The 56,661-nt window shown below is 69.5% G+C and carries 51 protein-coding genes and 2 pseudogenes (1 of these 53 only partly in view); 24 read left to right on the top strand and 29 right to left on the bottom strand.

Features of this window, described 5'->3' with window-relative positions; genetic code table 11:
- Window positions 1-618 carry the 3' portion of a methyltransferase domain-containing protein gene (locus BLW84_RS32645; protein ID WP_218157563.1) on the top strand. Its footprint begins 114 nt before the window's first position, so 618 of the gene's 732 nt are visible here — the last part of the coding sequence; its start codon lies beyond the left edge, outside the window; its stop codon occupies window positions 616-618.
- Here the strand turns inward: BLW84_RS32645 and BLW84_RS32640 are convergent.
- The 4 genes from BLW84_RS32640 to BLW84_RS32625 all read right to left on the bottom strand — a co-directional run bounded on the left by BLW84_RS32640 (window position 613) and on the right by BLW84_RS32625 (window position 4,933).
- Complete coding sequence (locus tag BLW84_RS32640; protein WP_093273318.1) at window positions 613-2,238, bottom strand: (2,3-dihydroxybenzoyl)adenylate synthase; 1,626 nt, start codon at window positions 2,236-2,238, stop codon at window positions 613-615. The genes BLW84_RS32645 and BLW84_RS32640 overlap by 6 nt on opposite strands.
- A gap of 1 nt (window position 2,239) precedes the next feature.
- On the bottom strand, window positions 2,240-2,461 hold the full coding sequence (locus tag BLW84_RS32635) for an acyl carrier protein (protein ID WP_093273316.1): 222 nt from the start codon (window positions 2,459-2,461) through the stop codon (window positions 2,240-2,242).
- A gap of 29 nt (window positions 2,462-2,490) precedes the next feature.
- Window positions 2,491-3,726 carry a wax ester/triacylglycerol synthase domain-containing protein gene (locus tag BLW84_RS32630; RefSeq protein ID WP_093273313.1) on the bottom strand — a complete coding sequence of 412 codons (1,236 nt, stop codon included), beginning with the start codon at window positions 3,724-3,726 and terminating at the stop codon, window positions 2,491-2,493.
- Window positions 3,727-3,988: 262 nt separating this feature from the next.
- Window positions 3,989-4,933, bottom strand: coding sequence for an NAD(P)/FAD-dependent oxidoreductase (locus BLW84_RS32625; protein ID WP_093273386.1), 945 nt, complete (start codon window positions 4,931-4,933; stop codon window positions 3,989-3,991).
- 499 nt (window positions 4,934-5,432) lie between these two features.
- On the opposite strand from BLW84_RS32625, the gene BLW84_RS32620 reads away from it, so the two are divergent.
- Complete coding sequence (locus tag BLW84_RS32620) at window positions 5,433-6,710, top strand: C39 family peptidase (RefSeq protein WP_093273311.1); 1,278 nt, start codon at window positions 5,433-5,435, stop codon at window positions 6,708-6,710.
- A 246-nt stretch (window positions 6,711-6,956) separates the two neighbouring features.
- Here BLW84_RS32620 and BLW84_RS32615 read toward each other — a convergent pair whose 3' ends face one another.
- Complete coding sequence (locus BLW84_RS32615) at window positions 6,957-7,550, bottom strand: protoglobin domain-containing protein (RefSeq protein ID WP_093273309.1); 594 nt, start codon at window positions 7,548-7,550, stop codon at window positions 6,957-6,959.
- Window positions 7,551-7,949: 399 nt separating this feature from the next.
- Between BLW84_RS32615 and BLW84_RS32610 the strand changes: the two genes are divergently transcribed.
- Window positions 7,950-8,969 (top strand): sodium:calcium antiporter, encoded by a 1,020-nt coding sequence (locus tag BLW84_RS32610; RefSeq protein WP_093273307.1) that lies wholly within the window; start codon window positions 7,950-7,952, stop codon window positions 8,967-8,969.
- Window position 8,970: 1 nt separating this feature from the next.
- On the opposite strand, the gene pqqC is transcribed toward BLW84_RS32610, so the two are convergent.
- The 3 genes from pqqC to BLW84_RS32595 all read right to left on the bottom strand — a co-directional run bounded on the left by pqqC (window position 8,971) and on the right by BLW84_RS32595 (window position 12,061).
- Window positions 8,971-9,654: a pyrroloquinoline-quinone synthase PqqC gene (gene pqqC, locus BLW84_RS32605; RefSeq protein ID WP_093273304.1), complete on the bottom strand. Its 684-nt coding sequence runs from the start codon at window positions 9,652-9,654 to the stop codon at window positions 8,971-8,973.
- A gap of 74 nt (window positions 9,655-9,728) precedes the next feature.
- Window positions 9,729-11,414, bottom strand: a complete 1,686-nt coding sequence (locus BLW84_RS32600) for a PQQ-dependent dehydrogenase, methanol/ethanol family (RefSeq protein WP_177226813.1) — start codon at window positions 11,412-11,414, stop codon at window positions 9,729-9,731.
- Between the two features lie 182 nt (window positions 11,415-11,596).
- On the bottom strand, window positions 11,597-12,061 hold the full coding sequence (locus BLW84_RS32595) for an MSMEG_3727 family PQQ-associated protein (RefSeq protein WP_093273302.1): 465 nt from the start codon (window positions 12,059-12,061) through the stop codon (window positions 11,597-11,599).
- A 548-nt stretch (window positions 12,062-12,609) separates the two neighbouring features.
- Between BLW84_RS32595 and BLW84_RS32590 the strand changes: the two genes are divergently transcribed.
- Both BLW84_RS32590 and BLW84_RS32585 read left to right on the top strand, forming a co-directional pair.
- Window positions 12,610-14,442, top strand: coding sequence for a phosphoenolpyruvate carboxykinase (GTP) (locus BLW84_RS32590; protein WP_093273299.1), 1,833 nt, complete (start codon window positions 12,610-12,612; stop codon window positions 14,440-14,442).
- A gap of 160 nt (window positions 14,443-14,602) precedes the next feature.
- A complete protein-coding gene (locus BLW84_RS32585; RefSeq protein WP_093273297.1) occupies window positions 14,603-15,922 on the top strand; it encodes an MFS transporter in 1,320 nt (439 codons plus the stop codon).
- Between the two features lie 73 nt (window positions 15,923-15,995).
- Here the strand turns inward: BLW84_RS32585 and BLW84_RS32580 are convergent, their stop codons facing one another.
- The 3 genes from BLW84_RS32580 to BLW84_RS32570 form a co-directional block, all read right to left on the bottom strand.
- Window positions 15,996-16,466, bottom strand: coding sequence for an Hsp20/alpha crystallin family protein (locus BLW84_RS32580; RefSeq protein WP_245761547.1), 471 nt, complete (start codon window positions 16,464-16,466; stop codon window positions 15,996-15,998).
- Window positions 16,467-16,764: 298 nt separating this feature from the next.
- Window positions 16,765-18,099 carry a VanZ family protein gene (locus BLW84_RS32575; RefSeq protein ID WP_177226812.1) on the bottom strand — a complete coding sequence of 445 codons (1,335 nt, stop codon included), beginning with the start codon at window positions 18,097-18,099 and terminating at the stop codon, window positions 16,765-16,767.
- Between the two features lie 108 nt (window positions 18,100-18,207).
- On the bottom strand, window positions 18,208-18,909 hold the full coding sequence (locus BLW84_RS32570; protein WP_093273292.1) for a type 1 glutamine amidotransferase domain-containing protein: 702 nt from the start codon (window positions 18,907-18,909) through the stop codon (window positions 18,208-18,210).
- A 365-nt stretch (window positions 18,910-19,274) separates the two neighbouring features.
- On the opposite strand from BLW84_RS32570, the gene BLW84_RS32565 reads away from it, so the two are divergent.
- Entirely contained in the window at window positions 19,275-20,387 is a 1,113-nt protein-coding gene (locus tag BLW84_RS32565) for a methyltransferase domain-containing protein (protein WP_093273289.1), read from the top strand.
- A 22-nt stretch (window positions 20,388-20,409) separates the two neighbouring features.
- Here BLW84_RS32565 and BLW84_RS32560 read toward each other — a convergent pair whose 3' ends face one another.
- On the bottom strand, window positions 20,410-21,606 hold the full coding sequence (locus tag BLW84_RS32560; RefSeq protein ID WP_093273381.1) for a CaiB/BaiF CoA transferase family protein: 1,197 nt from the start codon (window positions 21,604-21,606) through the stop codon (window positions 20,410-20,412).
- Between the two features lie 81 nt (window positions 21,607-21,687).
- On the bottom strand, window positions 21,688-22,854 hold the full coding sequence (locus BLW84_RS32555) for an acyl-CoA dehydrogenase family protein (RefSeq protein ID WP_093273286.1): 1,167 nt from the start codon (window positions 22,852-22,854) through the stop codon (window positions 21,688-21,690).
- Between the two features lie 351 nt (window positions 22,855-23,205).
- Between BLW84_RS32555 and BLW84_RS32550 the strand changes: the two genes are divergently transcribed.
- From BLW84_RS32550 to BLW84_RS32540, 3 genes are all read left to right on the top strand, one after another.
- A complete protein-coding gene (locus BLW84_RS32550; RefSeq protein ID WP_093273284.1) occupies window positions 23,206-24,549 on the top strand; it encodes an MFS transporter in 1,344 nt (447 codons plus the stop codon).
- Window positions 24,550-24,740: 191 nt separating this feature from the next.
- On the top strand, window positions 24,741-25,367 hold the full coding sequence (locus BLW84_RS32545) for an acyl-CoA-like ligand-binding transcription factor (protein WP_093273378.1): 627 nt from the start codon (window positions 24,741-24,743) through the stop codon (window positions 25,365-25,367).
- A gap of 80 nt (window positions 25,368-25,447) precedes the next feature.
- Window positions 25,448-26,992, top strand: coding sequence for an FAD-dependent monooxygenase (locus tag BLW84_RS32540; protein WP_093273377.1), 1,545 nt, complete (start codon window positions 25,448-25,450; stop codon window positions 26,990-26,992).
- A 186-nt stretch (window positions 26,993-27,178) separates the two neighbouring features.
- On the opposite strand, the gene BLW84_RS32535 is transcribed toward BLW84_RS32540, so the two are convergent.
- Entirely contained in the window at window positions 27,179-27,844 is a 666-nt protein-coding gene (locus tag BLW84_RS32535) for a peptidylprolyl isomerase (protein WP_177226810.1), read from the bottom strand.
- A gap of 51 nt (window positions 27,845-27,895) precedes the next feature.
- Window positions 27,896-28,588 carry a heparin lyase I family protein gene (locus tag BLW84_RS32530; RefSeq protein WP_245761546.1) on the bottom strand — a complete coding sequence of 231 codons (693 nt, stop codon included), beginning with the start codon at window positions 28,586-28,588 and terminating at the stop codon, window positions 27,896-27,898.
- Window positions 28,589-29,053: 465 nt separating this feature from the next.
- On the opposite strand from BLW84_RS32530, the pseudogene BLW84_RS32525 reads away from it, so the two are divergent.
- A pseudogene (locus BLW84_RS32525) lies at window positions 29,054-29,401 on the top strand (transglycosylase family protein); the annotation flags it as partial.
- Window positions 29,402-29,642: 241 nt separating this feature from the next.
- Window positions 29,643-30,632 (top strand): LLM class flavin-dependent oxidoreductase, encoded by a 990-nt coding sequence (locus tag BLW84_RS32520; RefSeq protein WP_093273280.1) that lies wholly within the window; start codon window positions 29,643-29,645, stop codon window positions 30,630-30,632.
- A gap of 241 nt (window positions 30,633-30,873) precedes the next feature.
- Here BLW84_RS32520 and BLW84_RS32515 read toward each other — a convergent pair whose 3' ends face one another.
- The 3 genes and pseudogenes from BLW84_RS32515 to BLW84_RS32505 all read right to left on the bottom strand — a co-directional run bounded on the left by BLW84_RS32515 (window position 30,874) and on the right by BLW84_RS32505 (window position 34,851).
- Window positions 30,874-31,662 (bottom strand): ABC transporter permease, encoded by a 789-nt coding sequence (locus BLW84_RS32515; protein WP_093273277.1) that lies wholly within the window; start codon window positions 31,660-31,662, stop codon window positions 30,874-30,876.
- Window positions 31,659-32,610 (bottom strand): annotated as a pseudogene (locus tag BLW84_RS32510) (ATP-binding cassette domain-containing protein). Before BLW84_RS32510 ends, BLW84_RS32515 begins: the two are co-directional and overlap by 4 nt.
- Window positions 32,611-33,114: 504 nt before the next feature.
- A complete protein-coding gene (locus BLW84_RS32505; protein ID WP_093273275.1) occupies window positions 33,115-34,851 on the bottom strand; it encodes a GAF domain-containing sensor histidine kinase in 1,737 nt (578 codons plus the stop codon).
- 116 nt (window positions 34,852-34,967) lie between these two features.
- Between BLW84_RS32505 and BLW84_RS32500 the strand changes: the two genes are divergently transcribed.
- Window positions 34,968-35,957 (top strand): Acg family FMN-binding oxidoreductase, encoded by a 990-nt coding sequence (locus BLW84_RS32500; RefSeq protein WP_093273272.1) that lies wholly within the window; start codon window positions 34,968-34,970, stop codon window positions 35,955-35,957.
- 6 nt (window positions 35,958-35,963) lie between these two features.
- Here BLW84_RS32500 and BLW84_RS32495 read toward each other — a convergent pair whose 3' ends face one another.
- From BLW84_RS32495 to BLW84_RS32470, 6 genes are all read right to left on the bottom strand, one after another.
- Window positions 35,964-36,629, bottom strand: a complete 666-nt coding sequence (locus BLW84_RS32495; RefSeq protein WP_093273266.1) for a response regulator transcription factor — start codon at window positions 36,627-36,629, stop codon at window positions 35,964-35,966.
- Between the two features lie 52 nt (window positions 36,630-36,681).
- Entirely contained in the window at window positions 36,682-37,074 is a 393-nt protein-coding gene (locus BLW84_RS32490) for an FHA domain-containing protein (RefSeq protein ID WP_245761545.1), read from the bottom strand.
- A gap of 293 nt (window positions 37,075-37,367) precedes the next feature.
- On the bottom strand, window positions 37,368-38,192 hold the full coding sequence (locus tag BLW84_RS32485; RefSeq protein ID WP_177226809.1) for a carbohydrate ABC transporter permease: 825 nt from the start codon (window positions 38,190-38,192) through the stop codon (window positions 37,368-37,370).
- Window positions 38,189-39,118, bottom strand: coding sequence for a carbohydrate ABC transporter permease (locus BLW84_RS32480; RefSeq protein ID WP_093273258.1), 930 nt, complete (start codon window positions 39,116-39,118; stop codon window positions 38,189-38,191). The genes BLW84_RS32485 and BLW84_RS32480 overlap by 4 nt, the downstream gene beginning before the upstream one ends.
- Window positions 39,115-40,464, bottom strand: coding sequence for an ABC transporter substrate-binding protein (locus tag BLW84_RS32475; RefSeq protein WP_093273255.1), 1,350 nt, complete (start codon window positions 40,462-40,464; stop codon window positions 39,115-39,117). The genes BLW84_RS32480 and BLW84_RS32475 overlap by 4 nt, the downstream gene beginning before the upstream one ends.
- Complete coding sequence (locus BLW84_RS32470) at window positions 40,457-41,458, bottom strand: zinc-dependent alcohol dehydrogenase family protein (RefSeq protein ID WP_093273252.1); 1,002 nt, start codon at window positions 41,456-41,458, stop codon at window positions 40,457-40,459. Before BLW84_RS32470 ends, BLW84_RS32475 begins: the two co-directional genes overlap by 8 nt.
- A gap of 128 nt (window positions 41,459-41,586) precedes the next feature.
- Between BLW84_RS32470 and BLW84_RS32465 the strand changes: the two genes are divergently transcribed.
- The 5 genes from BLW84_RS32465 to BLW84_RS32450 all read left to right on the top strand — a co-directional run bounded on the left by BLW84_RS32465 (window position 41,587) and on the right by BLW84_RS32450 (window position 45,558).
- On the top strand, window positions 41,587-42,561 hold the full coding sequence (locus tag BLW84_RS32465; protein ID WP_093273250.1) for a sugar-binding transcriptional regulator: 975 nt from the start codon (window positions 41,587-41,589) through the stop codon (window positions 42,559-42,561).
- 94 nt (window positions 42,562-42,655) lie between these two features.
- Window positions 42,656-43,114, top strand: a complete 459-nt coding sequence (locus BLW84_RS32460; protein ID WP_093273368.1) for a MarR family winged helix-turn-helix transcriptional regulator — start codon at window positions 42,656-42,658, stop codon at window positions 43,112-43,114.
- A gap of 104 nt (window positions 43,115-43,218) precedes the next feature.
- Window positions 43,219-43,422: a hypothetical protein gene (locus BLW84_RS49420; RefSeq protein WP_177226807.1), complete on the top strand. Its 204-nt coding sequence runs from the start codon at window positions 43,219-43,221 to the stop codon at window positions 43,420-43,422.
- A complete protein-coding gene (locus BLW84_RS32455; RefSeq protein ID WP_177226806.1) occupies window positions 43,419-44,312 on the top strand; it encodes an NAD(P)/FAD-dependent oxidoreductase in 894 nt (297 codons plus the stop codon). Before BLW84_RS49420 ends, BLW84_RS32455 begins: the two co-directional genes overlap by 4 nt.
- 331 nt (window positions 44,313-44,643) lie before the next feature.
- Window positions 44,644-45,558: an LLM class flavin-dependent oxidoreductase gene (locus tag BLW84_RS32450; protein ID WP_093273247.1), complete on the top strand. Its 915-nt coding sequence runs from the start codon at window positions 44,644-44,646 to the stop codon at window positions 45,556-45,558.
- Window positions 45,559-45,933: 375 nt separating this feature from the next.
- Here the strand turns inward: BLW84_RS32450 and BLW84_RS32445 are convergent, their stop codons facing one another.
- Window positions 45,934-46,227 (bottom strand): hypothetical protein, encoded by a 294-nt coding sequence (locus BLW84_RS32445; RefSeq protein ID WP_093273245.1) that lies wholly within the window; start codon window positions 46,225-46,227, stop codon window positions 45,934-45,936.
- Between the two features lie 214 nt (window positions 46,228-46,441).
- Here BLW84_RS32445 and BLW84_RS32440 point away from each other — a divergent pair, with 214 nt between their 5' ends.
- From BLW84_RS32440 to BLW84_RS32410, 6 genes are all read left to right on the top strand, one after another.
- Complete coding sequence (locus BLW84_RS32440; protein WP_245761544.1) at window positions 46,442-47,641, top strand: NsdA family TPR-like regulatory protein; 1,200 nt, start codon at window positions 46,442-46,444, stop codon at window positions 47,639-47,641.
- Between the two features lie 34 nt (window positions 47,642-47,675).
- Window positions 47,676-48,401 (top strand): toll/interleukin-1 receptor domain-containing protein, encoded by a 726-nt coding sequence (locus tag BLW84_RS32435; RefSeq protein WP_093273239.1) that lies wholly within the window; start codon window positions 47,676-47,678, stop codon window positions 48,399-48,401.
- Complete coding sequence (locus BLW84_RS32430) at window positions 48,398-50,398, top strand: nSTAND3 domain-containing NTPase (protein WP_093273237.1); 2,001 nt, start codon at window positions 48,398-48,400, stop codon at window positions 50,396-50,398. The genes BLW84_RS32435 and BLW84_RS32430 overlap by 4 nt, the downstream gene beginning before the upstream one ends.
- A complete protein-coding gene (locus BLW84_RS32425) occupies window positions 50,395-50,721 on the top strand; it encodes a hypothetical protein (RefSeq protein ID WP_093273234.1) in 327 nt (108 codons plus the stop codon). Before BLW84_RS32430 ends, BLW84_RS32425 begins: the two co-directional genes overlap by 4 nt.
- A gap of 1,007 nt (window positions 50,722-51,728) precedes the next feature.
- Entirely contained in the window at window positions 51,729-51,956 is a 228-nt protein-coding gene (locus BLW84_RS50455; RefSeq protein WP_093273229.1) for a DUF397 domain-containing protein, read from the top strand.
- A gap of 132 nt (window positions 51,957-52,088) precedes the next feature.
- Entirely contained in the window at window positions 52,089-52,283 is a 195-nt protein-coding gene (locus BLW84_RS32410) for a DUF397 domain-containing protein (RefSeq protein WP_093273226.1), read from the top strand.
- A 66-nt stretch (window positions 52,284-52,349) separates the two neighbouring features.
- Here the strand turns inward: BLW84_RS32410 and BLW84_RS32405 are convergent, their stop codons facing one another.
- The 3 genes from BLW84_RS32405 to BLW84_RS32395 all read right to left on the bottom strand — a co-directional run bounded on the left by BLW84_RS32405 (window position 52,350) and on the right by BLW84_RS32395 (window position 54,818).
- Window positions 52,350-53,945 (bottom strand): SMI1/KNR4 family protein, encoded by a 1,596-nt coding sequence (locus BLW84_RS32405; RefSeq protein ID WP_093273223.1) that lies wholly within the window; start codon window positions 53,943-53,945, stop codon window positions 52,350-52,352.
- Between the two features lie 95 nt (window positions 53,946-54,040).
- The gene (locus tag BLW84_RS32400) at window positions 54,041-54,331 is read right to left on the bottom strand and encodes a hypothetical protein (protein ID WP_093273220.1); all 291 of its coding nucleotides are present in this window, start codon (window positions 54,329-54,331) and stop codon (window positions 54,041-54,043) included.
- A 100-nt stretch (window positions 54,332-54,431) separates the two neighbouring features.
- Window positions 54,432-54,818 (bottom strand): VOC family protein, encoded by a 387-nt coding sequence (locus BLW84_RS32395; RefSeq protein ID WP_093273217.1) that lies wholly within the window; start codon window positions 54,816-54,818, stop codon window positions 54,432-54,434.
- A 257-nt stretch (window positions 54,819-55,075) separates the two neighbouring features.
- Here BLW84_RS32395 and BLW84_RS32390 point away from each other — a divergent pair, with 257 nt between their 5' ends.
- A complete protein-coding gene (locus BLW84_RS32390) occupies window positions 55,076-55,759 on the top strand; it encodes a GNAT family N-acetyltransferase (protein ID WP_093273214.1) in 684 nt (227 codons plus the stop codon).
- 212 nt (window positions 55,760-55,971) lie between these two features.
- On the opposite strand, the gene BLW84_RS32385 is transcribed toward BLW84_RS32390, so the two are convergent.
- Window positions 55,972-56,661, bottom strand: a 690-nt coding sequence (locus BLW84_RS32385) for a transposase (RefSeq protein WP_143061173.1), incomplete at its 5' end; no start/stop codon positions are given.

Genomic DNA, 56,661 nt, shown 5'->3' with positions numbered 1-56,661 from the left:
GACCTGCTCGGGCTCCGGTGGGATTTGCTGCCGGAGGTGTTCGCACCGATCCACACGGCGTCCACCGAGCTGTTCGCCCGGTGGTTGCCGTATCCGAGCGGTGGCAAGTTCCTCGAAATCGGTTGCGGCGCAGGGGTGATCGCGGTAAACGCGGCGTTGCACGGCTGCGCCTCGGTGTCCGCAGTGGACATCGTCCCGGCGGCGGTGCGCAATACCGAGCTGAACGCCGCCCGGCACGGGGTGGCGGACCGAGTTCGGGTGCTCGGCAGCGACATCTTCGACGCCTTGGACCCTGACGAGCGCTTCGACGTGGTGTTCTGGAACTCCAACGTGGTCCCGGCACCGGCGGACTTCGACTGCACCATTCCCACGCAGCGCGCGATCTTCGACCCCGGCTACGCCGCGCACAAACGCTATCTCCGGGAAGGGATAGCGCGGCTGACCGAGAACGGGCGGCTGTTCCTCGGCTTCAACAGCCTCGGCGACATCGCGCGGCTGCGAGCGCTCGCGGCGCGGATGGGACTGCGCGCCACCGAGATGCAGCGGGCGACGCACCGGACCGGGAACGCCCCGGTCACCTTCCAGCTCCTGGAGATCACCGCCACGAACCGGCTATGACCGCGCCGCCGCCGCGGCTTCGCGCAGGGCGGCGCGGTCGAGCTTGCCCATCCCGATCAGCGGCATCGCGTCGAGGAGCTCCAGCCGCTCGGGCATCTTGTACCGGGCCACCCCGCGGGATTCCAGGTGCAGGCGCACTTCCCGCAGTTCCGGGACGACGTCGCCGGCCGGCACCACGTAGAGGCACACGATCTCGCCGTGCATCGGGTGCGGGCCGGCGACGGCCGCCACCTCGGCGATGTTGGCCAGCTCCCGGACGAGCTGTTCCAGCTCCTCGGCGCAGATCTTCTCGCCGCCGCGATTGATCACGTTCTTGAGCCGCCCGACGACCTGGAGATCACCGCTCGGCAGCTGCCGGACGAGGTCGCCGGTCCGGTAGAAACCTTCTGCGGTGAAGGCGTTTTCGGTGGCCGCCGCGTCCCGGTAGTAGCCGCCGATCGTCGCCGGGCCTCGCGTCAGCAGCTGCCCTGGCTGCCCGGGCGGAACGGGTTCGCCGCCGTCGTCGACGATCAGCACCTCCTCTGCGGCCGAGACCGGGCGCCCCTGCGAGGACGACACCACCTTCGCCGGATCGTCGAGACTGGTCGCGTTGATCAAGCCTTCCGTCATGCCGTAGACCTGCTGCACGACCGGCCCCAGCACTGAACGCGCCCGCTCCGCCGCGGCGGGTTCGAGCTTGGCGCCCCCGATCTGGACCGCGACGAGGCTGGACGTGTCGAAACGCTCCCCGTCGAGCACCGCCAACCACTGGCCTAGCAGCCCCGGCACCGCAGCGGAATGAGTCACCCGTTCCTGCTCGATCAGGCGCAGCGCACGACGCGGGTCCTCCGCGCTGCCGAGCACGACCGTCCCGCCGGCGACTAGCGCACCCAGAATTCCCGGGCAAGACAAGGCGAAACCGTGCGCGACGGGCATGACCGCGAGGTACACGGTGCTCACGTCGGTCCGGTTCACCACCGAGGTGGTCCGGATGATGTGGCCGAGGGACTCGTGGGTGCGGGCGATCACCTTGGGCGGCCCGGAAGTTCCGCTGGAGAGCAACAGCACAGCCGCGTCCTGCGGCCGTGGCCGATCGATGGGCGCCGCGTCGCAGCCGGAAGCGCTTGGCCTGCACAGTTCGGTCAGGTCGACGATGTCGCTTCCGGACGGCGGTTCGTCGCCCGCGAGCAGCAGCATCTCGAGGTTCGGGTGCCGGGGGCGGAGTTCGCGGACCATCGCGAGGTGGTCGAACCGACGCGTCCGGTGCGGCAGCGCCATCGCGCGGCTGCCGGTCAGCTTCAGGATGCGCTCGACCTCGTACGACCGCAGCGTCGGGAGGAGGAGCATCGGCAGCGCGCCGATCCGCAGCAGGGCGAGCAGGAGTACGACGAACTCGATGTCGTTGGGCAACTGCACCGTGATCGTGTCGCCACGCCGCACGCCTCGTGCCGAGAGCCCTCCGGCCGCGCGTTCGACGGCGGCGGCCAGCTCCTCGTAGGTCATCCGCCGGTCACCGGACACCAGCGCGCACTTGTCCGGAAGGCCTTTCCCGTGGCGCAGAACGAGTTCGTGCAACGTCTCGGGCCGCCACCACCCGGCCTCGCGATAGCTCCGTGCGCGTTCTTCAGGGATGCCGGGCACTTCAACGCCCTTCGATGAGGACGTCGAGGTCGGCCACGGAGAAGTCCGCCGCGCTCCACAGGTCGATCCGCACGCCGAACCGGCGCTCCAGCTCCAGTTCGAGCGCGGTGATCTCGGTGGAGTCGAGGCCCAGGTCGGCTTGCAGCCGCGTGTCCGCCTGGATCTCCTCGTCCGCCACGCCGAGGCCCCGGAAGATCTCGTGCAGGGCAGTCTCGTTCCGCATGTCCAACTCCTGTTCCGAGGGGTTTCCGCTCACTTGTCCGGTTCGAGCTGCGCCGCGAGGTCGGCCAGCAGCGCGAGCTCCCGCTCGACGGCGTCCGCCAGCGACCGGGCGTCGCCGGATCGGGTGTTGCTGAGCACGCTGAGGCTCAGAGCATCGGCGAAGCCGACGAGGGAGACGCTGATCGCCCCCGGCGCGGGAATGTCCGGCATCGCGACCACGCGTCGCAGGGGCGCGCCGTCGAGCGCCCAAGCGCCAGGTGTCCACCGGAGCGTGGTGCATTGCACCGACGCGAAGTTGGCCGAGGTGAGGAGCGCGGTGGCGGCGCGAAGCGCCCAGGGCCCGAGGGTCAGCGCGGCGTCGAGCAGCCGCGCGGCCCCGTCCACGGAGTCCGCGCGACCGGATGTGAGCACTCCCCGGCACGCCGCCAGACGATCCTCCGGGCGGTCCGCCGCGACGGGCAGCGGAACGCGCACGCCCGTGAGGATGTTGCCGAGTTCCTGCGCGTTCTGCCCTGTTCGACGGTTCTTGGGCACCACGGCGTACAGCTCGCCCGGCTTCCCCGGCCAGTTGTGCGGGCGGCCGAACACGCTGCGGACGGCGCCGGTCGCGGTGGCGAGCAGGACTTCCGTCGGAGTCGCGCCCTCGCCGGGCAGTGCGCTGCGAACGGCGCGCAGTCGTCCCGAGTCCACCGATGCGCAGGCCAGCTCCGGTTCGGGATCCGCGGCGGGCAGGCTTCGCCCGCCGACCAGCACGTTTCGCAAGGTGCTCATCGCGGTTCGCCGGAAGGGTGTCGATTCGGGCGCGGCGCCGGTTCTGGTCCGGGCGCGGGGCTCAGGGCCGTCCAGCAGGTGGCAGAACAGGATCTTGCAGGATTCCATGTCGAGCACCGCGTGGTGCGCGATCAGGACCAGGGCGAATCCGTCGCGCGACGGCTGACGCACCAGGTGCAACCGCCAGGGCGGGATGTCCCGCGCCAGCGGCTGGATCGCGAGGGAGCCGAGGAGGGCTTCGAGTTCCAGGTCGCCGCCTTCGACGACCTGGAGCCGCGGGTCGAACCGGTCGAGCGCCGTCCAGCGCCGGCGCCGCAGGTGGCTCTCCTGGGCCGGAAGCACCCAGCGCAGCCGGGAGAACGGGCCCCAGCGCTCGGCCACCCGCTCTCGCAGCACGGTGATGTCCGGGGGCGCACCGGAGAAGAGCGCGGCCACTCCAGCGGGTTCGACGCCGCCGGCCAGGAGTTCTTCGGTAGCTGACAGGAAGTCGTCCATGCTGCCCTTTTCTCGAATTCCGCCGAATCCATGTGTATCCAGGCGGTAATCGAGCAGCAACCTGATTCGCCGAACAAACCTCCATCGAGTAGCACCCGACAGGCCACCCACAATCGCAAAACCGACTCATATTTGCCGGTTCCCGGCGACGAGATCTCCGCCTCGCGGCGGAATTGCGGGCCGGCGCACCGATTTCCGGCACGCGACCCGGCAATCCTCGATCACACCCGCCGACGGCCGGGACCGGCCCAGAACCGGCTCATCACGGACGGTTCGAACGGTGCTCCACGACGGCCTGCTCGACGTCCTCCGCCAGCAGGTAGTGGTTCAGCGCGATGGCGGCGGTCGTGCCCGCACCGGCGGCGGTGAGCAGTTGGGCCGGGTTGTCGACGACGTTGCCCGCCGCCCACACCCCCGGGACGCTCGTGCGCCCGGAGGGATCAACGGAGACCCAGCCGTTCTCCCCGAGCTCGCAACCCAAGCCCTTCAGCAACCCGTCCTGCGGCACGAACCGGGGACCGACGAACACCACCGCCCGCGGCACGACCTCGCCATCGGCCAGCTCCACGCCCCACACGCCGTTGTCGTCGGCGAGGACTCCCGCCACTTCGCCCGCCACGATCCGCACGCCACGGGCGGCCAACCGCTCGCGCTCCTCGTCGTCCAGGACGATCCGGTTCGGGAAGAAGACCACGTCGGACGACCACTGCCGCACCAATTGCGCCTGGTGCACGGTGAACGGCCGGTTCTCACCGCCGACGACTCCCAGCGGCAGATCCCTCGCCTCGTAGCCGTGGCAGTACGGACAATGCAGCACGTCGTGGCCCCACCGCTCGCGAAGCCCCGGGATGTCGGGCAATTCGTCCCGCAGGCCGGTGGCCATCAGGACCGACCGGGTCGTCAGTTCTCGCCCGTCGGCGGTGCGCACCACGAATCCGCGCTCCGCACCGCGTTCGACGCCCTGCACCCGGTTGCCGACGACTTCTCCCCCGTAGCGCGCCACCTCATCCCGGCCGACCGAGTACAGCTCCGCCGGGGACATGCCGTCCCGCGACAGGAATCCGTGCAGGTGATCGGCCGGTGCATTGCGCGGCTCGCCGCCATCGACGACGAGCACCCGCCGACGGGACCGCGCGAGCACCATCCCGCCGGTCAAACCGGCCGCGCCGCCCCCGATCACCACAACGTCGTAATCCATCGCGTCCATCGAACCCACCTCCGCAGCCGCGCCTGCGCCGTCGCCCGGCCAGGCCGGCAGCTCCATCTCTTCGATTCCGGAATTCCGCGTCGTGGCGGGGCCTGGCGATCTCGCCTCGGCCGCATCGCGCGCGAGTGCCCGCCGCCCTTGATTTCCGGGCAGCACAAGGACGTTCCGCTCGACCGGTGGTGGCGATGATTCCGCTGGTCAGTTCCGCGAACGGCGCGCGTCGCTCTCCCCAGCACTTTCCAGGCCATGTCGCCGCGACCCCGCACCGACACGGTTGAGCACCGTTGACGACAGCAGTCGGATTCGGCCGGGGCCCGGACTAGCGGGCTCGAGAATCCCCAGGTGCACTTTCCGGCCTATCCCGCCCTCACCGGCGGTCCGCACCCTAGCAAACCTCGATCACGCTCCGCATCCGCCCTACCACCGAACGTCTCATGGTCGGCACCGCGCCGGAAACCTACACTCCGAAGGATCGGGGCGGTGCCGATCGAGGTGTCCGATGCGAAATCCGGGAAAGATCTGGTTCGTCGGCGTGCTGGCGTCGACCGCGGTGTCCTGCTCGCAACCCGCGGCTCTCGACGAACTGTCCGCGATCGACTTCCACCAGTGGCGTTCCGCGGCGGACTTCCGGTCCGGCGACGCCGAAGGCATCCGCGGCGACGGGGCGGGCATCCGCATCGATCACCCGATCGGCAGCGTCGGACTTCCCGCTGCAGAGGGCGGCACGACGCGCGAGTACGAGTACGCGCGGTGGACGTCCCCACCGCACCGCATCGGTTTCGCGGCTACCCAACTGGTCGCGTCCTGGAACGCGGCCACCCCGCCCGGGACCTGGCTGCAGGTGGAGATGCGGGGCCGGACCAGCACCGGCGCGCAAACCGGCTGGTACGTGATGGGACGGTGGGCGTCCGGCGATGCCGACGTCCACCGCACGAGCATCGACGGCCAGTCCGACGCCGGCGGAACCGTCAACGTCGACACCTTCACCGCCAGCCCCGGCACGACGCTGTCCGAGTACCAGCTCCGCGCCACGCTCTACCGAGCCGCCGGGACTCCGGCCTCGCCGGAATTGTCGATGGTCGGCGCGATGGCGTCGAGGATCCCGGACCGGTTCGAGGTGCCCACCTCCGGCCCCGGCGGCGCCTGGGGCGTCGAACTCCCCGTGCCGCGCTATTCCCAGAACATCCACAGTGGACACTATCCGCAGTACGGCGGTGGCGGCGAGGCGTGGTGCAGCCCCACGTCGACGGAAATGGTCATCGAGCACTGGGGAAAGCGGCCGTCCGCGCAGGAGCTGGCCTGGGTCGATCCGCAGCACCCCGATCCGGCCGTCGAGCACGCCGCGCGCCAGACGTACGACTACGCCTACGACGGCACCGGGAACTGGCCGTTCAACACCGCGTACGCGGCCACCTACGGACTGGCAGCGCACATCACCCGGCTGCCCTCGCTGGCCGACGCGGAACGGTACATCCGCAACGGCATTCCCGTGATCACGTCGCAATCCTTCCGCGCCGACGAGCTCGACGGCGCCGGCTACGACACCGACGGCCACATCATGGTCATCGTCGGATTCACCGCCGACGGGGACGTCATCGCCAACGACCCAGCCTCCTCCGACAACGCGGCGGTCCGCACGATCTACCCCCGCGCGCAGTTCGAGAACGTCTGGCAACGCACGAAACGCCGCGACGCCGCGGGCAAGGTCGCCGACGCCCCAGGCGGCATCGCCTACATCATCGCCCCGCCCGGCCACCCGCTGCCGCCCGCCCAATGACGCACCGGCACCGCGCCCGGTCGGCGGTCAGTGCCCTTCGGCGAGGGCCGCGCCGATGAAATTGGCCGTCAGCACCGCGAAGATGTAGGCCTGCAGCACCTGTCGGGACGAGGTCCGAACCACCACGCCCATCCGGCCCAATGGCACGTCATACCGCGTTGCGCGAGCCGTTCCGCCGCGGGTGGTGGTCGGACCTACTCGGCGGCGGCCGATCCAGCACGTGCAGGCCCAGCAAGGTCCGGACGTTCACCAGTCGCCTTCGCGCACGTACGGGCGGCTCCACAACGCCACCTGCAGCGTCACTGCCTTGAACCAGGCCTGGTACATGCGTTCGACGTCTTCTTCGCCGTGCCCCTTCGCGCTCAAGAACGGCCGGATCGTTGCCGTGATCGGGTAGATGAAGGCGATGATGTGGCGAAGCGGCACCCGGTCGACCGCATCGACGTGGTCGGTCTGGTCCTTCTTCGCCCGAGTGTGGCGCAGCGCGATCTCTTGCTGGTAGTCGAGCCAGACGTCGTCGTACGGGCGTCTGCAGGTGTCGAGGATCCATTGCTCGAACCGCGCGCGGACCCGCTCCAGGTACTCCGAGTCCGGCGCGCCGCCGGGAGGCCCGAAGTAGGCGACCAGGTGCGGATGCGCGGCGACGTAGTCGTACCAGGTGGCCACGACGTCGCCGACCTGGTCGGCGAGGGCGTCACCGGCCATGCGCAGCGCCTGATCGTCCGAGTCGGCCCACAGCAGCGTCTCCTTCAGCGCGTCCAGCTCGGCGATCGTGACCGGCGAGTGCTCGAGCTGCGGCTCGCCGTACGTGTAGCCGGGAATGCGGTGTGCGGTGCCCATCGGATACTCCCTGTCGTCGACAACCCATCGCCCTGGGGAGTACCCGGATCCCTGCGCCCTATCGCCTCCCCGCAGCGGGAGATCTACGCGGCACCGGATCGGCACATTTCATCCTCCACAGTGGACAATTCAGCCGACCGGGAGCCGCGCGCATGGGCGAAGATCGTCCACTTGGGGCCTGGCGGGGTTCGAGCCGCCGAAGCCCGGTACGGCCTGATCCCGGGGTCGTGAGTACTTTGGTGTGCCATAGCGCTCCAAAACGCTCACGACCTCCTGCTCGCGGAAAAGGTGCACTCCTCGACCGGCAGTTCGAGTCCGGTCGACTTTCGGGGTGGCATCGGACGTGCTGGACTGGGTTCGGCGGGTGACGTGCAGCGGTGGCAGGGGGCGCTTTCCGTCATGGCCTCGACATTCCTCTTCGTCGCCGGGGCGGTGTTGCTGATCGGCAGCGCCGAGAAGCTCATCGGATACCTCGCCGGCGCCGCCTCCCGGCTCAGCATCTCGGTGTTCTTCCTCGCCGTCGTCTTCACCGGCATCGAGTTCGACGACATCGTGCTCGGCGTCGCGCTGAACCTCGAAGACCTCGAAGAGGTGTCGCTCGGGCTCGTGCTCGGGACCGCGATCTCGTTCACCGGAATCGTGCTCGCGCTCGCCGCGATCATCACCCCCGCCGCGGTGCGCGTCCCGCGCGACTACCTCGCCATCTTCGCGGCCGCGCCGCTGGTGCTGGCCGCGTTCGCGCTGACCGCGCCGCTCACCGCCGTCCAAGGGATGCTGTTGCTCGGGTTCTTCGCACTGTTCCTCGGCTACATCCTCGTGCAGGAATTCCGCCGGGAGACACCGACGTTCCGCAGCGCGGAGGTGTGCGGCGAAATGGTGGAAGGAAACGCCCGGCCGGGCGGGGAATCCTTCTCCGCCGAGATCCCGTTCGCCGCAGCGCGCAAGAGGCCCGGCTGGGCCAACCTCGGGTTGGCGGTGCTCGCGCTCGCCGGGCTCGTCGTCGGCGCCGCCGCGATGAGCACCGGCACCAAGGACATCCTCCAGGACTACGGGATCGCGGGCACCGTGTTCGGCGCGACCATCGTCACCCTCGTGCTGACCATCGAGGACGTCTTCCTCACCGTCGAGCCGATCCGCAAGGGCGTGCCGGCGATCGGGATCGGGAACGTCATCGGGAGCCTCGTCTTCTCGGTCACGGCGAAGCTCGGCGTCATCGTGCTCTCGGGCGGCAGCATCGCCATCGGCCCGGACGTGCTCCGGTGGCACCTGCCGGTGCTCGTCGCCATGACCGTCCTCGCCGCGTTCTTCCTGCACACCGGCCGGTTGAAGCGGTGGCACGGCTTCGCGCTGCTCGGTTGCTACGTCGCCTACTGGGTCGTCAGCTTCGCCGTGTTCGACGGCGTTCCGGTCGAGTCGTGAGTCAGTCCGGGTAGGCGTGGTCGATGGCGTCGAGGATGCTCCAGAGCACGTCGCACTTGAACGAGAGCGCCGCCACGGCGCGCGCCTGCTCGTCGGCGGACTGGCAGCGGTCGATGACCACCTGCAGGGCGTGTTCGGCGTCGCGCGGGGCCTGGGTCAGGCGGTTGCGGAAGTAGCCGAGGCCGTCGCGGTCGATCCAGGGGTAGGAGCGCTCGAACGCGGCGAGGCGCTCGGACATCAGATCGGGCGCGAAGAGTTCGGTCAACGAGGACGCCACCGCCTCGGTCCACGGCCGCGTGCGGGCGAAGGTGACGTACGCGTCCACGGCGAACCGCACGCCGGGGACGAGGTGGCGCCCGGATCGCACCTCCGCACGGCTCAGCCCCACCGCCTCGGCCAGCCGCAGCCACGCCTCGATGCCGCCTTCCCCGCCCGCCGTGCCGTCGTGGTCGAGGATGCGCCGGACCCAGCGGCGCCGGACCTCGCGGTCCGGGCAGTTGGCGAGGATGGCGGCGTCCTTGCGGGGGATGTTCTCCTGGTAGTAGAAGCGGTTCGCCACCCATCCCCGGATCTGCCGCCGCCCCAGCAGGCCCGCGTTCATCCTGATGTGGAACGGGTGCTGGTCGTGGTAGCGCTGCGCCTGGGCGCGCAGCGCGGCGGTGAAGTCGTCGGCGTCCGCGGTCACAGCACTACCACTCCGGGCGGCTTGGTCGTGTCTTACAAGCGGCGGTAGCCGCTTGCGGTGTGGAAACGCTCTCTTTAGTCCTGCGGCAGCGCGAAGGCGAAGAGGGCGTCGCCATGCGGAGCTCCCAGCATCCCCGGCAGGAATCCCTCGACCCAGGCGCCCCAGCCGACCGGCACCGCGACGAACTGCCTGCCGTCGACGCTGTAGGTCGTCGGGTTGCTGTGGTGGCCGCTGCCCGTCTGGAACTGCCACAGCAGCTCGCCGCTGCGCGCGTCGAACGCGTCGAACTCCCCGGTCGGTTCCCCGGCGAACACCACGTCGCCGCCGGTGGCCAGCACGGACGCGCACATCGGCACGTCGTTGCGCCAGCGCCACGCCTCCCGGCCGGTGGCCGGGTCGAAGGCCGACACCGAGCCCGCCATGTCACCGGAATCCACCGTGACGCTCGCGCCCCAGTAGGGGATGCTCTCCTTGAACTCCCTGCGCCGCCGCGTGACCAGGGCTCCGACGTCCTGCACCGGCACGTAGAACAACTCCGTCCGCGGGCTGTAGGCCGCGTGCGTCCATTCCTTGCCGCCGGCCGGTCCCGGCCAGAAGCGGACCTCCACTCCCTCCTCGTCCGGGTACACCTTCGGGGTCACCTTGCCGCTGGGGTCGATCTCGCCCCAGGTGATCCGGTCCACGAACGGCGCCACCCGGACCAGTTCGCCGTTCGTGCGGTCGAGGACGAAGAAGTACCCGTTCTTGTCGAAGTGGGCCAGCAGCTTCCGGCCGTCCAGCTCGAACAGGATGTGCTCCATCGTGCTGTCGTAGTCCCACAGGTCGTGCGGGTTGTACTGGTAGTGCCAGCGGATCTCGCCGTTGTCCGGGTTCACCGCGATGACGCTGTCGGTGTAGAGGTTGTCGCCCTCCCGGACGGCACCGTCGAAGTCCGGTGCCGGGTTGCCGGTCCCCCAGTACATGAGGTTCAGCTCCGGGTCGTAGGTGCCGGTGACCCAGCAGTTCCCGCCGCCGCGCGTCCACGCCGGGCCGTCCGGCCAGGTCTCGGAGCCCGGCTCGCCCGGCTTCGGCACCGTGTAGGTCCGCCAGACGTGCCGCCCGGTCTCCAGGTCGAAGGCGTCGATGTGGCCGCGCACGCCGAACTCGCCGCCGGAGCTGCCGACGATGACCAGGTCCTTCACCACCAGCGGAGCGAGCGTCGCGCTCTCCCCCGCCCGCACGTCGCCGTAGATCGCGTCCCAGACGCACCTGCCGTTGGTGGCGTCGAGCGCGAGCAGGTGGGCGTTCGGGGTCACGAAGAAGACCTTCCCCTTCGCCACCGCGACCCCGCGGTTCACGTTGCCGCAGCACAGCGACGTGTCGTACGGGACCTCGTGCTTGTACCGCCACACCTCCCGCCCCGTCCGGGCGTCCAGCGCCCAGGCCCAGCCGTCCCAGCCGGAGACGAACATGACGCCGTCCACGACGACCGGAGCGGCCTCGAAGGAATAGGTCGACGCACCCGCGTGCATCCCGGCCGAGCCGGACTGGAACACCCAGGCCGGGACGAGGCGCCGGACGTTCTCCGCGTTGATCTGGTCCAGCGGGCTGTACCGCTGGCCGTCGTAGGCGCCGTAGTAGGTGAGCCAGTTCTGCGGCTCCGAGCGGGCCTCGAGAATGCGTTCGTACGTGACGTTCTGGACCACCGGCGGCGCAGTCCCGGCCAGGCCGCTCAGCGACGCCTGGCTCACGGCATGCCCTGCCTGCACGTATTCCGCCATCACCCGCTCCTTCCTGGATCGTGTTTCGAGAGTGGTTCGCGTGGCGGTGCGGGTGGCGGAACCTCAAGCGCCTTCTCGCTGTGGCCTCGCTCGGAGAACCCCTGAGGGGTGGGCACCGCGAACCCGCGGCGCAAGCCAAGCCCCACACCGCAAGCGGCTACCGCCGCTTTTCAAACGAAGCGCTAGGGTCGCGGCTGGGCCGGGCGGTCGAGGCGGGCGTGCTCCGGGACGTCGCCGAGGACGGCGATCACGCCGACCAGGCCGCGGCCCTCGTCGTTGCCGATGGGGGACGTGTACCAGTAGTAGCCCGGGCCGTCGAGGTTGAGGCTCGCCGTGCCGCGCGACTGGACCGGCAACCAGATGAACTGCCGGTCGCCGTTGCTCGGCAGCAGCGCGCAGTGCGTGTTCTGGTCGTCGTTGACGAGCTCCAGTTCGAGGTCACCGCCGTGCGGCAGGACGAGGATCGACGGATCCCAGATCAGTTCGTCGACCGGGATCCGGACCCGCGCGTGCATCCGGCCGTCGGCGTCCTCCTCGGCGTGCCCGAGGCCGCCGTGGGCGACCAGCCGTCCCAGGGACGCCCCGTTCTGCTTGTCCAGCCCGAGTTCGCTCACCAGTGCCGACAGCTCCCTCGTGGTGGTCGCCATCGCATTCACCTCCTAGCCCCCGAAGCGATGTCCGCGCACCCGGTTCGGCGGATCTCCAGCGCAGGACCGACCGCCGTCGAGAAGTTCCCGGTGGGCGCGGAGGCGCGCCGGACGAACGGGCGGGCGGGAAATGCCACAGGGGCTTCGACACCGGTTGCCTCGCGCAACCGGCATGCACCAGCCTGCCTGGGCCACCCGACACCTCCCCGTCGCGTGGATCCCATTGCAGGTGCAGGATAGCTCTGCCGCAGCGGCTTTCGTAAGTCGATCCGAGTCGTGGAAACGCATTGCGGTGCAAGGGGAAACGATCAGCAGCACGACCGTGACGGGTGCGGCGGGCGAGGCGAACGCGGGTGCGACCGGCGCATTTGCGATGTTCGCCGCGCGCGCAGATGATGAAAGCGCCGTTCCGCGGAGCTTCGACGAGCTGTGGGGACCATGACCGCGAGGGCCCGGAACCGGTGGCGCCGACCGCTGGACGACCTGGGCACCGACGACCGGCGCCATCGTCCACAGTGCACAATCGCGCCGCCGCAAGGAGAAACATCATGACCACCACCGCGATCCCTGGCCTGGACCAGGCACCGACCACCCACCGGGCCCTCGTGGCGTGGGTGCGGGAAGTGGCCGAACTGACGACCCCGCAGCAGGTGGTGTGGTGCGACGGCAGCGACGCGGAGTGGCGCCGGCTGACCACCGAGCTCGTCGCGGCGGGCACGCTCGTGCGGCTGGCGGCGAAGCCGAACTCGTTCTGGGCGGCCTCCGACCCCGGCGACGTCGCGCGCGTGGAGGACCGCACCTTCATCTGCTCCCGGCGCGAGGAGGACGCCGGGCCCACCAACAACTGGATGGACCCGGCGGCGATGAAGGCGACCATGACGGAGCTCTACCAGGGCTGCATGCGCGGTCGCACGATGTACGTGATCCCGTTCTGCATGGGCCCGCTGGACGCCGAGAACCCCAAGCTGGGCGTGGAGATCACCGACTCCGCCTACGTGGTGCTCTCGATGCGCGTGATGACCCGGATGGGCTCCGGGGCGGTGGAGAAGTTCATCGGCCGCGACGGCGGCGAACGCGAGTTCGTCAAGGCCCTGCACTCCGTCGGGGCGCCGCTGGACCAGGGCCGGGCCGACGTGCCGTGGCCCTGCAACCCGACGAAGTACATCAGCCACTTCCCCGAGGAGCGGATGATCTGGAGCTACGGCTCCGGCTACGGCGGGAACTCGCTGCTGGGCAAGAAGTGCTACTCGCTGCGCATCGCCTCGGCGATGGCCCGCGACGAGGGCTGGCTGGCTGAGCACATGCTCATCCTCAAGCTGACCTCGCCGCACGGCACCGTCCACTACATCGCCGCGGCGTTCCCCAGCGCGTGCGGCAAGACGAACCTGGCGATGCTGCAACCCACCGTGCCCGGCTGGACGGCCGAAACGCTCGGCGACGACATCGCCTGGATGCGCTTCGACGACGACGGCCGGCTCCGCGCGGTCAACCCCGAGTTCGGGTTCTTCGGCGTCGCCCCGGGCACCGGCTACCACACCAACCCGGTCGCCATGAAGACCATCGAGCAGGGCAACACCATATTCACCAACGTCGCGCTCACCGACGACGGCGACGTCTGGTGGGAGGGCATGACCGAGCGGCCGCCGGCGCACCTGACCGACTGGCGGCGCCGCGACTGGACGCCGGACAGCGGCGAGCCGGCCGCCCACCCCAACTCCCGGTTCTGCACACCCATCGAGCAGTGCCCGATCGTCGCCCCGGAGTGGGACGACCCCGACGGTGTGCCGATCTCGGCGATCCTCTTCGGCGGCCGCCGGGCCACCACGATTCCGCTGGTCACCGAGTCGCGCGACTGGGCGCACGGCGTGTTCATGGGCGCCACGCTGTCCTCCGAGACCACAGCGGCCGCCACCGGCAAGGTCGGCGTCGTCCGCCGCGACCCGATGGCGATGCTGCCGTTCATGGGCTACCACGCCGGCGACTACTTCGGGCACTGGCTGAACACCGGCGCAAAGGCCGAACCGGCGAAGTTGCCCCGGATCTTCCACGTCAACTGGTTCCGCCGCGGCGAGGACCGCCGCTTCCTGTGGCCGGGGTTCCGGGAGAACTCGCGCGTCCTGGCGTGGATCGTCGGCCGCGTCGAGGGCACCGCGAACGGCGCGGAGACCCCGATCGGCCTGGTTCCCGCGGCGACCGATCTCGACCTGGCCGGCCTCTCCACCGACCCGGCCGACGTGGCCGCGGCGCTCGCGGTCGACGAGGCGGAGTGGCGGGCCGAACTCCCGCTGATCGAAGAGTGGTTCGGCACCATCGGCGACAAGCTCCCCGGCACCCTCCGTGAGCAGCTGGCCGAGCTCCGCGAACGCCTGGCCGGGAGCTGACGCCTCAACCATCCACTGAGGACATAGTCGCCGGCGCGGCGGCGGTGTCCCGATCGCAACGAGTCGGATACGGGTCTTCGGCATACTTGACAGCCCGGGTACGGGATTGCAGGCTTTCGATCCAAAGTTGGTTGAGTGGCTCGGCCAATGGAGGCTCGCCATGTCGAACGGCACCGATTCCCATCGGACGCACCGCCGCCGCGCCGTCATCGCCAGCACGGTCGGCACGACGATCGAGTGGTACGACTTCTTCCTCTACGGGACCGTGGCCGCCCTGGTCTTCCCCAAGATCTTCTTCCCGGGCAGCTCTCCGAGCGCCGGCGTGCTCGAATCGTTCAGCACCTTGTTCGTGGGCTTCGCCGCGCGCCCGGTCGGCGCCGCGATCTTCGGGCACTACGGCGACCGGATCGGCCGCAAGGCCACCCTGGTCACCACGCTGCTGCTCATGGGCATCGCAACGGTGCTCATCGGCGTGCTTCCCGGGTACGCCACGCTCGGCTTCGCCGCACCCGTGCTGCTGGTCGTGCTGCGCATCGGCCAGGGCATCGGCGTCGGCGGCGAGTGGGGCGGTTCGGTGCTGATGGCCATGGAATGGGGCTCCGCGTCCCGCCGCGGCCTGATGGCGAGCCTGCCGCACCTCGGCGTGCCGCTCGGCCTGCTGCTGTCCACCGCCGCGGTGGGAGCGGCCAGCGCGGCGAGCGGCGACGCGTTCGAGACCTGGGGCTGGCGGGTGCCGTTCCTGCTCAGCGTCGTCCTGATCGCGATCGGCCTGTGGGTGCGGATGCGGGTGATGGAGAGCCCCGACTTCGCCGCGGTGAAGCGGCAGCAGGCGGTCGAGCGGCAGCCGGTGTGGGCCGCGATCCGCAACCACCCGAGGGAGATCCTCACCTCCGCGTTCGTGCGGCTGGCCGAGCAGGCGCCGTTCTACCTGTTCATCACGTTCGTGCTGACCTACGGCACGAAGCACCTGGAGATGCCGCGCGGCGAGCTGCTCAACGCCACGCTGGTCGCCGCCGCGGTCGGCCTGATCAGCGTTCCGCTTTTCGGCCACCTGTCGGACCTCTTCGGCCGTCGGCTCGTCTACGGCATCGGCATCGTCTGCACCGGCCTGTACGCCTTCCCGTACTTCGCGCTGCTGGACACGCGCTCCTCGGGCCTGGTGCTGCTGGCCATCGTCGTGTCGCTGATCGTGCACGACGTGATGTACGGCCCGCAGGCGGCGCTGATCGCGGAGAGCTTCGGCACCAACATCCGCTACAGCGGCGCCGGTCTCGGCTACCAGCTCGCCTCGGTCATCGCCGGCGGCCCCGCGCCGCTGATCGCCGCGGCCATCCTGCAATCCACCGGCTCCAGCACCGGGATCAGCTGGTACGTCGTGCTCTGCGCGGTCATCTCGCTGATCGCGCTGCTGCTGATGCCCCGCCGGTCGACGCCTCCCGCCACGTCCGCGCAGGCCGACCCGCAACGCATGGAGGCATGACTCCGCTGTCCACACAGGACTGCTGCTTCCTCGTGAAGCCAGCACGAGTAGTCAGTCCAATGTAGACGCTTCCTCACTTGATCTCGATGCGGCGCGAAGTGCTCTGCTGGCTCTTGGGCACCTTCACCGAGAGCACGCCGTCCATGAGGTTGGCCTCGATCTCGTCCGCGTCGACCTCGCCGGGCAGGCTGCCTCGGAACGAGAAGCTCCCGGTGCGCCGCATCTTGCGCCGCAGCACCCCGGTGCGCTCCTTCTCCTTCAATTCGCCCGTGATCCACAACTCCTGGCCGCGGACCTCGACGGTGATGTCGTCCCGCGCCACGCCGGGCAGGTCCACGTCGAACAGGAAGGCGTTCTCGGTCTCCTCCACGTCGACCATCGGCTGCCACGCGACGCCGGTCCGCGTCATGGCCCACCCGGGGTCGAAGAGCTGCCCCATGCGATCCCACAGCTCCTCCAGCTCGCGGAACGGCTCCTGCCACGCATCCGGCGCCCCGCCCCACTCCCGGCGTTCGCCACGCCGGACGGGCATCCGCTCAGCCATGCCGATCCCTCCCCACAACACGTGCGTTCCGACCTCCGCCTACCCGCCATCGCGGCGGCACCAAACCGCCCGCCGAAGCCCTCGCGGAGTCGTGCGCGCGTCGTTTCTGCCGCCCGGGCGCCCGCGCCGAGATCCTCGCCGGACGGGCCGCCGATCACCGCTGGCGTCGGCCCGAGAACGAGCTGTTCGCCCCGCGGTGATCTCGATCGCGGAGGGCCGCCCGGCGATGATCTCCGCCGCCACCGGGCCATCGCGCTGATCGGCGTGCTCATCCAACGGCAGCCACTGGCGCCGAGCGTCAGCGTTCGCTCGCCGTGGTCTTGTCGGAGTCGGCCCCGGCGTCAGCATCGGTGCTGGCATCGGTGTCGGTGCTGGTGTCGGCGCTGGTGTCGACCTCGGTGTCGGTGCTGGTGTCGGAGGCGGGCTGCGGGATGCGTGCGCGCTTGTGCGGCAGGGCGACGTTGCTCACCCCGGAGAACCGCTCGTGCGGGCCGTGGTGCTCGGGGTTGCGCCACAGGGCGATGAAGAACACCACGGGCAGCAGGCAGACCAGCCCGAACATCGCGGCGGCCATCAGCAGTACCACCACGTGATCCCCGCTGATCAGGTCCAGCGCCAGCCCGGGCACCTCGGACAAGCGGTCCAGACCGGCCCCCACCGCGCGGAACAACGCCGCCGCGGTCGCCAGCACCGCCATGCCCGTGATCACCGGGATCGGCAGCAGCGGGATTGCCAGCACCGCGGCCCGCAGCACCAGCCGCCACAGCTCGGGCCGCTTCCCATCCGGGCCGACCACCTTGAGCAGCAGCAGCTTCTTGCCCGGCGTGCCGCCGAGCCACCAGGGCAGCAGCACGAACCAGAGCGCCACGGCCAGCACCATGCCGAGCAGCCAGCTGGACGAGTCGAAGACCACCACGCAGAGCAGGGTCGTGAACAGCATGACGAACGGCAGCGCGCACAGGTCGATCAGCAGCGCCAGGAACCGCCTGCCCAGCGGCACCGGACGTCGTGCCAGCGCCGCGTCGTCGATGTTGTCCAGGGTCGGCAGCCAGCGGGTCAGCGGCCCCGCGATGGCCCAGCCGATCATGGCCCCGCCGGTGTTGGCGATGAGATCGTCCACATCGAACAGCCGGTACGGGCACTCGTAGACGCCCCACAGGCCGGAAAGCTGGGTGAACTCGAAGAACAGCGAGGTGCCGAGGCCGATCGCCGCGGCGGCGAGGAAGTTCAGCCGGAAGTGGAAGCGCAGGTAGACGCCCAGCGGGAGCAGCAGGAGCAGGTTCAGCAGGGTTTCCAGCACCGCCGGGTTGTGGATCACCAGCGCGCTCAGGGTGACCTGCCCCTCCGCCTCCTTCCAGATGTCGGCGAAGGTGTTGCCGGGCACCAGCTGCGGATGCGCGACCTTGGGGTACTTCGCGCACACGTCCACCGACGGGCCGGGCAGCGGCACGACGGTCATGAAGAACGCGGTCAGCGAGTAGAACAGGAAGCTGTAGAAGGACAGCGTCCGCCAGCTGGTCATGACGCCGTGCCGGCGGTAGGTCACCACCGCCGCGGGCACGAACAACAGCAGGGCGAGCAGCGGGAAGACGATCACCGCGGTTTTGATCGGCAGCAGATAAGCGCTGGGCACGACGCACATCATTTCCGGAAGCCGAATGACGGGTCAAATCGTGATATTCGGCCCGGAAGTGCCGGTGACCAGCGTCACCGAGGAAGAGGAAGTCGAATCGGCTCGGCTTCACACCGCGGCGAGTTGCCGGACCACCGCCTCGCCGACGGCTTTGGCGCTGCCCGGATTCTGGCCGGTGATCAGCCGGCCGTCCTCGACGACGTAAGCATCGAACGGTTCGTCGGCGGTGCGGTATTCGGCGCCGAGCTTCGCGAGTTCTTCCTGGAGGTTGTACGGCACGGCGTCGGCGCGGTTCGCCAATTCCTCTTCCGGCCACGAGAAGCCGGTGACGCGCTTGCCCCTGATCAGCGGTTCGCCGCTGGAGAGCTGGACGTTGAGCAGGCCCGTCGCGCCGTGGCAGACGGTGGAGACCACCTTGCCCGCCTCGTAGAACCGGGCCATCAGTTCCTCCAGGTCGGCGCTCTGCGGGAAGTCGAACATGACGCCGTGCCCGCCGGTCAGGTAGATCGCGTCGTAGTCGTCGAGGCCGACCTCGGAAATCCGCTTGGTGTCCGCCAGCAGATCCATGAACTCCCGGTCCCGGTAGCGCTGCTCGGTGCCGAGTTCGGCGAGGACCTCGTGCGACAGGCTTTCCGGATCCAGCGGGACCGTCCCGCCCGCCGGGCTGGCGATGTCCATCTCGAAACCGGCCCGCTCGGCGACGTCCCAGAAATGCGTCAACTCCCCGAGCCACAAACCGGTCCGCATGCCGACCTTCCGGTACTCCGGAACATTCGTGACGACGATGAGAATCCTGTTCTTCCTGGCCATTTTCGAATCATCCCCCCGAATTTCCGCCCACACCGGGCGAAAATCGATCACGAACGGCAGAACGAAGTCAAGCGCCAGGCTATCCCCGCCAGAGCCCGAACGCGATCCCGCACGAATTCCCGTGATTGGTTCACCGGGTTGAAACGAGTTCCTCCCGGCAGGTGAACATTCTTCCGCCGGTCGCCGAAATCGGTACAGTCGATCCGCGATCAACCGCCGCCGAGAAAGAAGACCAGGATGGGCAAGCGCGACGTCGACCGCGACGGCCAAGGCGACCCGCAGCCGGACAAGTGGGAGAACTGGGTGAGCAAGGACGACGCCAGCAAGCACGAAGGCGACGACGGCGAGTAGGACGGCGCAGCATCGTGACCGACTGGCGCGAACGAATCACCGTGCCACGCGCGCCGTTCATCCCGCCCGTGGTGTGGGTCGACGACGCGGCCACAGGTGGGTTCTCCGCCGTGTCGAGGGACGACGACCACGTGCGCTGGCACGAGCTCGTCGAAGCCGACGAACCGATCATCACGCAGGTCGACGACGGGCGGACTCCGCCAGGTGCGACGGGGCTGCGGCCTTCCAGCTCGTGCAGCAAGCCGTCGCTGGTCGCGGACATGCTCGACGCGCTGGACGTCCGCCTGGGACACCGGGTCCTGGAGATCGGTGGCGGCACCGGTTGGAACGCCGCCGAACTCGCGACGCGCGTGGGCCCGCGCGGGCAGATCGTGTCGATCGAGGTCGATCCCGATGTCGCCGCGGCAGAACGACAGGCCTTGCGCACCGGCGGTTACGACGTCGTGGTCATCACCGCCGACGGTCTGGCAGGTCATGCCCGGGAAGCGCCGTACGACCGCGTGATCGGGACCGCGGCCGTCCGCGCGATTCCGCGCGCGTGGATCGACCAGGCCCACCCGCGGGGCGTGATCGTCACCCCGTGGGGTACCGACTACTGCAACGGCACCCTTCTTCGCCTGGACGTCCACGACGACGGCTCCGCCTCCGGCCGCTGCGGCACGAACCTGGCCTTCATGCGGGTCCGCGGTCAGCGCCGGGACTACTTGGAACCCGGCGATGACGAGCTGCGCGGGGCCGACCGGACGACCACCGCGCGCAGCATCCCGGAGTTCTTCGAGATGATCGCCTATTCGCGCGCCGCTTTCGCGATCGGTCTGCGGGTTCCGCGCTGCTACCTGACAGTCGAAGAGCTCGCCCCGGACCACCGGCGGATCGAGCTGCACGACGTTTCGTCGCGATCCTGGGCGAGGGTCGACCTGTTGCGCCGCAACGAGATCTTCGAGGTGCACCAGATCGGCCCTCGCCGCTTGTGGGAAGAAGTCGATGCAGCGTACGGGTGGTGGCTCGACTCAGGTCGTCCGGCGCCTGATCGCTTCGGGCTCACCGTTGCGGAGAACGGCGATCATTCGGCGTGGCTGGACGAACCCGGCGAGGCCTCCTGGCCACTTCCCGTCGCCGCACCGTGAGCAATCACGGATCGGGTTGGGGTCAGGTGTCGGTGCTTCGGGCGATGTCGGCGGCGATCAGCTCCTCGATCCGGCCTTCCGAGTAGCCCAGGGACGCGAGGATTCGGCGGGTGTCCGCGCCCTTCTCGCGCGGCGCCGTGCGGACCTCGCCGGGCGTTCTGCTGAGTTTGATCGGAATTCCCGTGCCCTGGTAGCCGTCCCGCTCCACCACCATGTTCCGGTGCAGCACCTGCGGATCGGTCAGCGCTTCGCCCACGTCGTGCACCGGCGTCGCCGGCACGCCGCGGTCCAGCAGCTTGCGGGCCAGGTCGTGGCGGCGGTGGGCGGCGATCCGTTCGATGATCAGCGGGCGCAGCTCCGCGACGTTGCGGACGCGGTCGGAGTTCGTCGCGAACCGCGCTTCGTCGGCGATTGCCGGGATGCCGAGCAGCTCCGCGAAGTGGCGGAACTGGCGGTCGTTGCCGACGCCGATGAAGATCTGGCCGTCCTCGGCCTCGAAGGTGTCGTACGGGGCGATGGAGGGGTGCGCCGATCCGGTGCGCCGCGGGAGCTTCCCGGAGACCAGCCAGCCCGGGGAATGCGGGTGCAGCAACGAAATCGCCGTGTCGAGCAGCGTGCAGTCCACCAGCTGGCCGCGCCCGGTGGCGTGCCGGTCGTGCAACGCGAGCAGCACGCCGGAGAACGCGTAGATCCCGGTCACCATGTCCACAATGGGCACTCCGACGCGCAGCGGCGGCCCGGACGGCTCGCCGTTGATGCTCATCAACCCGCCGTAGGCCTGCAGGATCGCGTCGTAGCCGGGCATGCCGCCCATCGGCCCGTCGATGCCGAAACCGGTGATGCGGCAGTGGATCAGGCGGGGGTAGCGCTCCGCGATCGACGCGTCGGAGAAGCCCCACTTGGCCAGCGTGCCCGCCTTGAAGTTCTCCACCACGACGTCCGCGTCCCTCAGCAGCTCGTCGAGCACCTGCTGCCCGCCCGGCGAGGCGAAGTCCAGGCAGATGTTGTTCTTGTTGCGGTTGATCCCCGTGTGGTAGGCGCTCATCGTCTCGCTGACGAACGGCGGCCCCCAGGTGCGCGTGTCGTCACCGGCGGGCGGCTCGACCTTGATCACCTCGGCGCCGTGGTCGGCGAGCATCTGGCTGCACAGCGGACCGGCGAGGATGCGCGACAGGTCGAGGACGCGAACGCCGCGGAGGCTGCCGTTCGGTGCGGTCATGGCGGAGATCCCCGTTTCGATCGGTGGTTGCGGGATGGGCCGGTTCGGGTTCACCGCACCGCTGCGCAAGGCGACCCGTTCTCAGTAGGACTTGGGCAGGCCGAGGACGTGGTTGGACACGTAGTTCAGCACCATTTCCTGGCTGACCGGGGCGAGGCGGAGGATGCGCGACTCCCGGAAGTACCGCTCCACGTGGTACTCGCGGGCGTAGCCCATGCCGCCGTGGGTCTGGATCGCCTGGTCGGCCGCCTGGAAACCGGCGTCGGCGCACAGCCACTTGGCCATGTTCGCCTCCCGCCCGCAGGACAGGCCCTGGTCGTAGCGCCACGCCGCGTTGCGGGCCATCAGCTCAGCCGCGTCGAGCCGGGTCGCCGCCTCGGCCAGCGGGAACGCGATGCCCTGGTTCTGGCCGATGGGCCGGTCGAAGACGACGCGTTCCTTCGCGTAGCGCACCGCGCGGTCGAGCGCAGCCCGGCCGATGCCCAGCGCCTCGTGGGCCAGCAGGATCCGCTCCGGGTTGAGGCCGTCGAGCAGGTACTTGAAGCCCTGGCCCTCGGCGCCGACGCGGGCGCTCTCGGGCACGAACAGGTCGTCGATGACGACCTCGTAGGAGGAGACCGCGTTGCGGCCCAGCTTCGGGATCGGGCTCAGGTGCACGTGCTCGGGGTCGATGTCGATGAGGAACAGCGACATCCCGTCGGTCGGGCGGTCGACCTCCTCGCGCCGGGTGGTGCGGGCGATCAGCACCATCTTCTGCGAGTCGCCCGCCTTGGTGATCCACACCTTGCGGCCGTTGATGACGTAGCCACCGGGCACCGGCTTGGCGAACGTGGAGATCCGGGTCGTGTCGGTGCCCGCGTCGGGCTCGGTGACGCCGAAGCAGACGTGCAGCGAACCGTCGGCCGCCGCCGGGAGGACCTCCTTGCGCAGTTCCTCGCTGCCGTGCTTGACGATGGTGTTGAGGCCGAAGATCGTCAGGTGCATGGTGCTGCAGCCGTTCATCCCGGCGCCCGAGGCGGCCACCTCTTCCAGCAGCAGCGCCGCTTCGAGGATGCCGAGCCCGCCGCCGCCGTACTCCTCGGGGATGGCGATGCCCAGCCAGCCGCCCTCGGCGAAGGCGTTGTAGAAGTCCCACGGGAACTCGTTGTTCGCGTCGCGCTCGGCCCAGTACTCGTCGGGGAAGCTGCGCGCCAGTTCGCGCGCGCCCGCCCGCAGGGACTGCTGGTCCGGGGTCAGTTCGAAGTGCATGGCGCTTTCCTCTCCGGCGTGCCTGGCGCCCGTACCAGCGGCGACACGTCGACCGACCCGGGCCGCGGACCGGCCACGCGATCGATCTGTTCCTAAATACGAACAACTAATCCTGCTATCGGGACACGATGATCGACCGGCACCCGGTCTGTCAACCGTCGGGCCGCGGCCTCGAAGAGCACGAAGATCGATGAAAACCCGCATGAATCAGGAGTCGGACGACTACCCGCGGCGAACCGCTTGACAGTGACCCGGTTCACTTCCTAGATTCGCCGAAGTTCCTATATCCGAACGACCACCCATCGCGATCGCCCACGCATCGACGACCACCCGTCAAGAGGGACTCAAGCAATGACGCTGCACAATGGCGCGACGGCACGCCCCGAGCCGTCCACCCGCAAGGCCGTCGGACCCGCCGTAGTGATCGGATCCGCCCTCGAGTGGTTCGACTTCTACCTCTACGCCTCGATGGCCGCCCTGGTGTTCGGGCGCCTGTTCTTCCCGGCGAGCAACCCCACCACCGCCACCCTGGCGGCGATGGCGACCTTCGCGGTCGGCTTCCTCGCCCGCCCGTTCGGCGGCATCGTCTTCGGGATCCTCGGCGACAAGTACGGGCGCAAGATCGTGCTGTCGGCGACGTTCCTGCTGATGGGCATCTCGTCCGGGCTGATCGGCCTGCTGCCGACCTATTCCTCGGCGGGCATCGTCGCGCCGATCCTGCTGGTGATCCTGCGCCTGCTGCAGGGCCTCGGCGCGGGCGCCGAGCTGGGCAGCGCGATCGCGGTGGCCTACGAGCACGCCGACGAGAAGTCGCGCGGCCGGCTGGGCTCGTGGCCGGCGCTGGGCGTCAACATCGGGCTGTTCGTCTCGTCGCTCACCGTGACGGTGCTGACGAGCTTCGGCAACGAGTTCCTCTACGACTGGGGCTGGCGCATCCCGTTCATCGCCAGCTTCCTGCTCGTCGCGCTCGGTTTCTGGGTGCGCCGCCAGATGCCCGAGACGCCGGAGTTCGAGAAGATCGCGCGCGACACCTCGGCGCGCAAGAAGGCCAAGCCGCTGCGCTCGCTGATCAAGTCGGACTGGCGCGGCCTGGCCGTGGTCATGGCGATCACCATCGGGTACAACGGCGTCAGCTACATCTTCAAGACGTTCTCGCTGTCCTACCTCAGCGAATTCCGCGACGTCGCGGCCAACGTCGGCGCATTCGGCATCTCGCTGGCCAGCGCGTGCGCGATCCTCACCGTCCCCATCGCGGGCCGCATCTGCGACTCGGTGGGCGCGAAGAAGGTGATCATCACCGGCGCGATCGCCACGGCGGCGCTGGCGTTCCCGTTCTTCTGGCTGCTCGACTCGGGGCAGCGCCTCTACATCTGGATCGCGCTGATCCTCGCCACCGGCGTGGTGGTGCCCGCGATGCTGGCCGCGCAGGGCGCGTTCCTCTCCCAGCAGTTCCCGACCAAGGTGCGGGTGTCCGGCCTCGGCACCGGCCGGGAGGTCGGCGGAGCCTTCTCCGGCGGCCTCGCCCCGCTCGCGGCGCTGGCGCTGGTGACGGCGTCTCCCACGCACGCCACCTGGGGCGTCTCGCTGCTGTTCGTCGCCGGGGCGCTGTTCATCGGCGTGGGCGCGCTGTTCGACCAGACGAAGAGGGCGGAGGCGGCCGAGCCCGCGCCCGCCGAGGAAGCCGTCCGATCCTGACCGTCCTGGGACTGCGGACCCGATCCGCAGTCCCAGGCCGTTCCGCCGCCCGGCACCTCGCGGGCGGCGTTTTCGCGCGAAATCGCCCTCTGCCGGGCTTGCCTGGCCGCGTCGCCTCGCGAACGCGGCTGGTCAATTTTTCTGATCACGCATTTTTGCGTGGTCCGCAAAATCCGAGTAGCGTGGTCGTCATGGGTGCCGAAGATCGGGAGCGGTCGGGCTTGCGGGAGCGCAAGAAGCAGGAGACCCGCCTCGCCCTGAGCTGGGCGGCCATCCGCCTCGCCGTGGAGCGGGGTTTCGACAACGTGCGCGTCGAGGACATCGCCGCCGAGGTCGGCGTATCGCCGCGCACCTTCAACAACTACTTCGCCGGCAAGGGCGAGGCCATCGCCGCGCGGCACCTGGAACGGGCCCGTCAGATCTCGGTGGAGCTGCGCGCGCGGCCGGAATCCGAGCCGCTGTGGGAGGCCATCACCAACGCCGCGATGGCCCGCTTCGCGCTGGGCCAGGGCACCGGCGAGGACAAACCGGACCGGCAGTGGGTCGACGGCGTCCGGCTGATGGTTTCCGAACCGGCGCTGCAGGGCGAGTTCGTCAGGGCCAACGCCACCGCCGAGGCCGAACTCGCCGCCGCCATCGCCGAGCGCACCGGCACCGACCCGGCGCGCGACCTGTACCCGCGGTTGGTGGCCGGCGCGGTCGGAGTCGCGATCGCCACGTCCATCGAGCACTGGCTGAACGCCGAAGAGCCCACCCCGATGGCTCCGGTGCTGCGCGACGCGTTCCAGCAGCTCGCCAACGGACTGCCCGTCCCCTGACAACTCCGTAACCGGACAACCCGGCGCCGCCGGGTCGATCGACCATGCCTTTTTCCGCCACAGCAAGGAGGAAAGTCGTGATCGCCGATGTCGTGATCGCGGGCGCCGGCCCGAACGGGCTGATGCTGGCCTGCGAGCTGAGCCTGGCCGGAACGAAACCGCTGGTGCTCGAACGCCTCCCGGAGCGCGGAACCGCGCAGCGGGCCAACGGCCTGGTCGGGCAGGTGGTGCGAATGCTCGACCGCCGGGGCCTGCACCAGCGCTTCAGCGGGAGCTCCGAGCCGCCGCAGCCCGCTCCGGTGTTCGTGTTCGGCGCGATGCCGCTGGACCTGAGCGCCGTCGAGGACAACCCGATGTACCTGATGCAGGTGCCGCAACGCCGCATCGAGCAGGCCCTGGAAGAACGCGCCGTCGAGCTCGGCGTGGAGATCCGCTGGGGGCACGAACTCGTCGGTCTGGCCCAGGACGACGACGCGGTCGCCATCGACGTCGCCGGGCCGGACGGCCACTACCCGCTGCGCGCCCGCTACCTGGTCGGCGCAGACGGTGGGCACAGCCCGACCCGCAAGCTCTCCGGTATCGGATTCTCCGGTGTCACCAAGGAGAACGTCGTTTCTCGCCTGGCGCACGTCAGCATCCCGAGCTCGCTGGTCGATCCGGCGACGGGCGGCCTGGACGTCCCCGGCTACGGCGTCATCCCGCCGTTCCTGCACCACCGAACCGAGCGAGGAGTGCTGGCGTACGCGCCGTTCCTCGACGGCCGAACGGCGGTGTCCACAATGGAGTGGGGCTCGGCCGCCCCGGACGGAACCGCGCTGACGCTGGACGAACTGCGCGCGAGCGCCCGCCGGGTGCTCGGGGTGGACCTGCCGCTGGAGCCGCCGGCCGGCGACGGCCCGCACCTCACGCGTCGGTTGACGGGCGGCAACACCCGGCTGGCGGACCGGTACCGGGACCGGCGGGTGCTGCTGGTCGGCGATGCCGCCCACGTGCATTCGGCGATCGGTGGCCCCGGCCTGAACCTGGGCCTGCAGGACACCGTGAACCTGGGCTGGAAACTCGCCGCAGAGCTGCGGGGCTGGGCGCCGCCCGGCTTGCTGGACAGCTACGAGACCGAGCGGCGTCCGGTGGCCCGGCGAGTGGTCATGCACACCCAGGCCCAGTCGGCGCTGCTCGCGCCCGGCAGCGAGACCACCGCGCTGCGGGAGCTCTTCGGCGAGCTCCTCCACGAGCCGCGCAACATCAAGCACATCGCGGACATGATGGCGGGCGCGGACGTCCGGTACGGGATGGGAACCACCGCCACGCACCCGCTGATCGGCCGGTGGGCGCCCGACCTGCTGATCGACACCGGAACCGGCAGCGTGCGGCTCGCCGAGCTGACCGCGGACGCGCGGCCGCTCCTGCTGGACATGACCGAAGGCGCCGCGCTGTCCGAAGACCTCGCCGACTGGAGCGGCCGGGTGGAGGTGGTCAGCGGTCGCGCCGGGACTTCGCCGACCGCGATGCTGCTGCGGCCGGACGGCTACGTCGCCTGGGCGTCGAACTCGGCGCGACCGGACGCCCAGGAGCGACGCAGCCTCCGCGAGGCCCTGACCACGTGGTTCGGCCCCGGCTCACCTTAGGGGTTCAGAATGCGGCGTGAGCCGCATTCGGTGTGGGACTCAGCTCGCACCGCCGCGGGTTCTCAGACGGTGCCCACCCCACTGGGGTTCTTGGCGAGGACAGCCCCAGCGCCGCGTATTGGTCGGCGTCTGAGGTTCCGCTACCCGCACCGCTATGCAAACCCCATTCTGAACAAAATCTCCTAGTCAGCGGCGGATCTTGATGTTCTCGATCTCCACCGGCAGGGCCGGTTCGCCGTCCTGGTCGCCGCCTTCGCCCGGGATGATGCCGCCGGCGACGATCTCGTCGAGCACGTCCATGCCCTCCACGACCCGGCCCAGCACCGTGTACCCGGGCTTGATGTTGGCGTGGGAGTGCACGATGAAGAACTGGCTGCCGTTGGTGTCCGGCCCCTGGTTGCCCATCGCGACGGTGCCGCGCGGGTAGGTCTCGGCGCCGGTGACCTCGTCGGCGAAGCGGTAGCCCGGGCCGCCCTTCTCCACCGAGTAGATGTCGCCGCACTGCAGCACGCCGAGCCGCGCCGAGTTGGTCAGGCGCCAGCAGCGGGAGTCGTCGTAGAAGTCCTTGCGGGCCAGGTGCACGAGGTTGTGCACCGCGCACGGCGCGTTCGCGCGGTCGAGCTCGACGACCACGTTGCCGTGGTTGGTCTGGATCGTGGCGCGGGCGGTGCCCTCGTTCTTGGCCGCTGGATGCGGCGGCCGGACCGGTCGCGCGGCCGGGTTCTCCGGCGTCGGGATGTACTCGCACATCGTGCGCGGACTCGACCACTGCTGCGGCTGGGCCTCCGCAGCTCCCATCGTGACCGCGGTGAGCATGATGCCGAGCACCCCGGCGAACCAACGCATTTTCATGCGAAGAACCTAGCCAGCCGTGCGACCGGTAGATACCGACGAAAGCAGCAGTCAGGGCGCGACGTCGGCGTAGTCGGTGCCGACCTTGAGCGCATCGATCTCGTTGACCACGTCGTCGCCCTCGGCTCCGTAGACGCCCCACTTCGGGTGGTTCTCGCTGTCGAAGGTGCGGCACGCCCAGCGCTTCGAGCCGTCGCTGAAGGTCTGCTGCTCGCCGTTGAACCAGAACTCGACCCAGCCGCCGGTGGTCTCGTCGGACAGGTGCAGGCCCAGGACGATGCTGTGCCACTCCCCCGCCGCGATCGGGTGCTCCCAGACGATGCGCGTCTCGTCCGGTTGGCGTTGCAGCAGCGAGAGCTTTCCGTCGATCACCTTGAGGACGACCGGGTAGTTCTGGATGTGGCTGCCGTAGGACTTCCACTGGAAGGTGGCGTTGTTGTCGACGGTGCTGGAGAGCTTGCTGCGCCAGCCGAGGTAGTAGGTGGAGCCGTTCTCGAAGTCGTGCTCCTTGCCGTCGATGGCGATGCCGCGGCTCTCGCACCGCCTGCTCTCGGCAGGCTTGTCGTAGCGCCACACCGCGCCGTGCTCCGGATCGTCGACGGCCGTGACGCTGCCCGGCGCGGCGCATTCCGAGCCGATGTGGGCGAACACGCCTTTGCCGTTCGCGGCGTCGCCGTCCCAGATGGCCGCGGCTGCTGCTGAGGGCGCGGAAGCCACGACGAGCACCGCCGCCAACAGGGCCACGGCGGGAAATCTCCCGACCATGATCGTTCCCTTCCGGCGGCGGAAGGTCAGATCTACCGGATGCCGGGGCCCGGCGTCCAGGGGCGTCACCCGAACCGCCGGACGTCCACGCCGTGCATAACCCACACGAGTGAATATCAGACTGAACATCACTAAATGTAGTCGACAGCAATTTCGTCATCCACCAGCGCGAACGCCAGATCATCGGGATCTTGCAGCACTTCCCCGGCGATGGATGCGGAATTCCAGGGGTTGGTCCGCCAGCGTCGACTACGTAGCGTGTCCGCCAGTCGGATCCCCGAGCCGACGCGGAAGCTCGCAGCGCCGAACCCTGCCCCGCGCGGCTTCCCACCCCGAACGAACGACTGGGCAGGGGCGAGCACCCCGAACCGGGTACCGGCGGCGCCCCCGCACGCCCACCCGGGGCACGAACGTGCCCGCTCGCAGGCGCAGCAGGAGACCGCCATGACGCGTACCCCGAAGCACACCGCCGCCCGCATCGCCGCCCGAGTGGCGCTCGCCGGCCTGATCGCCGCCGCTCCCCTGGCGATGGCCATCCCCGCCAACGCCGCCTCGGCGTCCACTTGGGACGCCGTGGCGAAGTGCGAGAGCTCCGGCAACTGGAAGGCCAACACCGGCAACGGCTACTACGGCGGCCTGCAGTTCACCCAGTCCACCTGGGCCGCGTTCGGCGGCAAGACCTACGCCCCCAAGGCCTCCCAGGCAACCCGCGAACAGCAGATCGCGATCGCCGAGAAGGTCCTCGCGAAGCAGGGGCCGAAGGCCTGGCCGGTGTGCTCGAAGAAGGCCGGCCTCACCCGCTGACCTCCGGTGTGGATCTCCAGGCGGTTGGCGCGAACGGCCCGTTCACCTCGCCCATCGAGGCGAACGGGCCGTTCACCCCACACCGCCGACGAGGATGCGCCACCGCGCAAGGCGTGACGAGTCTCACTGCTCGGCGATCTCGGAATAACCGGGGCGGCTGTTCCGTTATCTCTGCCGCGCGGGGCGGCTGCCTCGCGCCCGTCGCACGCGATGAAAGGCTGATGCCGCCGTGGCCGTTGCCCTCTCCATTCTCGATCTGGCACACATCGGCCCGGGCGAGACGGCCGCCGACAGCTTCGCCGGCAGCGTCGATCTGGCTCAGCGCGCCGAATCGCTGGGCTACCGGCGGATCTGGTACGCCGAGCACCACAACATGTCGTCCATCGCGTCGTCGGCCACCAGCGTGCTGATCGGCCACGTGGCCGCGCACACCAAGACCATTCGGCTCGGCGCCGGCGGCATCATGCTGCCCAACCACGCGCCGCTGACCATCGCCGAGCAGTTCGGCACCCTCGAAACGCTGTTCCCGGGGCGGATCGACCTCGGCCTCGGCCGCGCCCCGGGCAGCGACCAGAAGACGATGCGGGCGCTGCGCCGCGACCCGTCCTCGGCCGAGACGTTCCCGCAGGACGTGCTGGAACTGCAGGGATACCTGTCCGGCGAGACCCGGATCCCCGGGGTCAACGCGACGCCGGGCGCGGGGACCGACGTGCCGCTGTACATCCTCGGTTCCTCCCTGTTCGGCGCCAGGCTCGCGGCGCTGCTCGGCCTGCCCTACTCGTTCGCCTCGCACTTCGCGCCCGACGCGCTGGAGGCCGCCGTTTCGCTGTACCGGCAGGAGTTCCAGCCGTCCGCGCAGCTCGCCGAGCCGTACGTGATCGCCGGGGTCAACGTGATCGCGGCGGACACCACCGACGAAGCCGAGGAGCACTTCCTCGCGGCGAAGCGCTACCGGGTGACCCGAATGCTCGGCCAGGGCAAGGAATTCACCCCGGAGGAAGCGGACGCCATCCTCGCTTCCCCCGCCGGGCAACAGGTCCTGCAGATGACCAAGTACACGGCGGTCGGCGCGCCGGCCGAGGTCGACGACTACCTGGACCGGTTCGTCGACCGCTCCCAGGCTGACGAGCTGATCGTCGTGTCCGCGGCGCCCGACCGCGGGGCCTGGCGCCGCTCGCTCGAACTCCTCGCCGACGTCCGCGGCTTGGTCCCGGCCTGATCGAGGCCCACTTCCAGGCTCGTTCCACGTGGCGGCGCGGGTAGCGGCCCCCTGCGGGAGTTACAGACGCCGCCTGGACTGTGGGAGCCCCGACTTACGTATGACCAATACGCGGCATCGGGGACTGGCCTCGCCCAGTAGCCCAGAAGGGCGGGCACCGTCTGAGAACCCGCGGCGGTGCAAGCGTCGTAGGTGGGCTAAGCGGCTGCGCCGCTTCAAAGACAAAGATCAAAAATCCTGATCAGCGGGTGGGCTCGCGCCGGAACGCCGCCCGCGCCCACAGGTAGCCGGCGAGCGCGATCGCGACCGACCAGGCGACGGCGAGCACCGCGTCGGCGCCGACCGGGGTGCCCATCAGCAGTCCGCGCACCGTCTCGATGATCGGCGTGAAGGGCTGGTACTCGGCGAACCAGCGCAACCCGGCCGGCATCGAATCGGTGGGCACGAACGCGCTACCGAGGAAAGGCAGGAACAGCAACGGCAGGCCGACGTTGCTCGCCGTCTCGGCGCTCCTGGCGACCAGACCCATCGCGACCGACACCCAGGTGAGCGCGAAGGCCAGCAGCGCGAGCAGGGCGACGGCACCGAGCCACGCCAGCGGTCCGCCGCTGGGCCGGAAACCCAGCAGCAGCGCGACGAGCACGACCAGCACGACGCTGACCATCGTCTGGATCACGCTGCCGACCACGTGCCCGGTCAGCACCGACGACCGGGAGATCGCCATGGTCCGGAACCGGTTGATGATGCCCTCGGTCATGTCCACGCAGACCGACACCGACGCCGCCACGGAGCCGGACGTCGCGGCCATCAGGATGATCCCCGGCGCGACGTAGTCGATGTACCCGGCGCCTCCTGCCCCGACCCCGAGCCCGGCGCCCAGCACGCCGCCGAGGACGTAGACGAACAGCAGCATCATCACGATCGGCATGCCGATCACCGACAACGACATGCCCGGATAGCGCAGTGCGCGCAGCAGGTTCCGGCGCAGCATCGTCATCGAATCGCCCGCGGCGCGGGAAAGGGTGCTCATCGAAGCGGCTCCTTCTCGTTGTCGGGGCGGCCGGTGAGGGCGAGGAAGACGTCGTCGAGGTCGGGGGTGTGCACGGACAGCGCGTCGGGCTTGATCGACTCGGCGTCGAGGCGGTCGAGCAGGCCGCGCAGCGCCGGAATGCTGCCGTCGTTGGGGATCTGCAGGGTGAGCGCTTCGTCGTCGCGGGCGACGTCGCGGAAGTTCCGGGCGGCTGCGGCGAGCTCGGCGGCACCGGCGAACCGCAGGCTGACGTGGCCGCCCGGGATCCGGCGCTTGAGTTCGGCGGCGGTGCCTTCGGCGACCAGCCGCCCGTGGTCCAGGACGGCGATCCGGTCGGCGAGCTGGTCCGCCTCCTCCAGGTACTGCGTGGTCAGGAAGATCGTGACGCCGCCGGCCACCAGGTCGCGGATGATCTGCCACGTGGTGCGGCGGCTGCGCGGGTCCAGCCCGGTGGTCGGCTCGTCGAGGAAGATGACCCGCGGATCGCCGACCAGGGTCATCGCGAGGTCGAGCCGCCGCCGCATGCCGCCGGAGTAGGCCGCGACCGGCTTCCCGGCCCGCCTCGACCAGGTCGAACCGCTCCAGCAGCTCCGCGGCCCGCCGCCGGCCGACGGGCCGGCGCAGGTGACACAGGTCGGCCATCAGGAGCAGGTTCTCCTCGGCGGTGAGCAGGTTGTCGACCGCCGAGAACTGGCCGGTGACGCCTATCGCGGCGCGCACCGCGTCGGGCTCGGCGGCCAGGTCGTGCCCGGCGACCCGGATGTTCCCGGCGTCGGCGCGGATGAGCGTGGACAGGATCTGCACGGTGGTGGTCTTGCCCGCGCCGTTGGGGCCCAGCAGCGAGTAGATGCTGCCCTGCGGGATGTCCAGGTCGATGCCGTCGAGCACGACCTTGTCCCCGAACGACTTCCGCAGCCCGCGGACCGAGATGGCGGATCGCCCAGCCATGCCCCCTCCTTTCGTCGTAGCAACGCGTCGATCTCGATCACCGGGGTCACCCCGCCGGATCGATGGCGTCACTATGGCATCGTCATGGCACTAATACAAGCCATTTTGGCGCGCTCCGCGCCGGAAGAACGCGTCGACGGCACATGAGGCCAGCTGAACGCGCCGTTCGGCCCGCCCGAAAAGGAGCCACAACGGTCCCGAATTCGCCCAAGATGTCGCCTCAGAATGGCTGCGCCCGGCTCATCCCGAAGGCGTCCCGACGCCGGACACCGGTGGCGTTTTCGCGCGAAAACGCCACCCCGTCCTCATGCAGGGCGCCGTTTTCACGCGAAACGGCGCCCTGCGCCCCAGACGGCGGCGTCCCCTACGTGCCCGCGCGCCCCGCTGAAACGCGACCCCCGGATCGGGACTCCGAGGCGCCGACCACCGTGCAGGAATCCAAGGGCACGATGTGCGCCACCGTCGCCCGTCATGGCACACGATGGCACCGCGGCGCGGATGCGATCAGCGCATGGGTGCGCTCCAGCGCACGCAGGTCCCGCCCATCGGCAGCGGCTGAACGGTGCACTGCCCGCCCAGCTGGTCCGCGCGCTCCGCGAGGTTGTGCAGGCCGCTGGGCGTGACGTCGTCCGGGATGCCGATGCCGTTGTCGGTCACCTCGATCGACAGCGTGTCGTCCAGGACGATCGCGACCGACAGCTCCGATGCCCGCGAATGCCGGATCGTGTTGCTCACCGCCTCCAGCACGACCGCTTCGGCGTTCTCAGCCAGCTTCGGCGGCAGCACGTCGAGCGGTCCCGCCATCCGCACGGTGATGCGGATCGGGCTGTCGCCGACCACGTCGGTGATGACGCGCTGCACCCGTGCCCGGAACCGCACCGCGCTCGCGCCGGTGGCCTGCAGGTCGAAGATGCTGGCCCGGAGGTCCTGGATCACCTCGTGCAGCTGGTCGATGTGCTCGGTCAGCCGGGCGGCCACGATCGGCACCTTCGCGCGCCGCTGCGTGCCCTGCATCGCCATGCCGATGGCGAACAACCGCTGGATGACGTGGTCGTGCAGGTCGCGCGCGATGCGGTCGCGGTCGGCCAGCACGTCGAGCTCCCGGCGGGCGGCCTGCGCTTCGGCGCGCTGCAGGGCCAGCGCCGCCTGGTCGGCGAACGAGGACACCACCTGCAGCTGGTTCTCGTCGAACCCCGGCGCCCCGACCTCGCGCGCGGTGAGCAGCACGCCGGACGTGGTCTCGTCGGCCCGCATCGGAACCGCGAGCGCGGCGCCGAACTGCACGACGTTGCCCTCGGTGATGTCGAAGGCGAGGTTCGAGACGTTGCGCGGCAGCCGCTCCCGGAACACCTGCCCGGCGGTGGAGCTGCCGACCGGGATCGTCCGGTGCGCCAGGTCCTCGATGTCCAGGCCGACGGACACGGTGATGACGAGGTCGGTCACCTCCGCCGCGTCTTCATCGGCCGCGGGCACCGCGACCAGGGCGTAGTCGGCGGCGGTGAGCTCCGCGGCCCGCTCGGCGATCATCTGCAACGCGTCGATGGGATCGGTGCCCGCCAGCAGTCCCGCGGTGATCTCGCCGGTGGCGTCCAGCCAGCGCTCCCGGCGGCGGACCTCCTCGAACAGCCGGGCGTTGTCCACCGCGATGCCCGCCGCGCCGGCCAGCGCCTGCATGACGACCTCGTCGTCCTCGGTGAACTCCCCACCGCCGCGCTTCTCCGTCAGGTACAGCCGCCCGAACGTCTCCTGCCGCGCGCGGATCGGCACGCCGAGGAAGCCGCGCATCGGCGGGTGATGCGGCGGGAAACCGACCGAGGCCGGGTGGGCGGAGATGTCGGTCAGCCGCAGCGGCTTGTCCGCCTCGATGACCACGCCGAGCACGCCGTGCCCGGTGGGCAGCGAGCCGATGCGCTCCCGCATCGGCTCGTCGATGCCCTCGTACACGAACTGCGACAGCTCCCCGCCGGGGCCCAGCACGCCGATGGCGCCGTAGCGGGCATCGACGAGCTCCATGGCGGTGTGCACGATGCGCCGCAGCGCCGCGTCGAGTTCGAGTTCCGACGAGATCGCGAGCACGGCCGACAGCAGGCCGTCCATCCGGTCGCGCAGCCCGATGATCTCCTCGATGCGCACCTGGACCTGGTTCAGCAGCTCCCTCAGCCGCAACCGGGAGAACGTGTCCGCGACCGACCTCGACGGGCCCTGCGGCTCGCCGGGTTTCGACGCGTCCGCCCTGCTCACGCGTCTACTGTGGCACGCCCGGCCGATTCGCACCGGGTGCCGAGTGGTGACGATCGACTCTGGTTCGCCGCGGCCGCCACCGGCAGGCTGGCAGCAAGCGACCGGAGGGAGGCCCGATGAACACGCCGATCGGCGCAGTGGGGTGCCTGACGGCCGACCAGGTCCGGGATGTTCTGCTCAAGGCCACTTCCGCACCCTCGCTGTACAACAGCCAGCCCTGGCGATTCCACTGCACGGACGACACCATCGCGCTGCACGCGGACCGGTCCCGCGCCGTGCCGGTGGCCGACCCGGAGCACCGCGAACTGGTGCTCGCCTGCGGCGCGGCGCTGTTGAACCTGCGGCTGGCGGTGCGGGCGGCCGGGGTGCAGCCGGACGTGAACGTGCTGCCGCACCGCTGCACACCGGATCTGCTCGCGATGGTGCGCCCCGCCAGGCGGCGCCCGGCGACGCCCACGGATGTCGAACTCGCGGCCGCGATCCCGCGACGCCGCACCAATCGCAAGCCGTTCCTGCCCACTGCGGTCCCGGGGTCGCTGCACAGCCAGCTGCGGCAGGCGGCGGAGGCCGAGCGCGCGTGGCTGGCGATCCCGGAGCGCGAACAGCTGCCGAAGCTGCAGGCGCTGGCCCAGCAGGCGCACGACGCACAGCTCTCGGATGCGGAGTTCACGGCGGAGCTGCGGTTCTGGACGGGCCGCAACTCGGGCTCGCCCGATGGGGTGCTCGTGAGCAGCAGCGGGCCGCTGCCGGAACCGCAGGACGAATGGGTGCTGCGCGACTACAGCCGCGGGCAGGCGAACACCCGGGTGGCGGGCAAGGACTTCGAGCCGGAGCCGCTGATCTGCGTGCTCGGTTCGTTCCAGGACGGGGTGTCCGCGCAGCTGCACGCCGGGATGGCGATGCAGCGCGTGCTGCTGGCCGCCACCGCCGCCGGGTTGTCGAGCTCGTTCATCTCCCAGATCGTCGAGGTGCCCACCACCCGCAAGGAGCTGCGCGAACTCATCGGCGGCGGTCTGTGGCCGCAGGCCGTGCTGCGCATCGGCTACGGATCGCCGGTGCCCGCGACGCCGCGGCGTTCCCTGGACGACGTGGTCGCCCGCAACTGACGGTCGTCAGACCCGCTTCGGCCGATGGTGCAGCTGGGTGGCCAGGACCGCCGCCTGGGTCCGGCGCTGCAGGCCCAGCTTGGCCAGCAGCCGGGACACGTAGTTCTTGACCGTCTTCTCCGCCAGGTACATCCGATCGGCGATCTGCCGGTTGGTCAGGCCCTGGCGGATCAGGTCGAGCAGGACGCGCTCCTGGGGCGTCAGGTCAGGCAGCCCCGCGGCGCTGTCCAGCTTGGCGCGCAGCTTGTTCACCAGCTCCGCGGTGCCCTGCGTGCCGAGCAGCGACCGGCCCGATCCGACCGTGCGCACCGCCGACGCCAGCTCCATCCCCTTGATGTTCTTGATCACGAAGCCGGCGGCGCCGGCCAGCATCGCGTCCAGCATGGCCTGCTCGTCCGGGAACGAGGTCAGCATCAGGCAGTTCAGCCCGGGCAGCCGGGACCGCAGCTCCCGGCAGAGCTCGATGCCGCTACCGTCCGGGAGTCGCACGTCGAGCACGGCCACGTCCGGCCGCAGGGCGGGAATGCGGGCCTCCGCCTCACCGACCGTGGCGGCCTGGCCCACGACTTCGAGGTCGGGCTCGGCGCTGAGCAGGTCGGCCAGCCCGACCCGCACCACCTCGTGATCGTCGACCAGGAACACCGTCGTCTTGCCGGACCGGGTGTCATCCACCCTTCCAGGCTACGAGCGCACACGGGCCTCTGCCCGGTGCTCTTCGCCGGCCTCAGGCCTCGGTGCGGAAGGTGAAGCGGACCTTGCCGACCCAGATCTCGTCACCGTCGGCCAGCACGGCGGCGTCCACCGGCAGCCGGTTGAGGTAGGTGCCGTTGAGCGAGCCGCCGTCGACGAGCACCCACCGGCCGCCCTCCTCGCGCAGTTCGGCGTGCACGTGCGAGACGGTGACGTCGTCGACCACGATGTCGCAGTCACGTCCGCGCCCGATCGTGGTGCGCGGCATGCCGATGGTGATCCCGGTGCCCGAGTCGGGCCCGCGACTGATCACGAGCCGGGCACGACCGCTGCTCGCCTCGGGCGCGCGCGGCGCCGGAACCTGCTGCCCCGCCGCGGCGGGGACCGACCAAAACCGCGTCGGCTCGTCGATCCGAATGTCGTTCATCATCAACCTCCTCGCGAGCAAGCGAAAACGCCGCGGCGGGCGACGTTGTCCGGGTGCGGCGACCAAAGCCAGCATGCCCGGATCCGGCCGCCGCTCGCCAGGACCTTCGTCCTCACTTTCGAAACCCGGCGCCGGGCCGCCGGCGGCCCGGACAGAGACAAGACCGCCCGCGGCCGTACCGCGCCCCCGGCCGCTTGCCTACGGCACCAGGTCAGGTGGCCGACGACGTCTCGCGAAAAGGGAACTCCCCCTGCCGCGGGGGGTGGGCGGCAGGGGGGAGCGTTCTGGGGGGGTTACTTCACCGCTCCCATGGAGAGGCCTCGGACCAGGTGGTTCTGGGCTATCCAGCCGATGATCATCACCGGTAGCGATGCCAGGAGGGCCGCCGCCGACAGCTGGGCCCAGTACAGGCCCTCGCTGGTGATGAAGCCGACCAGGAACACCGGCACCGTGCCCGCCTGGGCCGCCGTCAGGTTCACCGCGTAGAAGAACTCCGTCCAGGAGAAGATCACGCAGATCAGCGCCGTCGCCGCGATGCCGGGCGCGACCACCGGCAGGATGATCTTGAACAGCAGGGTCGGCAGCTTCGCGCCGTCCACGCGGCCCGCCTCCACCATCTCCTTCGGCACTTCCAGGAAGAACGAGCGCATCATCCAGATCGCCAGCGGCAGGTTCATCGCCGTGTAGAGGATGACCAGCGCCCAGACGTTGTCCAGCAGCTTCAGGTTCTGCGAGATCACGTACATCGGGATGATCGCCGCGACGATCGGCAGCATCTTGGTGGACAGGAAGAACCCGAGCGCGTCCCGGGTGCCCGGCACCGCCGCGATCGACAGCGCGTAGGCCGCCGGGACCGCCATCAGCAGCACCAGCAGCGTCGACACCACCGTGACGAACGCCGAATTGCCCAGGTACGGCAGGAAACCGCGTTCCACGACGCCGGCGAACTGGTCCAGCGTCGGGGTGAACACCAGCCGCGGCGGGTCCGTGTAGGCGTCGGCCTCCTGCTTGAACGCCGTGAGCACCATCCACAGCAACGGGAAGACGAACAGGATGGCGACCAGCCAGGTGAACGCGGTCAGCGCCCACCTGCCGGCCGGATTTCCGGCACGCATCATCGCACCTCGCTCACGCCGAAGGTCCGGAACATCAAGCGCAGCGCAAAGGTCGCCACGATCAGGGTCAGCACGACGACGATGACGCCCATCGCCGAAGACTGCCCGATGTCGAAGCCCTCGAAGGCGCGCTGGTAGATGTAGTAGGGCAGGTTCGTGCTGGCGGTGCCCGGGCCGCCCTGGGTCATCAGGAAGATCGCATCGAAGCTGTTCACGATGTAGATCGCGCCGAGCAGGATCGCCAGCTGCAGGTAGCGGGTCAGCTGCGGCAGGGTGATCGACGCGAAGATGCGCCACCGGCCCGCGCCGTCGACCGCCGCGGCCTCGAGCACCTCCTTGGACTGCCCCTGCAGGCCCGCGAGGATCAGCAGCATCATGAACGGCGTCCACTGCCAGACGATCTGCGCCATGACCGACGCCAGCGGGAACTCCGACAGCCAGTCGGTGTCGCCGCCGAAGACGAAGTTCAGCAGTCCGTAGCTCGGGTCGAACATCGTCGTCTTCCACAGCAGCGCGCCGGCCGCCGGGAGGATCAGGAACGGCGTGATGAGCAGCGTGCGGACCACTCCGCGGCCGATGAACCGCCGGTCCAGCAGCAGCGCCAGCCCGAGGCCGAGCAGCATCGCCACCAGCACGCAGACCACGGTCAGCAGCACCGTGTTCAGCATCGCGCCGCGGAACTGGCTGTCGGCGAACACGTCGACGTAGTTGCGCAGTCCGACGAAGTGGCGGGAGCCCGGCCGCACCAGGTTCCAGGACTGGAACGAGTAGAACACGGTGAGCACGAACGGGATCTGCGTGACCACGATCGTGAACAGCAGGGCGGGCATGAGCGGGGCCCGGCGCAGCCAGGCGGTGCCGGACCACTTTCCGACCGGCTTGCGCACCTGGACGGGCGGCGTGACTCGTGTCGTGGCGGTCTGGGTCATCTGGTCTCCCGGTATGCCGCGCCGACCGATTCGGCGTACTCCTGGGACTGCTGGAGCGCCTCGTCGACCGTGATCTGGCCCGCGATGGCGGCGGACAGCTGCTGGCTGACCCGCGTGCCGAGGTCCTGGAACTCCGGGATGCCGACGAACTGGATTCCCGGGTACGGCACCGGGCGCAGCATCGAGTTGCTCTGCTTGGCGCGGTCGATTCCGTCCAAAGTGGCCGGTGCGTAGGCCTGGGCGGCCTGCTGGTACTCGGGGATCTGGTACGTCGACAGGCGGCAGCCTGGCGGCACCCGGTTCCAGCCGAAGGTGGTGCCGACGTTGCGCACGAACTCCTTGTCGGTCATCCAGCGCATGAACCGCCAGGCGGCGTCCTTGTCCTCGGCGACCTTCGGCATGGCCAGCGACCAGGTGTAGAGCCAGCCGCTGCTATCGGTGCGCTCGACCGGGGCCGCGACGTAGCCGGACTTGCCGACGACCTCGCTGCTCTCCGGGTCCTCGTTGGTGCCGGCCATGACCGTGGCGTCGTACCACATCGCCGCCTGGCCCTGCCCGTAGCGCGTGCCGCATTCGGAGAAGCCCGCGCTCGACGCGCCGACCTCGCCGTGCTCGCGCACCAGGTTCACGTAGAACTCGGCGGCGGAGCGGAATTCCGGCGAGGTCAGCTGAGCGTTCCAGTTCTCGTCGAACCAGCGCGCCCCGAAGGTGTTCGCGACCGTGGTGAACGGCGCGAGGCTCTCGCCCCAGCCCGGCTTGCCGCGCAGGCAGATGCCGGACACGCCCGCCGCCTTGTCGTCGAGCCTGGCCGCGAAGTCGGCGATCTGCTGCCAGGTCGGGCGTTCCGGCATGGTCAGCCCGGCCTGCTCGAACAGGTCCTTGCGGTAGGCGAGGAAGGACGACTCGCCGTAGAACGGCACCGCGTACATCGAGCCCTGGTAGGACAGCGAGTCCCTGATGCTCGGGATGAAGTCGCCCGGGTCGTAGCCCTCGCTGGCGTCGACGTAGGGCTGCAGATTCTCCAGCCAGCCGTTGGCCGCCCACTGCGGCGTCTCGTAGTTGCTGATCATCACCACGTCGAACTCGCCGCCCTCGGTGGCGGTCGAGGCGGTGATCTTGGCGCGCGCCTGGTTCTCGGGCAGCTGCACGAACTTCAGCTTGATGCCGGGGTTGTCCCGCTCGAACTGGTCCGACAGCGCGATCGCGTCCTCCATCTGCGGGTTCGACACGATCGCGACCACCAGCGTCCGCCCGCCGGAGCCCAGCGCACCGGCGCCGGCGCAGCCGGTGAGCGTGAGCAGCGCGGCGCACGCGAGCAGCGCGAGCTTCTTCGTTCGGCTATGCATCAACGCCTCCCGGCAGCACCTGGACCTTCAGCCCGGCACCGCTGCGCATCAGGTCGAGCGCCGCGGGGAACTCCTCCAGCGGCAGGGTGTCGGTGAGCAGCGCCGCGGTGTCGATCGCACCGGAGGCCACCAGGTTCAGCGCGGCGCCGAAGCTGTTGAGCACCGCCATGGAGCCGACGATCTTGATCTCGTCGTTGTAGATCCGGAACGGCGAGAGCGACACGCGGGCCGCTTCCGGGGCCACCCCGAACACCAGCAGCCGGCCACCGCGGCGCAGCGAGTCGAAGGCCGCCTCGATCGCGGGCGCGGCACCGGTGCAGTCGACGGCGGCGTCGAACCGCTCGTCGAGCTCGGCGACGTCGGTGCCGACCGCCACCGCGCCGAGCTTGCTCGCCCGGCCCAGCCGCGCCTCGTTGCGGTCGACCACCGTGACGTGCGCGCCGCCGCGCTGGAGCAGCTGCTGCATCAGCAACCCCATCGTGCCCGCGCCCACCACGAGGAACCGCTCGCCCGCTTCGACGCCGATCTGCCGGACGCCGTGCACCGCGCACGACACCGGCTCGACCAGCGCGCCCTGCTGCCAGGTCATCTCGTCCGGCATCCGGTAGCAGGTGGCCGCCGGGACGGCGACGTACTCGGCGAACGCGCCGTCCACGGTGTCCCCGGTGGCGTTCCAGTTCGCGCACAGGTTGCCGTGGCCGGAGCGGCAGGGCGTGCAATACCCGCAGAACAGCGAGGGATCCACCGCGACCCGGTCGCCGGCCTTCCAGTCCCCCGGCACCTCCGCGCCGATCTCGACGACCTCGCCGGCGAACTCGTGGCCCGGGACGATCGGGTAAGGCGTGGGCGGGAAGTGGCCGTCGGCGATGTGCAGGTCCGTGCCGCAGATCCCGCACGCTCCGACCTTGATCACCAGCTGCCCGTCCCCCGGCTTCGGATCCGGCACGTCGCCAACCCTGATCGAACCGGGCCGGTCGATGATCGCGGCGCGCATGACACTCCATTCCGGTCTGCTCATATGAGCGCATCTCATCGCGGTCGTCCCGCAATATGCGGAGCATTCAAGGACTTCATGCCGATATACGTCAACCTTTGGGCCGGATTTCAAGCTATCGTGCTCATATGAGCGCCAAGAAGATCCGGATGACCGACACCATCACCGCGGCGTCGATCGCGCACCGGTTCTACGTCCAGGGCCGATCCAAGCTGGAGATCGCCGAGGAGTTCGGGATCAGCCGCTTCAAAGCGGCGCGCATCCTCGCCGCAGCGCAGGAAACCGGCCTGGTCCGGATCGAGTTCGACCTGCCGGTGCCGGTGGACCTGCCGATGTCGGACGAGGTCCGCGCCGCCTACGGGCTCCGCAGGGTCCTGGTGCTCAATCGAGCGGAATCCAAGGCCGACCGGCCGGAACTGCGCCGCCGGATCGGCTCGTTGGCGGCGCAGCTGCTGGCCGAGCTCGCCACGCCGGACGACGTGATCGGGCTGGCCTGGGCGCGTTCGGTGAACGCGATGGCCGAAGCCGTCGAATCGCTCCCGAAGTGCCCGATCGTGCAGCTGTGCGGGGTGCAGGCGGGCATGGACATGCGCGACCGGTCGGTGGAGACGGTGGGCCGGGTCGCGGCGGTCGGCGGCGGCTATGCCTACCCGATCTACGGCCCACTCGTGCTCCCGGACCGCCGGACCACGGACATCCTGCGCAAGCAGCCGGGCATCGCGGAGACCTTCGACCAGTTCCAGCACCTGACCAAGGCGGTGGTGAGCATCGGCGCCTGGCGGCAGGGCGAATCGACGGTGTACGACGCGCTGTCCCCGAGCGAACGGGACTCGATCGGCCGGCGGGGCGCAACGGCGGAGATCGCGGCCCGCCTGTTCGACGAGAACGGCAACGCCCTGTCGACAGGTCTGGCCCACCACGTCCTGGCGATCACCCACGAACAGCTGCGCCAGGTCCCGGAGGTGATCGCTCTCGGCTACACCGAACCGAAGGCGGAAGCGATCGACGCGGTCCTGCGCTCCGGCATCGTCACGACGCTCATCACCGACGCGACGGCGGCCGAGCGGATCCTGGAACTGGCCGCCCAGCGCCCGCCCGAGTGAGCCCCGCAATCCCCTTTCGAGCATAGTTCGCGGCACGAATTATAAGGCCTTCCGGTGTTATCCTGGCCGCGTGGACAAGCATGATGATGGCCAGATCGGAGTGGTGGCCGCACTGGTGCGGTCCTCGTTCTTGGTGAATGCCGTGTACGCCAAGTCAGGCCGCGAGTACGGGCTGACGCCGCAGCAGGGGCAGTTGCTGTGCGTGCTGATGCCGCGCCCGCACGGCATGAGCGAGCTGGGCGCGATGCTCGGACTGGCCAAGTCGAGCCTCACCGGCCTGGTGGACCGCACCGTGCGAAACGGCCTTGTTCAGCGTGAACCGGATCCGCAGGACACGCGCGCGGTGCGGGTCGCCCTCACCGCACAAGGCAGCAAGCTGGCAGCGGAGTTCTACGCCGAGACCTGCAGGCGGATCGAGGAGCTGCCGGCGAGCCTCAGCCCGGCCGATCGCGACGCGCTCGCCGACCTGCTGGGCCGCGTGGTGCTGGCCAACGAGGTTCCGGTGGTCTTCATGGAGTCGGACGAGAGATCTCCCGGCGCCCGCAAGCACTAAGACCCGACGATGTGTCCCGCGACACAATAGGTTTGAGTTCGTAGTACGAACTAATATAGTTCGTACTACGAACTTGAATTATTTCTACGCGGGAGCCTGAAATCATGAGTCGTACTGTCGCGGTCATCGGCGGAGGTTACGGGGGCGCCGCGGTCGCCAAGGCGCTGCAAGCCCAAGCCGACGTCGTCCTCATCGACCCGCGGGACGCGTTCGTCAACGCGGCCGCATCGCTGCGAGCGCTCACCCAGCCCGACTGGGCCGGCAACATGTTCTTCCCCTTCGAAACGCTGCTCACGCAGGCGAGGTGAAACGCGACCGCGCGGTCTCGGTGGACCCCGGCGGCGTCACCCTCGCCTCGGGCGAACACGTCCCGGCGGACTACGTGGTCCTGGCCACCGGCTCCAGCTACGCCTACCCGGCCAAGCCCGGCTCCGACTCGGTCGCCGAGGCGCTGGACGACCTCCGCCGGACGAACAAGGAACTCCGCCAGTCCGGCAAGGTGCTGATCCTCGGCGCCGGGCCGGTCGGCCTGGAACTGGCCGGCGAGATCAAGGACGCCTGGCCGGACAAGCACGTGACCATCGTCGACCCGCGCCAGGAGCTGCTCCCCGGCTTCGAGCCGGAGGTGGTCGAAGACCTGCGCGGCCAGCTCGACGCGCTCGGCATCGACGTGCGCCTCGGCACCGGCCTGGCGACGACGCCGAGCACCGAGGCCGGCCTGGCCGGCGCCTTCACCGCCACCACCACCGGCGGCGACGAGATCACCGCCGACATCTGGTTCCGCGCCTACGGGACGAGCACCAACAGCGACTACCTCGCCGACGGCAAGCTCACGACCCGCACGCCGCAGGGCCAGGTTCCCGTGACCGAGTACCTCAACGTCGTGGGGCACGACCACGTCTACGCGGTCGGCGACATCACCGACGTCGCGGAGGCCAAGATGGCGGGCCACGCGATGCGGCACGCCGAGGTGGTCGTCAAGAACATCTCCGCCCAGCTGAGCGGAGAACGCCCCACGGCCACCTACGCCCCACAACCGGTCCCCTCGATCCTGCTCCCGCTCGGTCGCAACGGCGGCGTCGGGCAGCTGCCCTCCCCCGAGGGCCCGACCGCCGCGTCGGCCGCGATGGTCGCCGAGTACAAGGGTGCGGACCTGTTCACCGGCCGCTTCATCGAGCAGTTCGGCCCCACCGCCTGAAAAGCTGGAACACGTGGAGTACACCCACCTCGGCCGCAGCGGCCTTTCGGCGTCCCGGCTCGTGATCCGGAAACGTCCGAAGAGGACAGTCACGCGATCACGGACCGGACGCACGAGCACGGCATCAACTTCTTCGACACGGCCAACGTTTACGGCGCGAGGACGGGCGATGGCATCCCGAACGGGGCCACGCCTGCGCCCGAGGAGTACGCCTGGTGAACACAGGTAGGTAGTCACGTCAGGCGTTGCCGACGTCTCCATGCCACGGCGTTCTCGCGGATGCACCGTCCATAGCGGACCGACTGGCGACCATCGAATGAAAGGAAGAGCATTGTCCGCACAAGAAGTCGTCTTCGGTTTCGGCGCGCACAGCGGTATCGACGACGGACCGGAATTGCTGCATCTGGTTCACCAGGCCGACCGCGACGGGCTCGACATCTTCTCCCTGTCGGACCACCCCTACCTCGGCGAGCGCCTGGATGCCTACGCCTCCCTCGGATTCCTCCTCGGGCGCACGCAGCGCATCTCGGGCTTCGCCAACGTCACCAACCTGCCGACCCGGCCCGCCCCCATGCTGGCTCGGACGGTGACGTCGCTGTCGGCGCTCTCCGGCGGCCGCGTCGTGCTCGGCATGGGCGCGGGCGGGCTGTGGGACCGGATCTCCGACATGGGAGTGCCGCGGCTGTCACCGGCCGCTGCCGTGGAGGCCTTCGAGGAGGCGATCGTCCTGGTCAAGAAGCTTTCGGGCGGCGGCCCGCCGGTCACCTACCGCGGCCGCCACTACGAGGTGAACGAGATCGAGCCGTCTCCGGTGGCCGCGCCCCCGGTGTGGACCGGATCGGTCGGCCCGAAGTCCCTGGCCGCCACCGGGCGGGTGGCCGACGGCTGGATCCCGGGCCACGCGGCGGATTGGCTCAGCGAGCGCTACCGCACGTCGCGGCCGGTCATCGACGAAGCGGCGGCGGCCGCGGGTCGCGATCCGCGGGAGATCCGCACGGTCTTCAACCTCCCCGGACGCATCACCGACCGGCCCCTGCCCGCCACGCGCGATCGTGACGGCCGCTGGATCGGCGGCTCCGCCGACCAGTGGGTGGAGGAGCTGACCGGTGCCGTGCTCGAACACGGCGCGTCGGGCTTCACGCTGTTCTCGCCGGGCGGCGGAACGCAGGACGTCGGCTCCCTCGGCCGCTGGGCCACCGAAATCGCCCCGGCCGTACGCGAAGCGATCGCCAAGGAGAACGGCTAGCGCCCGTCCCGACGGCCTGTCCGGCCGATCCGATCGCTCGATGGCGCAGTGGCCTCGCTCCGAGTGCAGGAGCGAGGCCACTGCGCCATCGTCGAGCAACACCACCGGTCGTCTGGCCGCTAGAAGCGAAGGCGGGCGTCCTGATCGCCAGCACCGAGGCCAGGGCCTGTACACGGCAGTGGGCTGGGCGGGCAACGCAACCGTCCTCATCGCGAAACCGCACGTCGCCGCCTAGCGAGGCTCGTGAGTGCTTTGGTCCGCTATAGCGATCCAAAACGCTCACGAGCCCCGCCGGCGGGATGGCGCGCACATCCGAAACTGTCCGGTGGCGCACCGTTTCCCGTTGCCACCTCCAACGGGAAACGGGAAACGGCTCTATTTCCCGGCGTCGGAAACCGAATCTCCGCCACAATCCTCCGACGAACGGCGCGCGGCCGCGCCGAACCGGATTTCTCTCCAGGCGTCGAGGACTGCGATGAAAGCGGCGGAGAGCACCAGCACCAGCGCGAACAACTCAACACCGGAAAGGGCGATGCCGGCGAGCACGATCGTCGCCCACAGCAGCGCGGCGGTGAACACGAATGCGAACATCACCCGTCCGAGCGACCTCGCCAGGGACGGATTGCGCTGTTCGGGTATCGATTCTCGGACGAGCTCGTCCTTGATCATCTCTTCTCCTAAGGTCTGCCGTTGGTCCGGCCTCCCAGTCGCCGGACCGGCACGTTTCACCGTGCGCGAAAACCGGTCGGGACCAACAGCCGTTTCCCGTCGCCCGCTGAACCGGGCAACGGGAAACCCGGAGGACGATGTGACTGAACAGCCCACACTGTTCGGGGCAGAGCTTCGAAGACTGCGCACCGCGGCCGGTCTTTCGCTCACTCGAATGGCCGCGCTGCTGCATTACAGCAAGGGCTACGTCAGCAAGATCGAAACCGGCGGGAAACGGCCGACACCGGATTTCGCCCGGCGTTGCGATTCCGTCCTCCAAGCCGGTGGCGAACTCGCGAGCCTGGTTCCCGCGCAGTCCTCCGAAGCACCGCTGCCCGAGGTGAACGGCGACGGTGAGGTGTGGTTGATGGGTCTCGATTCAGGCGGGAAGAGCTGGTTCCGGCCGATGGACCGGCGGCAGGTGCTGGCGGCCGGCGCGGCTTCGGTACTCGCCTTCGGCATGGGCGGCGGTCACGCGATCGCCGAGGACGGCACGGTCTCGACGTTCCGCGAAATGTTCGACCAGTTCCGCAGGCTGGGGCAGACGGCGAGCCCATCGGTGGTGCTGCCCGCGCTCATCGCGCAAACCCACACCCTGCGCGAACTCGCCGCCCGCGCCAAACCCGCAGCGAGCGCGGAACTTCTGGTGCTCGGCGCGCGGTACGCCGAGTTCGCAGGCTGGATGGCTCAGGAGTCGGGTGACAACGCGGCCGCCCTGTGGTGGACCGACCGCGCCGTGGAGCTCGCGGACGCGGGACAGGACCGGTCGCTGGCCGCATACTCCCTGGTCCGCCGGGCACTGGTCACGCTGTACCAAGAAGACGCACGGGAGACGATCGGCCTCGCTCAGCAAGCCCAGCGGACCGCGACGTCGGCCCGAATTCGCGGACTCGCCGCGCAGCGCGAGGCACAAGGCCACGCGCTGGCCGGAGACTACGACGCCTGCATGCGGAGCCTCGACCGAGCTCGCGACCTGCTCAGCGCGGCCCAACCCGAAGCAGGACCGGTACTCGGCACGTCGAACCTGACCGATCCCGTCGCGATGGTCTCGGGGTGGTGTCTTCACGACCTGGGGCGTCCACGGGACGCGGTGCTGATCCTCGACCGCGAAGTCGAACGAGTTCCGCCGCACGCCCTTCGTTCCCAAGCGCGCTACGGCGTCCGCCGCGCCCTTGCGCACGCCACGGCGGGCGACGTCGACCACGCCTGCGCCTTGCTCGGGCAGGTCCTCGGGATGGTCGACACCGTCAGTTCCGCCACCATCGGCACCGATCTCCGGCGCGTGGCCCGCGTGCTCTCGCGGTTCCACACCGCGCCCTCGGTTCGTGAGCTCCAACCCCGGCTGGTCGCCGCGCTGCACAACCAGACCGCCTGAGAATCCGCCATTTCCACAGAAGTGAGGTATTCCTATGCCTGAAATCTTCATCAACTACCGCACCGGGGATTGCGAACATGCCGCGGTCGCGATCGAGCAGTACCTGTCGGGGCGGTTCGGCCGCGAGCGGGTGTTCCGCGCCAGCAAGTCCATCCGCGCCGGCGAGAACTTCCGCACCGAGCTGTCGACGGCGTCCTCCAGCGCACGTGTGCTGCTTGCGCTGATCGGGCCGAAGTGGCTCGATGCTCGTGATCGGGACGGAAATCCCGCACTTGAGAACAAGGATGACTGGACCCGCAGGGAAATCCTGAACGCCAAGCGCAGCGGCGCCCGGATCATCCCGATCCTGTGTGGACGGAAGCTGCCTCGGCTGGTGGCCGCCGACCTGCCACGTGCTCTGACATCGCTCGCCGACCTCCAGTCCCTCACCTACGACACCGGAAGCGCCGGGGACGACCTCGATCGGATCGCCGCCGAGCTCCTCGACCTGGTGCCGGATCTCACGGACCGGTGGGCGAAAGCGCCTTCGAGCGGCGGCGTGCACAACTCCAACACCGGCCAGGCCGGAAACCTCATCCAGGCCGGCAACGTGAGCGTCGGGTCGATCACCGGCACGACGTTCCACGACACACGGGACAGCCAGATCCACACCGGCACTGGCGACCTGCACGTCTCCTTCGGCGACGGGGCCCACCACAAGAATTCCGGCCGAATCCGCCAGAACTTCGGCTCGAAGCGGGACCGAGGTGAAGACCGGTGACCGAAACCAGCAACGAATTCCACGAAACGCAGGACAGCCAGATCCACACCGGTTCCGGCGACCTGAACGTCAACCCCGTCTATTACACGATCCACGAGAGCGTCCAACAGCAGGCTCGCGGGCCGCGACTGACGCTGAAGGGCGACCTGCATTGGCTCAAGAGCCGGTTCGAGCCGCCGCAGAACTTCGGCGCTGCGCGGGACATGTTGCGGCAGTCCCGCACCGTCGTGCTCACCGGGCCGCCGGGAAGCGGTCGGCGCACGGCGGCGAAGATGCTCCTGAACGAGCTCTCCGACGACCACACCCCCGTCACCGTGCTCGACGACGAGGCGCGCACGCAGAACCCGGGCCTGGACAAGTTGAAGGTCCAGCCGGGCCACCTGTTCGTACTCGACCTCTCGGAAACCGGCGAGGACGTGTTCCACGCCCGGCAACGAGATCTCCTCTCGTTCCGCACGATCCTCCAACAGTGCAACGGCTACATCGCCGTCGTCGTGCCCGATTCCCGCAAGCACCAACTGGATTCGGACCTGGCGCAGTTCGAGGCCAGGATCGACCGGCCGCGCGGTGCCTCGGTGCTTCGATGGCATCTGGAACAGGAGTCGATCTTCCCCTCCGACCGGCAACTGGCCTCGGAAGAACTCGCACGCAGCCTGTCCGCACCGATGTCGGAGATCGCCAACCTCGCGCAGCTGGTCGTGCTCGCCCGGGACACGAACCGCGGCGGCGACGTCTCGACATGGCTCAGCGAAGCGGTTTCCGCCCGGATCGACCGCAGCAACGAGGTGGCGCAGCAGCTCAGCAAGGTGCCCGGCGGGCGGCAACGCACGGTGCTGCTCGCCGCTGCGATGTGCCGCGGAGCGTCGAGCGACGCAGTGTTCTTCGCCTCCCACCGCCTGGTGAGCGCGTTGAGCCTCGACGGGCGCGAGGAGCCCCGGATGGAGCAGGAGGGCTACCGAACCCAGCTCAGCGACCTGAGCATCGACGTCGCGCCGAACAACCGGATCGAGTTCAGCTTACGCAGCTACGACCGGGCGCTGCGCGAGCACTTCTGGGACAACTACCCGGATCTCCGGGAGCCGTTCTGCCGGTGGGTGGACGACATCATCCGCATCGAGCAGTTCACCCGGCGGGACCGGGAGAACCTGGTGGACCGGTTCGTGGTCCAGGCGTTGCGCACCAACTCGCCGGGGCACGTGAAATGGCTGATCGACCGGTGGGTCTTTCCCAGGCGGAACGGAGCGTCGAACCCACTGCGTGACTACGGGGTGCTAGCTCTCCTGACGGGCCTGAGGAACGAGCGCCACGGTTACTTCTTCCGGCGCCTGGTGTACGAGTGGTCGCGTAACAACGACCTCCCCCATGACGTCGGGCAGATCCTGGTGGACGTGTGCACCGAGGTGATCGCACCGACCTACCCGGAACAAGCTCTGGTCCGGCTGCACCACCGGGCCCGCCGCGAAAACGGCACTGGCAACCCGACTGCGTACCAGGCGCTCGTCGAGCTGACCTCGCGCGATCCGATACTGCTGCGGCTGCTGCTCGACAGGCTCACGACGGCCCTGGCGAATCAGCAACAGCATTGGCCCGTCGACCACTTCCTGTTTCTCGCCATCGCGGATCCGCTGCGGCTGGCCGACCCCAGCATGCGTTCGCAGCCGCTCGCGGCAGACCACACGATCCGTCCCCAACTGGGTTCCTGCTGGCGCGAGACCATGCTCGCCCGCCCGGACCTCGTCGTGCAGCGCGTCTGCCACTGGTTCGACGCCGCCGGCCGGACCACGCCGCACGACCTGCTGCTCGGCATCCTGGTGGACGCGGCGAGCCAGCACCTCCACCTGCTCGGTTCGTTGCACGTCCTCGCGCGCGATTGGAGCCGGACCGCGAGCGGCCGCGCCGATGTCTTCGTCCGGTTGTCCCAGCTGATCGACATGGCGCAGGGCCTGCACTCCACCGACTACACGTTCGACCACGTGCCCGAGGAGGCCGTTCGATGAGCAAGGAAAACCGGATCCTGTACGGCGGCATGACGCTGGCGGCCGCCGTCCCGCTCCTGCTGGGGCTGCTGCTGGGATGGCCGGCGTGGGTCACGGTGCCGCTGTTCGGCGCGACTCTGTACGGGGTCTACCAGAAGCTCATGCACGGGAACAGGACCACCAGCGACCACGTCGGCGTGGTCCTGGACAGGATCGGCCTGTACGGGGACAACCCGGTGCGCGCCCTGACGGCCCACCGCTTCGCGAAGCTGATCGAAGCCGCCGGGAATCCCGGCGTGGCCGAGGAAGTCCGCCAGAAGTTCGACGCACCACGGCCGCTCTAGGGGGCCGAGGTGAACGGGCCGTTCGTCCCGCCTACCGGAGCGAACGGCCCGTTCACCTCACAGCACAGGGCTGGATGGCCCACTGCACGACGCCGTGACCGCCTGGCTGGGCAACTCCTGTCGATCATCAATGGATCGCCGGTTCCGCCGAGCCTGACATCGGTGTTCGCGTGGTTCACGGCGGCTCTGCGCGCCGCCATCGAGAGGCAGGCCCGAACGGGGCGTGTTTCGGGGTGGCCGGGAGGTGCTTCGGGGGCAGAGCACCTCCCGGCCCGCAGGCTCGACGCCGAATCGGGGAGGGGCGCACGGCGTCGAGCCGGGTCTCAGATGCGCCGGAGGCCTTCCAGGACGCGCCGCTGCAACTCCAGCGGTGGCGCCGACCAGGCTTCACCGCGCTCGCCGGCGGCTTGACTGTCCGATATGGACTCCGAGGCAGGCTCGCGGAGCCGATGTCACCCGACTCGTTCCCGCTGCGCGTTCTCCGCCTCGATCTGTGCCTTCAACTGCCACACCGTGGTCACACCTTCCCCAGCTCCCGCATGCTGAGGCCGCTGCGCGCGGACCCAGACCGAGCCCCATGACGCCGAAAGAACCACCAAGCAGCACAAGGAAATCCAGGAACCGAACACCATCACCTGATCCTTTCAGCTGAGGCGAGATTCTTTCCGATCTTGTAATCGCTCCACCATGGAGCAGCTACGATCCGGCAGCCATCGAACGATGGTCTCGCCACTCGGACTTCAGAATTTCATTGAGGTGATCTCAGTGGGATGGGGCTGGGGTTCTTGAGAGGTGTGGGCGTGGGGTCCTGGTAGAAGAGGTCTCACCACAAGATCGTCTTCTGTAAGGCCAGGACCCCACGTGATCACTTATCGTGCCACGCTTGATGTCGCAGACGAACTCGCCCACGACCTCGGCAGGCTGCTGACCGAGGAACGCCGACGTCGTGGGACCCCGCTCGGGCGGCGGGCGTTGTCGCCGTTGAAGCAGGCGGTGATGGGGCTGCGGTGGTTCCGCGATCGCACCGCCATCCCCGCACTCGCCCGCGACAACAACATCTCCCGCGCGAGTCGAGCTACAGCGGTGGGGCCCAGCAGTGCGTCGAGGTCGGACGCGTTGCGGGTGGAGCTGGTGTCCGGGACACGAAGAACCGCTCTGCTGGGTACTTAACCGCTACGGCCGACCAGTGGGCAGTGTTCCTCGACGCGATCAAAGCCGACAGGTTCAGCAGCTGACGGATGCGGCGCCTGCCCAGGCCTGGGGCCGAGCGGGCACCGTCTCTTCGGCGAGCTTCAGGAGCGATCGCTGAGCGAACGGGACAGCGCTCGCATGATCTCGAAGCTCGTACCCGAGTGAAGGGCGAGGCTATGCATCTCTCTCGCGCCGCATGGCGCAAGTCGAGCTACAGCGGTGGGGGCAACCAGTGCGTCGAGGTCGGCGTCGCACCTGGCGCCATCGGAATCCGCGACACCAAGGACCGGGCGTACGGCACGCTCGTCGTGACGCCAGCGCACTTCGCCAGCTTCTTAGAAGCGATCAAGGCCGACAGGTTCAGCGACTGATGCGTGCTGCGCCCGGCCTGATGGACCGGCCAGGCGTGGCTCGCCTTCACGTCGTTCTCCGGCCGGTCACGGTCGCATTTCGTAGCGGCCGGTGTGCTTTTCGTGGCCTGGGAGCGTTCCCGTGAAGTGCTCCGTCCACTCGTTGATCTGGTTCGGCGTGGGGTTTCCGCCCAGCGCGACCGCTGCGAGCGACGGCAGCGCCGCGCCGAGTTCCCAGAGCCGCACCCACTGCTCGTAGGTCAGGGCGAGGAACAGCAGTCCTTCCAGCTTCACGACCGGCGCCATGTCGGTTACCTCGGCGCGGGAGAGGTCGAGGCCCTGGAGTCGCGGAAGGGTTGGTAGCACGGCGACTTCCACCGGGCTCTGCGAGCGGAGCGTCAGGTTGCGCAGCGTCGGGTGGCCAGTCAGCGGAGTCGGGTCGATCGAGCCGAATTCCAGGGTCAGGCTCTCCAGGGGCGCGTCGCGGAGCGGGCTCAGGTCGAGTGCGCCCTGGCCGCGCAGCACCACGTCCCGCAGGAGGGGCGCGTGGCGCGCCGGCTCCAGGTCGATCCCGTCGGCCTTCCAGGCTGTGACGCGTTGGACTTCCCCAGGCATTCCGGTCAGGGCACCGCCGTGGTCGTCGGCATCCCACCAGCGCGACTCCAGGTGCATCACCGTGCGCGGGGTGTCGGCGTCGACGAACAGGCGGCCGTGGTCGAACTCGTAGTCGCCGCGTTCGAGCGCCTCCACCTGGCGGCGCAGCAGCGTCGTCACCGAGTCGGCGACGTAGACGGGAGCTCCTTCGTACTCGCCGCCGATGATGATCACCTGTCCCGGGCGGCCCGCGGGGCCCGGGTCCATGTCGACGGCGAGGAAGTCCCCGTCCTCGTTGACCCCGATCACGATCCACCCGTCGCGGCTCATCGACCGCCGCACCTTCCCCGGCGGCGTCGCCTCGAAGACCGCACCCGTCAGCGGGTCGTCGGTCCAGTCACCGTCGTGTCGGTGGTGGGGGTGTTCGGCCGCGAATTCCAGGTCGATCCACGAGTGCGTGTCGAAGATGTTGAAGTCCTCGCCGTCGTCGCCGTTGGCCACGCCGTACAAGGCGACCAGATCGGGAGGCAGCGCGACGTCCAGGCTCGCCATGAGCTCGGCGCGCGTCGCTTCGTCCAGCGGAGGAGGCAGTTCCTCTTCCTCCTCCTCTTCGAAGATCTCCGCGCGCAGCCGGAGGTACTCCCGGAGCAGCCGCACGGCCTCGTCCGGATCACCCGCGAACGTCGGATCCGCAGGGCCCTCCTGCTCGTCTCCCGGCTCGGCGGGCAGGGCATCCGGCTTGAGCACGAGCAGCAGGCGATCCGGTTGGCACTGCGTGCGGATCAGCGACCGGCTGGTGATCGCCCCGAGCTCGCCCGAAGGCTCGACGGCCAGCTCAACGGTCAGGTGTTCCGGCCACGGCTCGGTCGCGAAGAACAGGGCTCCCGCTTCCTTGAACAGATCCACGCCACCGTCGCGGAGCTCACCGTCGGCCAGCTCGTACTGCATGACACTGCTGCGGGCCCCGCTCCTGGACCGGTGAACGCTCGCCCACGCGCGCCGCCATCCCTCGGGAGCGTTCTCCGCGACACGAGCGGCCATGCCGCTGAGCAGTTCGTTGGTGTCGGCTTCCCGCCGATGACGTCCCATGGGAATGCGCCCGTTCAGATCGGTGATCGTTTCCGACGGGTTCTAGCACCCGGCGCCGACAGTCCCGGCGCAACGGCCGGGTTCGTTCCGGTGCTTCAGGGCCGTTCGTCGACGTCGAAGTCGAGGTGGGCGATCCGCTCTTCGACGGTGACCGCGTTGCGGACGGCCCGGCAGGCCCGCTTCGTCAGCTCGGTGAACTCGGCGAGGTGGGCTTCGGCGGCGGCGCGGTTGGCCGGGCCGTTCCCGGCCGCGTCGAGGGTGACCCGGCGGACCTCGTGCTCGATCTCGACGAGCTGGGAGAGCAGATCCCGCTGCCGCTCCTCGCTGATCAGCAGGCTGTGATCGCGTTCCCCGTCAGGCGGAACCTCGGGATGCTCGGCGGTCATCGCGAACCAGTCCCTTCGGCCGGAGCTCACCCGACGCTACCAGCCGCGCGGCCCGCCCGGCGTGAGGATCGCACGGGCCGCATCCGACCGTCCACTTAGATCAGTCCAGATCCGCGCCGTACGGTTGGGTGATCGCCTCCAGGTAGTGGCCCGACGGGTCGCAGAAGTAGACGCCGCGGCCGCCGTGGTTCGTGTTGTACTGCCGCGGGATCTTCCCCTGCGGGTCCGCCCAGTGGTCGAGGGACGCCGCCTGGATCCTGGCGTAGATGCCGTCGAAATCTTCCTCGGTGACGAGGAATGCGTAGTGCTGCGGCGGGAATTCGATGCCCGGCTCCGCGAACTGGAGCGTCACTCCGGCGTCCAGGTGGACCGTGAGGAAGGGGCCGCCCGGTTCCGCCGGCGGGAGGTCGAACATCTCCGTGAAGAAGGACGCCGATTCCTGCTTGTCGCGCGCGGCGACGATCGTGTGATTGAAAAGAGTGGTCATGAAGACCCTTCGAACCCGCGCCTCCATGCCTGGCACAGCCTGCCACCGACACGCGACGCTGACCGGATCAGATCACGACGGCTTCCGGCGCGTCAAGCGCACTTGCCCCGGGTCACAGCCAGGTGCGGGCCGATCATCCGCATCCGTCCCGCAGCTGGGTTCTCACGTGTTGGTACGGCAGGACCGGGGATGCTCGAACCACGCGCCGCTGCGCGAAAATGGGGCGGCACCGAACACTTCGCCGGAAGGAGTGGTCGATGACCACGTCGCCGCTGGACAATCCCGCGTGGGCTTCGCTCACCGGCCCGCACGCCGGTTTCGCCGAGAAGCACGGGCAGGTGCTGCGCTACCCCGTCGACATGGCGCCGTTCCTTGCCATTCCGGACGAGTTCGGCGATGACGGCTGGCGGGATGTCGCGGCGCTTGCCGGGCCGGGCGCGGTGGTCGCCTTCTCCGGGCGGGCGCGAACGCCACCTCCCGGCTGGGAGGTCGTGGAGCGGCTCCCCGGCGTGCAGCTGGTCGACGACGGCGTCGTCGGGGCCGAGGACGACGAGGCGGTGCGGCTCACCGCGGCGGACGTGCCGGAGATGCTCGACCTCGTCAAGCGCACCCAGCCCGGGCCGTTCCTGCCGCGCGTCGTCGAACTCGGCACGTACCTGGGGTTCCGGCGCGGTGGCGAGCTCGTCGCGATGGCCGGTGAGCGGCTGCACCCGCCCGGCTGGACGGAGATCAGCGCCGTCTGCACCGATCCGGCGTTCCGCGGGCAGGGCCTGGCCACCCGGCTCATGCGGGCCGTCGTCGCCGGCATCCGGGCCCGGGGCGAGAAGCCGTTGCTGCACACGGTCGCGTCCAACACAGGCGCCATCCGGCTCTACGAATCGATGGGCTTCCGGCTCCGGTACCGGCTGTACTTCTCCGCCGTGCGGGTTCCGGACGCCTGACCGACCCGTGCGTACTTCGTGTTGCCATAGCAGCACGAAGTACGCACGGGTGGCAGGTGCATCCTTCCAGCGGCTTTGACCTCGACAATGATCGTCGTTACAGTTCCGCTGGCCGAACGGCGTTGCGCCGTCTGCTCGGCTCTCGTTCGGTTGCCGGGCCCAACGGGGTGCCCGGCGGAGGGGATCGCCGATGACACCCCCTGTGTCAACCTCTAGATCAAAATCAGGCCGCGACCTGTTGTTCGGTCCGGTCGGGCGCCGCGGTGCAGGGCGGGGTCGTAGGGTGTGCTGTTCTGCCAGCAGCGCCACATGATGCGGATCCAGGCTCGGGCGAGGATGCGGGTGGCGTGGGGGTGGTCTTTGCCGGAGGCTCGTGCCCGGTTGTAGATACCGGCGGCCCAGGGGCTGGCGTGGCGGCTGTTGTCGGCGAAGGTCGTGATCGCCTGGCGCAGGCGTTTGTTGCAGGCCCAGCGGAACGACACGCCGCGTTGTTTGCCGGATGCCTTGGTGACCGGGGTGATCCCGGCCAGCGCGGCGATGGCGTCGGGGTGGCCGAACGCCTCGCGGGCGTCGCCCCATTCGGCCAGGATCTGGGCGGCGTTGACGGTGCCTGCACGGGGGAAGGACCGGAAGATCTCCCCGTCGGGGTGGGTGTCGATCTTCTCGGCGATGGCGCGGTCGAGGTCCTTGATCGCGGTGTTGAGCGCGGTGATCACGCCAACCTGGGCCAGCACTGCCACGCGCGCACCCTCGGACAGGTCGGGATCGGTCGTGCCGGCCGGCGCCGAGCGCAGCCGGGCCAGCAGGACGGCGGCGGGCTTCTTGCCGGAGTAGCCCTGCTTGGCGCAGAACGCGGCCAGCCGTTTCGGGCTCGAAGCGCAGATGATGGGCGGCATCATGGA

Source organism: Saccharopolyspora shandongensis (assembly GCF_900106995.1).
GTDB lineage: Bacteria > Actinomycetota > Actinomycetes > Mycobacteriales > Pseudonocardiaceae > Saccharopolyspora > Saccharopolyspora shandongensis.
The sequence above is the reverse complement of the archived record's forward strand: the minus strand, read 5'-3'. Positions and strand labels throughout refer to the sequence as shown.

Bases quoted from the DNA above. Each gene is read 5' to 3' on its own strand.
- BLW84_RS32620 (WP_093273311.1), top strand. From the start codon at position 5,433: ATGCGAAATCCGGGAAAGATCTGGTTCGTCGGCGTGCTGGCGTCGACC.
- BLW84_RS32445 (WP_093273245.1), bottom strand. From the start codon at position 46,227: ATGATCAAGGACGAGCTCGTCCGAGAATCGATACCCGAACAGCGCAAT.
- BLW84_RS32580 (WP_245761547.1), bottom strand. From the start codon at position 16,466: ATGGCTGAGCGGATGCCCGTCCGGCGTGGCGAACGCCGGGAGTGGGGC.
- BLW84_RS32625 (WP_093273386.1), bottom strand. From the start codon at position 4,933: ATGGACGCGATGGATTACGACGTTGTGGTGATCGGGGGCGGCGCGGCC.
- BLW84_RS32550 (WP_093273284.1), top strand. From the start codon at position 23,206: ATGACGCTGCACAATGGCGCGACGGCACGCCCCGAGCCGTCCACCCGC.
- BLW84_RS32425 (WP_093273234.1), top strand. From the start codon at position 50,395: ATGAGCAAGGAAAACCGGATCCTGTACGGCGGCATGACGCTGGCGGCC.
- BLW84_RS32630 (WP_093273313.1), bottom strand. From the start codon at position 3,726: ATGGACGACTTCCTGTCAGCTACCGAAGAACTCCTGGCCGGCGGCGTC.
- BLW84_RS32395 (WP_093273217.1), bottom strand. From the start codon at position 54,818: ATGACCACTCTTTTCAATCACACGATCGTCGCCGCGCGCGACAAGCAG.
- BLW84_RS32480 (WP_093273258.1), bottom strand. From the start codon at position 39,118: ATGACCCAGACCGCCACGACACGAGTCACGCCGCCCGTCCAGGTGCGC.
- BLW84_RS32490 (WP_245761545.1), bottom strand. From the start codon at position 37,074: ATGAACGACATTCGGATCGACGAGCCGACGCGGTTTTGGTCGGTCCCC.
- BLW84_RS32545 (WP_093273378.1), top strand. From the start codon at position 24,741: ATGGGTGCCGAAGATCGGGAGCGGTCGGGCTTGCGGGAGCGCAAGAAG.
- BLW84_RS32470 (WP_093273252.1), bottom strand. From the start codon at position 41,458: ATGCGCGCCGCGATCATCGACCGGCCCGGTTCGATCAGGGTTGGCGAC.
- BLW84_RS32570 (WP_093273292.1), bottom strand. From the start codon at position 18,909: ATGGCCAGGAAGAACAGGATTCTCATCGTCGTCACGAATGTTCCGGAG.
- BLW84_RS32595 (WP_093273302.1), bottom strand. From the start codon at position 12,061: ATGGCGACCACCACGAGGGAGCTGTCGGCACTGGTGAGCGAACTCGGG.
- BLW84_RS32410 (WP_093273226.1), top strand. From the start codon at position 52,089: ATGCATCTCTCTCGCGCCGCATGGCGCAAGTCGAGCTACAGCGGTGGG.
- BLW84_RS32465 (WP_093273250.1), top strand. From the start codon at position 41,587: ATGAGCGCCAAGAAGATCCGGATGACCGACACCATCACCGCGGCGTCG.
- BLW84_RS32590 (WP_093273299.1), top strand. From the start codon at position 12,610: ATGACCACCACCGCGATCCCTGGCCTGGACCAGGCACCGACCACCCAC.
- BLW84_RS32560 (WP_093273381.1), bottom strand. From the start codon at position 21,606: ATGACCGCACCGAACGGCAGCCTCCGCGGCGTTCGCGTCCTCGACCTG.
- BLW84_RS32400 (WP_093273220.1), bottom strand. From the start codon at position 54,331: ATGACCGCCGAGCATCCCGAGGTTCCGCCTGACGGGGAACGCGATCAC.
- BLW84_RS32635 (WP_093273316.1), bottom strand. From the start codon at position 2,461: ATGCGGAACGAGACTGCCCTGCACGAGATCTTCCGGGGCCTCGGCGTG.
- BLW84_RS32555 (WP_093273286.1), bottom strand. From the start codon at position 22,854: ATGCACTTCGAACTGACCCCGGACCAGCAGTCCCTGCGGGCGGGCGCG.
- BLW84_RS32615 (WP_093273309.1), bottom strand. From the start codon at position 7,550: ATGGGCACCGCACACCGCATTCCCGGCTACACGTACGGCGAGCCGCAG.
- BLW84_RS32440 (WP_245761544.1), top strand. From the start codon at position 46,442: ATGGCCGCGCTGCTGCATTACAGCAAGGGCTACGTCAGCAAGATCGAA.
- BLW84_RS32515 (WP_093273277.1), bottom strand. From the start codon at position 31,662: ATGAGCACCCTTTCCCGCGCCGCGGGCGATTCGATGACGATGCTGCGC.
- BLW84_RS32475 (WP_093273255.1), bottom strand. From the start codon at position 40,464: ATGCATAGCCGAACGAAGAAGCTCGCGCTGCTCGCGTGCGCCGCGCTG.
- BLW84_RS32485 (WP_177226809.1), bottom strand. From the start codon at position 38,192: ATGATGCGTGCCGGAAATCCGGCCGGCAGGTGGGCGCTGACCGCGTTC.
- BLW84_RS49420 (WP_177226807.1), top strand. From the start codon at position 43,219: ATGAGTCGTACTGTCGCGGTCATCGGCGGAGGTTACGGGGGCGCCGCG.
- BLW84_RS32600 (WP_177226813.1), bottom strand. From the start codon at position 11,414: ATGGCGGAATACGTGCAGGCAGGGCATGCCGTGAGCCAGGCGTCGCTG.
- BLW84_RS32610 (WP_093273307.1), top strand. From the start codon at position 7,950: ATGGCCTCGACATTCCTCTTCGTCGCCGGGGCGGTGTTGCTGATCGGC.
- BLW84_RS32535 (WP_177226810.1), bottom strand. From the start codon at position 27,844: ATGAAAATGCGTTGGTTCGCCGGGGTGCTCGGCATCATGCTCACCGCG.
- BLW84_RS32500 (WP_093273272.1), top strand. From the start codon at position 34,968: ATGAACACGCCGATCGGCGCAGTGGGGTGCCTGACGGCCGACCAGGTC.
- BLW84_RS32585 (WP_093273297.1), top strand. From the start codon at position 14,603: ATGTCGAACGGCACCGATTCCCATCGGACGCACCGCCGCCGCGCCGTC.
- BLW84_RS32405 (WP_093273223.1), bottom strand. From the start codon at position 53,945: ATGGGACGTCATCGGCGGGAAGCCGACACCAACGAACTGCTCAGCGGC.
- BLW84_RS32435 (WP_093273239.1), top strand. From the start codon at position 47,676: ATGCCTGAAATCTTCATCAACTACCGCACCGGGGATTGCGAACATGCC.
- BLW84_RS32390 (WP_093273214.1), top strand. From the start codon at position 55,076: ATGACCACGTCGCCGCTGGACAATCCCGCGTGGGCTTCGCTCACCGGC.